Genomic DNA, 57,671 nt, shown 5'->3' with positions numbered 1-57,671 from the left:
AAATCCGCCTCATTACTAAACAAGTAACTCCGAAATATTTTGTCTCTTAAATCAACAGGGTCTTTTCTTACATTAAGGTACTTTACAATATCTTTGTTACTGGTAAAACTGAAATTTGATTCATTTGAGCTCATTGCAAAAATCCATCCTTTCTTTATATCTAGATGATTCATTTCTTTTCTATACTTAACTTAAAAATTAAAATTATACCTTTTTAATTTTAATTTCATTTGCATTCACTACATCCAAATTTTTAATTATTTATCTTTTTAATTATCAATTTCTATTTTCAATTTATCTCACAACCACTTGAACTCTATATTTTTTTCTTCCTTATTTGTTTCGATTACTTTTTCTATTCACTTAATTGATCTCTTAACACATTCATTTCCCCATCTCCCTTTTCAAAATAAAAAGGACACCTATTCCTAAAACAGCTTTAATGAATTGGTGTCCTCTAGTTTTCTAGCCGGACGATATTCATTTCAAAGGATTATTTTATAAAAATATTAACTAGCAAAATAATTAATATTACTAAGCTATTACTCCAATCGTTCTATTTAATTTATACATATATTAATAGTAATTTGAGAAAAGGAGGTGTTTTTATATGGCTGAGCATACAAAATGTGTTTGCGAACAATTAGAAAGATTACAGTTAGGTACAGAAGTAGATGTTTTCCTTACAGGAACAACACTAGAGGATCTTATTTTTACTAACTTTAATCCAGATAATTTTTGTGTAACATTTGTGGATAACACAACAGAACCTGGCTCTATAATTGTTTTGGACTGTCGTGATATTCAAGCGCTTAGAATTGAAGCTGAGTAGAGTAAAGATGGGGCTTTGAAAAAAGCCCTATTTCACACAGCATATTTCAATATAAATTATAAAATAGAGGAGCCGGAAAAATGTCAGTTTTCATCAACTATGCTATTACTCCCAAAGTATTCAATCCTAATCTAACATATCTTCCAAATAACCGACGTTCTTTTATCCCAACCCAAAAAGAGAGTTCTAAAAATATTTGCTATCTTTTAGAAACATATTACTTAGGAAAAAAAATAAAACAGCTGTTAGTTAACGGCACAATATTAAAAGCTTCTATATTTGTAGGATTCCATAATAGATCCCGCCTTGCTACATTTATAGATGAAAACGGAGATATCACTGTAGTTAACTGCGAGCGTATTGATGCGATTCTACTCTAATTATGAATTTACATTTAAATAAATAATCATTATTTTCAAGATACGCGTTAGTTCTTACACATAATACCAATAACTGTTACCATAAAAAACTTGGTCCAAAGTGCACTTATATACAGTACCTTTTTTATTTGACCGAATAAGCCTCCAGATTCCGTCAATAATGTAGACAACCCATTAAGTTACTTTCTCCTTGTTCCCCCTTGGAGAACCGAACAGTTAGCTTTTGCTAGATGCTCTTTGTTAGTAAAAACGCACTCAATTGACTGGATACACATATAATATTTTGTGCTTCTCTCTTTATAAAATGAAGTTTTAATTTAGTTTTCTTTCCTGCATAATATTTTGGTATTTGTTTATACCATAGATGTAACTATTTGTTACAACATATATCTGTATCCAGTGAACTTCTAAAATTGTACAATAAAGCAATTAGCTACTTCAGCTAGCTGCTTTGTTGTGCAAAATAAAGGTTTTATTTCTCAACAACCATTATTGGAATTAAAACCCCACTAATGGTAATATGAAAATACCTTTCAGTCATAATTTTTAACATGTCAAGTGTTGTTCCCTTTTAAAAGGTCCTGTGTCAATCAGGGCCTTTTAAACTTGTTCCTTACTAAAATAGCGTTTTTATTAAAAACTTCTCACATTTAAACCGGACAAGCATATGTTATTCTATCGAGGCTTTCCATTCATAGCATTCTACCTTTCTTATTTGAGAGCACGCTTATATGTGTGCTCTTTTTATTTAAGATAAAATAAGGATTTTGTTTAAAAACCGCACATTTATTAAGAACATACATAAAATATCATGCGGTATTCTTTTTTAATATTAGTTTTGGTTAAAGAGCGCCTTAAAAGCGCTCTTTATATTTGTTAATAAATAACCATTTTTCTCAAACACACTCACGGTTTGTATAAGCCAATCATATATTTACATAGACAAGAAATAGCTTTTTATTATACATGCGCAATTTTTGTGCATGTTTTTTCTTTAATAAAATAACTATTTTGTTTAATTTTTAACATACAACCGCTTGTCCATGTCACTTTGCTCAACGCCTACATTTACTATCAGTAATATAAATTTTTTAGAGGTGAATTATATTGGACGAGTTTTTATCTTCTGCTGCATTAAACCAGAATTCGATTGGACCAACACTCCCACCTATGCAACCTTTTCAATTCCCTACTAGACCGACCGGTAACACCGGACCACCTGGCATTGTTTCAGTTACATTTAACCAAAGTCATATTCCTGCAACTAGCCCAACTAACCTCGTATTACCAGCTATTAGTGTAGGCGTTAATCAAATAGTAAAGTTAGAAGGAGTTTTCAGATCTGATTATGTTTCCCTAAGTCCCCTTACAGAATTTACTGTATCTTCAATTCTCGCTCTAAAAAGAGGCGTCTTTACTATTGCGGTTCAGATGGAGCTTCAAGAAGATATTTAAAAACCAGTAAATGTTTCAACAAATTTAACACACAACGTTTCAATAGTCTGGATAGATACGCCTCCCCCTGGTACTTATGTATACAGGCTATCTCTGAATGCCACGGGAATTGGTACATCCACTAACACTATTAGTGAAAGAAACATAACTGCTACAGTAATAAACATTTAAAGTGTAATTCCCGGTCTATAAATCGTAATATGAAGTAAAAGTAAAACAAAAACAGCTTGTAGAAACAAAGCACCCTATTCCATGTTCTAAATTTTCAATACTAGAGCAGTGCATTTTATACAAACAGTTACGTAGTTTTGTTACGTTTCAAAATTAATCAATAGTAATAAAAATAGATTATTAAATTTGTTAATCCCAATAAATAGCTTTTAAAGTTGCGCTCACTTCCACCATTCATACTGATTTTCACATATTTCATATAAAGTATGAGAATGAGCAGAAAATCAGATATAACAGCAAAAGATCGTAAAGATGCGGGGAAAAAAGCATTAAAATCGGCAGTTGTTAAAGGTTGGATAAATGTAGGTAAATGGGGATTCTTTGGTGACATGGTTGCATTTATGGACAGATATTATACAGGCTATAAGAATTACAATCTTAAAAAGAAAAGAGAAAGAAGGGCTGATAGCAGCTCTTCTTTTTGGTTCTGGTGCAATAAATCTGCTTATAAAAGTCAAAGAGTGCGTCAAGAGTATAAAACATAAAAAGACATTCGATTTTTGATTTGAAATAAAGTCACAATGTTTATAAAAGGTTGGATAAATTATCTCTCTAAATTAAAAGATGCTACGTGTGTTTTGATTTATCTCTTTTATAAAATTGTATAACGCTTTACAAAGTAGATTCCTTTTCTCTCTTATCAATATTCATATGTTACAATAGTACCAGTAGTATCAGTGGTACCATTAAAACAATTAGAACAACCACCACAACCACCACAACCGCCACAGCCGCCACAACCAAAACAACCGAAGCAACCAATACAACGGAATCCACCACAACGGAATCCACCACCACCACAACGACCTCCACAACCGCCACAACGACCGCAACCGCCACAGCGACGAGCAGCATCTTCAAAATAGTAGTATGGATATTGGTTTTGCTGGTCCCAATACACAATATTTCCAGACTGGTAATCATTAAGGCTTAACGCTTGTAGTTCTTGTTGAAACTTATTCATTTTCATGACCTCCGTTTATAAACTTTAACCTCATCGATGCTTTCCAATATTTCTGTTCGTTAAATCTAAGTAGAAATAACGCTATAAACTAAGTTCAATACGTACACCTATAAAGTATGACCTATCACTAGACGGTGCACCTTGTTCATATACCTATTTTTACTATGGGCTCATTTTTATAAATAGAAATTATAAAATGTGAATGCTTGCGTCATATCTTCATGCTTACTAAGTTCAATTCATTTCTCAATAACCATGATGCCGTATCCTACGTATTCCCGTATGCCGCTTAGATTTTTCTGTACTGTAAATGCCTCTCGTTATAACACTTCCATATACTTTCTGAGAGCACCTTCAGATATTCCTAACTTTTTTATATACTTCACTAGCCGAATAATCGATTTAGTCCGTCGTAGCGTCAAAACACCTACTAGTGACAGGACTCAATGACGGTTAAGAAATTCCTACAAAAAAAGCCCTGATTAGGGCTTTTCATTCTACTTTTTCAGCAAGCTCTCCATGAAATTGCTAATTGAAGAAAATTGAAAAAAAGACGCACTTAGATTGATACGTCTTTTTTGTGATACCCCTTTTTTGAAATCATATAAAGAGGTCTTATCCATACATATGTATAACAATACCTCTACTCTTTATCTAATTACATCTTTTACTTCTGTATCCACTGGCCATTTTTCTAATGTATAAGCCATTTCCCAAAATGAATATTCATATTGACTACTAATAATGAAATGCTGTTTCATACGCTTCCGATCAGACTCTGTCACTTGTTCAGCGATAGTATCTAATCGTGTAATTTGCTCTTCAACTAAAGTACGGAACCAATCAGATCCATAAGCAGAAATCCACTCTTTATAAATCGGCTCTTCTGGCTGACATTCTTTTAAACGTTCACCAATTTCATAATATAGCCAGTAGCAAGGTAAAATTGCTGCGATAATATCCCCTAAATGCCCTTCATACGCCGCACGGTACATATGTGAAGTATACGCATATGCAGTTGGGGCAGGGATAAAATGACCTTTTTCTTCTTCCGTAATTCCTAATTTCTTTGCGAAATTCTCATGTAATGATAATTCTGCCTCGTATGTATTTTGAGCATGGTGTGCCATGCGAGCTGTCGTTTCTAATTCAAGAGCCTTTGCAGCTCCTAAAGTTTGTACTCTAGCAAAATGACTTAAATAATATGAATCTTGAAGTACGTAATAACGAAAACTTGCCAAATCTAACGTACCTTCACCAAGTTTTTTTACAAAAGGATGATGAAAACTTGCCTCCCAAATAGAATCTACTTCTTTACGTAATGTTTGTGAAAAAGTCATTTAAATTCCTCCAATAATGTATAAAATATATGTATTTATCCACAGTTATTAAATCTGTAAAACAAAAAAAACTTTCTTTACAGGCGTAAAGAAAGTGAAATAGACAATATTAATGTATTCTTTAAATATAATCGTCTTCCCACTTCCCTACGCTGGTATTAACCAGATCAGGTACTAAGAGTCTCAAAATTATGTTTGATCTCAGCCTACAAAAGGCCCCCCTAGTGGATAAATATTTAGTTGTCGTATTGTAATTATCATAGCATACTTCGTGGAACTATCAAAAGTTTTAATTGTATAATTATCTTAAAAACCTTCTTCTTTCCTCACTCTTAATGAAGTTTCAATTATCATATCTAATAGTTTACTATAATTAATCCCCGCGGCATCTGCACTTTTTGGCAGTAAACTTGATTGGGTCATCCCTGGTAATGTATTAACCTCCATTACATATGGAATTCCGTCCTTCACCATCATATCAACCCTTGCATAAACACTACATTTTAATGCTTTATAACAAGCCAATGACGCTTTATTTACACGTTCCTTAATTTCAGTTGGAAGTTCAATAACTTCTTCAATTGTACTAACATCATCGTATTTTGCATTGTAGTCAAAAAACTCAGCTGCATGTCGAATTGAAACGATAGGTAAATGTTTACCATCAAAAATTGAACAAGTAATCTCGTCACCTTTTATATACTTCTCAATTACTACTTCAGAATCCCATTCGAATACAGTTTCCAGCATTGAGATCAATTCATTTTTATCATTGACGATCTTTACGCCAACACTCGAGCCGCCAGAGTTTGGTTTTACCACTAACGGAAATCCTAACTTATCTAAATCATCAAGCTTTAGATCCGCCATTTTTGTAAGTTCAATCCAATCTGGTGTTTCTACTCCTTCATAACGCAAAATCTTTTTCGAAATATTTTTATCCATACATATACCGCTAGATAACATATTGCTGCCACTATATGGAATACCTAAACTCTCAAGCGTCCCTTGAACCGTACCATCTTCTCCGTATTTTCCGTGTAATGCTAGCAATGCAAAATCAATGTCTTTCGCTTTTTCAATTAAATCCATTTTTTCATTTAACGTAATTGGAACGATTTCATACTTATTTTTATCTAAATGTGCAATCATTTCATTTCCAGTCATAATTGATACTTGTTTTTCAGAGGATACTCCTCCCATAATAACGCCAATTCTCATTTTCTCAACTCCAAGTTTCATTTTTTAAAGTTTCACCAATTATTTGAATCCCACTAACTATTTCTTTCTCCTTCAAACGTGAAAAACCTAAGCGGAATGTATTCGCTCCCCCTCCATCAGAATAAAAAACATCTCCAGGAGAAAACGTTACACCTTTCTCATAACACTTTTGTAAAAGTGTGCGAGCGTGAATTTTCTCTTCCAACTCTATAAACAAATGAAGTCCGCCATCTCCAGTCATCCTTTTAAACGGAATATACTGATTGCAAGCCCCAACGGCTAACTCATATTTTTTCTTGTAAACAGATCTTGCCTTTTTTAAATATTTTTCAAAATATCCTTCATGTAAATATTGAAACAAAACAGCTTGATCTAACGTAGATGTGTGAATGGTTCTTGCTCTTTTAACACTTTCTAAATAATGAATCAGTTCTTTATCGGCAATAATCCACCCTACACGTAAACCAGGGAAAAGTACCTTCGAAAAGCTACTAATATAAATCACATTATTACCAGCCCCTGCAAAAGTTAATAGTGGCGATAAATGTGAACCTGAATAACGTAATTCTTCATTAAATCCGTCCTCTATAATAGGAACCTTATATTTCGAAAATAACCTCATCAATTCCGTTCTTTTTTCCGAACTTGTAACAATACCAGTTGGATTATGATAAGAAGGAATTAAATACGCAAAATCAAAATCCTTTTCACGTAAACTTTTTTCTACTTCAGTCGTATCAATACCATCATCATTCATATCTATCCCATGAACTTCAAGTCCATGTAAGCGAAAAAGTTTCAATGCAGCATGGTGAGTTGGATTCTCACAAATCACACGCCCTGATTTTTTCGCTAAGGAAGATAGTACAATATCTAATCCTTCTGTAAATCCATTTGTAATTAAAATATCTTTGTTCGAAATATCTACACCTTTTATTTCCATGTAATGAAGTAGATATTTCATTAACGGGCGGTAACCTTTTGCATATCCGTAGTTCAATACGATATCCCCTTCAATGGACATACGAGTAAGAAAAGCTCTTTTGAAATTTTCAACATCAAATAGCTTTTCGTCCGGGGCTATACTATTAAAAACAACCATTCCTTTTTCCCAGCGGACTCCATGCTTCATTAAGTCTAATTCATCCGCTAATGTGGTAACTGTATTAAGTTTATTTTTCCAATCTATTTCAACAGACGAAGTGTTAGATATATCCACCTTCGCAACGAAATTCCCTTTTCCTTTTACTGCATAAATGAGTCCTTCTTGTTCTAAATCCGCATAAGCAGAGAGTACTGTATTTCTGCTCACTGATAATAATTCACTCAGTTCCCTTGTTGATGGGATCTTTTGATCACCGAGCAAATGCCCTTTCATAATCATCTTTTTAAAATAATCCTTTAATTGAATATAAACGGGACGATCTTTTACAACTTTAAAATCTTTAAACAATTTCTTACCCCCTGCAATTATTTTTGCATATTTATTTCATTCTCAAAAGGTCCACTACATATGTATTTTTTATTAACAGCGGTACGGTCTTATAAAGTGAAACTTTAATCCGTGGGAATTTTATTCATCCCCCACCGATTTTTAGCCCGAATCGGACATATATGGGCAAAAAGGCTCCCACCTAACTTTTTTTCTCCATCCGAATTTTGAAGGTGTGAGTTTTACTTCTATAAATCTCTACGATATAAGTTAATTACATCTTTTAAAGCAGCTGCTGCGGCTCCGCGTGGATTAGAAGCTCCACCAATTGTAGTAACTTGTCCCATTGTATCTGTAAAGAATGTTATTCCTTTTTCAGTTCCATTTACTTTTGCTAGTGGATGGTCTTTTTCTATTTCAAGCGGTTCTACATTAAGATTCACTTTACCATCCATATCCTTATATGCTGAAGCTATTAATTTAATATAATTGTTTTGTTCCTTAGCATGTCGAATTTGTTGTTTTGTAACATTTTCGATTCCTTTTATATGCATATCAGTAAGCATATTCTCAACACCCATCAAGCTGTTTGCCAAAAGTAATAATTTACACGCACTATCCGAACCACTTACATCTAATATTGGGTTCGTCTCAGCAGTTCCTTTATTTTGCGCTTCTTTCAGTGCTTCTTCAAACGTAACATCTTCTTCATACATTTTTGTAAGAATATAATTAGTTGTCCCGTTTAATATTCCTTCTATTTTTTCAATATTGCAGCCAGCCAAACTAAATTGTCCAATATCTAATGTCGGTAGTGCTGCAGCAGTTGCGCCACTATAGCGAATTCGTACATTCGCTTCTTTTGCTGCTGCCTTTATTTCTCTCCAGTTAGTAACGAGTGCACCTTTTGAAATTGCAACAATATCCATATGTTTCTCAATCGCTTGTTTTATATATTTTTTTCCCGGATTTCCATCTTTAAGATTTGTAACTGTTGATTCTACCAATACAGTACCACTTATCCCACTTGTTGCACGGTCTTTCGGGTGATGTTCTATATACTTTTCAATTGATGCAGTACCGCTACCATACATTAATAAATGATGAATAGACAAACCTTCCTCATTATGTATTGCAATATTTCTACCTAATACGCCACTTACAACTAAATGGATTCCATATGTTTCGTATATATATAAATATTTTTCGTTTACTAATTTTATAAACTCTCTTCCTACTGTCCCGTATCCTGATAAAACAACTTGTATTTTCATAATATCCCCCCATATTTTTCTTCCATATCCCTCTTTCAATATAATATAAAGCGCTCCCGAATTCCATCGAGAGCGCTTTATTATTAACTATTGCGGTAACCGCGATAACTTTTCTGCAACTGTTCTATAAAACTCTTGAATATTAGAAAAACCTAACGTGTCTGAAACGCTTAGTCCTACCATGTCTAAATGATCCCAATTTGCTTTCGTTTCAATATGATTCCATTTTCCAACCTGTAAAAACTCATTATTATTTACAGCAATACTAGTTGAAGGCGCAATCATAGAATTTGTATTTACTACACCGTCATTTTGCCACCAAGATGTATCAATTAATGGGCGATTTTCTTCAAATCTTGCATAGGAACCTAAGAAAAATGCATTCCCCATTAACACTTTGTTCATTGTAATATGAGGTAGTTGTAAACCTGTTATAGGTGCTGCTTGTGATGCATGTCCACTATACGATAAGTAATACACATCCGATTGCGTCTTTACCCAACTATTTAACTCCCTTGCTCCATCAGTACTTAAATCCCATTGACTAATATCTTTTGTATTTTCCCAAATTGAACTATTTAAAATCCGATCAGTATATTGGAAGAAGGACTCTCCAGCATTTTTTTTCATACCCCATTGGTCCAATTTAAAATCATATAATGATAAATTATTGTTTCCTCCTAAACTCGCAGCTGTAATGAGTAAATCTTTAACGAACGGCAATAGAAGACTTCCGTCCGCGAGTGTTGTGCCATTATGAGGAGTTGCTAAAGTTGTAACACTATGAACATACGATTTACCGCCTTCAAATAGTGGTGATATCTTTGCGTTCGGATGATTTTTCACATAGTTTTTTTCTTCATAACTGCCTTCTTTTAATAACTGCACTAATGTTCTTGTCGTTTGTCCACCCATGCTATGCCCAACTAAATGAACTTTATTTGTTTCACTCCAATTTGGTGCAAATCCACTATAAGTTCTACCAAAACGATTATGTCCATGTTTCTCAGCGTGTGCCGCACCATAGTCTACAATTCCACCGTTAATTTGTGCATATAATTCACATGCACGGTCCCAGTTACTAGAAACAGGACCAACAGCAGCCGTATGTACTGTATAGCCATTTCTTTTTAAATCTTCCTGTATATCATGAACACCACCCCAATATTTTACCCCTAACATTTCTTCCCTACCCCATCCAGCAAATCCATTCACTAAAATGATAGGATAATTATTTTGTTGCCTCTCTTCAGCGTAAGTTGTTTTCGCTATGAATGAACAAACAGTCACTAATGTGAAAAAACATACTTTTAAAAATAACTTTCCCATACTTTCTCCCCCTAATTAAACGCTTTCATTTTTCCGTGAAAAATATTGACACATTCAGTTTTTAACTTACACATAATGTAAAGTATTTTATATACGTTGTATATATAGAAAACATACACAAATGTTGATAAATATTAATTCAAGTAAACATTTACTTTTTACAATACAACTTGTAAATCTGATTATTTGAATTTATAATTGAATGTAGTTTCCTCATGTTACATGAATTTAACAATCATAAGAAAACTAATTTTATTGCTTGAAAAGGAGGAAAAAGCATGCAAATCGGATCAAACATTCATACATTAGCTCAACCTACTAAAATAACTCCATCTAACCTTGAGCATAATACTATCTCTTCTACTAAACTTGAAGGTAAGAAAGCAAATGATCCTATCAAGTTCGATATTCGTTCATCTGAAAAAGAAATGAAACAGCCTGAGCATAAATTTAACGAATTAGATTTATGGAAGATGTTAAAGGATAAAGGTGTTCCATTATGGATCATTCTTGAAATGCTACAAAAGTCTCGTAAAGAAAAAGAAGCTCAAAGTAATTCGGTTCAAAACCCAAATGTGATTGAGGAAACAAACGAGACTCGATTAAATGAAGTAATGTAATCTAAATGGCATATAACTAAAAAGAGTTCGAGGTTGATATAGTTTCTATCAACCTCGAACTCTTTTTTAAGATTTTTCTCCAATCGTTACAAACTGAAAAGATACTTCTCCTTCCAAACCTTTAATTAGCTTTTTTACTTTGACATTTTCATTAACCATTGTATTATCTGTCGACATTTTAGGCCTTTCGTCACCTAAAGATTTCTTAAATTGAAGAAGATGCATTTTCGTTTCATTTGCTTTTATTTCCTTATATACACTATTTTTTGCTACAATCACATACGATTGCGTTGGATATTTACGATTGTTACCTATCCAAGCGTCACTATCGTATGTAACAGGAATCTCTTTTCCTTCTATTTTAATACTTTTCATAGTCTTTTCGTCTTCACTTGTAAACAGTAGCGATCCTTCTTTTGGGAATTTCGGTAACGTATCTATAATATAATCGGAGTCATTATCTCGTTTACGAAAAACTTTTTCTTTAATCAACGCTAGTGCTGTAGATTCATTTAAAATTAAGACATGTCCATTTCCAACTTCACTTTTTTTCACAGAAAACACTTCATTTTCTTTCGTAATTTCCTGATAACGATTAATAATTGGTGAAATATTATTTTCATCTCCAATAATTAATACACCGTTTGCAGGGAATGCGTTGTCCTTTTTAGAGCATGCACTAAAGCTTATTAAAAGTATTATAGTTAACATAAAAATAGTTAAAGTTCTTTTCATCACGGTTCCTTTCATAATTCATATCATTTTTTACATGTTTTTTTGTAATTTTATTAGTTAATATCCTCTATCTCGCATTAACGGGCAGTAAGACCCCCACCTCAAAATTCAGCGAGAGCAAAGAAGTTAGGTGGGGGCTCAACTGCCCGTAAAAGCCCGATTGGTGAAGGCTAATAATCAGTGGGGGATGAAGGAAACCCCCACTGATTAAAGTTTCACTTTATTGCTCCATAGTCTTATAAAGCTTTTGTAGGTAACGCCAACGAGTGATAAAAAAATATAAAACTTGTATACATATAAATGAAATTAAAATAAAGATCGAGCTGTTTAAAATAGAAAAACTGACTAATTGTTGCAGTGCCGTATACGCAACTACAGTATGAATCACTGCAATGATAATTGGTAAGAAGAACATTAATACTAACTGTCTCGTTACAACTTTTTTTAACTCTCGTTTACTTAATCCCATTTTCGAAATCATTTTATATTGTTGTTGATCACGGTCCAAATCAGTATATAATCGGAAATAAATAAAACTAGCAGCAAATGTAAAGAAGACGATTCCGACTAAAACACTTGCCATGAGTAATAAACCATTCTTTTGCTTTGCCTCCAACAAGTTTAATGTTAAAGCTTCAAAGTAGAAATCTCTGTCCCTGATATCTTTATCGAGTATACTCTTTAATTGATTTGAAATCTCTTTCGTTTTTATCCAATCATCTACAACAAATCCATAAGTACGATGTTGAATATTTTCATCTTGTGGATTACTCGTCAGAGGAATTTCATCATACACATGATCTTGAACAGCAATATAAATACTACTAGAATCATGTGGTAAAACTAAATCCCCAACAGTTTTTTTCACACGAAATGTCTTTGTCCAATCACCTTGAATAACTTCAATATTTTTTTTATAGTCACCATTTTTAAATTCTTGTTTTTGTGACACCCTCCCAGGAATTAGTAAAATTTCATCTTCTTTTTCAATTGTTTCTTGTTGGTACCCTAGTGCTCTCGTAAGTTCGTTATATTCACTTAATTTCAATACATTTACGTTACTTTCTGTAAATTTACTTGAAGATGAAGCCATTCGGTACGGAATATTTGCATCAGAGAGATGTTTTTTTATAATAGAGAGATGTTTATCTACTAATTTGTTGTTTTCAGAGCTTTCATACAGAAATGTATATGGGTTTGTCATCCACACTAAATTCCTATTACCAAGAGCGGCTGTTGTACCTATTGCTGTAAATGCAACTGCTGAAATAATAGATACTATAAAAAACATCGTTGCATTATCTTTCATACGGTAAATCAATTCTGAAAATGTTAATATATTTGTTCTCTTTAAAAAGAAAGATTCTCTCCTTTTAGCAAGATACAATATATACACGCTACACTGTGTATATAAAAAGTACGTTCCAATAATGACTAGAAGTACACCTATTCCGAGCGTAATAAAATTAATACTTGGGATAAAGCGAAATACTGAAATATATCCATAGCCTATACTAATTAAAGAAAGTAGCGATAATAAAATGGAAAATTTCGGTTCAGGCTTTGGCTTTTCCTCTGCTTGAATAAGTTCCACAAGTTCCGTTACTTTTATCATTTTAAAAGTAACAAGCGAAACGATTAAAAATAAGAAAAGAAATGTGATGACTGTTAATAGTACGGCCTTCACTGGTATATAAAAAGGTAAGCCATTACTAATCATTAATACACTTGCACTAATCAATAATACTAGTTTAGAAAATATGAGACCGATGAAAATCCCTATACAAATTGACCCAAGTCCAATTAACATATTTTCAATTAATAATAATTTCTTTAGCTGCCTCATTGACATACCTTGCATCATTAAAATGCCAAATTCTTTCTTACGCGTTTTTAAAAATGAACTTACTGAATATAGAATAAAGAAAAATGAAAAAACAAATATCAAGCCTTGCGAAACTGTAAATCCTAATGTACCAAATGCACTTATTGTTGCACTTGTCGATTTCAACTCCCCTTGTAAATCAGGATGAAATAATAAAAGGGCATACGTAAAGAAAATCATAATAGAAAATGTACAACTTAAAAAATGAGCAGCATATGTACGCTTATTACGAAAAATATTATTAAACGCGAACTGACGAAAAGTCATGCCTTTTGCCTCCTAACAAAGAAAGGACATCCATAATCTTTTGATAAAAGGCTTGCCTGCTTTCACCACAATAAATTTCATTATATAATTGACCATCTTTAATAAATATAACTCTGCTGCAAAAGCTCGCTGCATACGGATCATGTGTAACTAACATCATCGTTGCTTTTTCTTCTTTATTAAGAGTATCTAGCATCTCCATTACATCATTTGAAGATTTAGAGTCTAAATTCCCTGTCGGTTCATCTGCAAGTAATAATTGTGGTTTATGAACGATAGCACGAGCAATTGCAGTTCTTTGAGCTTGCCCCCCTGATATTTCAAACGTTCTTTTACTCAATATATCTGCAATATTTAATTTCTCTGCAATATCTTCCACTCGTTTGTTCATTTCTTGTACAGATACACCATCTAGTGTCATCGGCAATACAATGTTTTCTTTCACTGTAAGTGTGCTAAGTAAATTAAATGATTGAAAAACAAATCCTAATTGTTTCCTACGAAATAAAGCTAAACTGTCTGATGATAACTGAAAAGGATTTGTACCATTTATTAATATTTCTCCCGATGTAGGAGAATCAATAGTAGATACCATATTTAATAATGTTGTTTTCCCGCTACCTGATGGTCCCATAATTCCTACAAATTCACCTTCTTGAATTGATAAATCAATATCTACCAATGCTTTAAAAGGTATTTTCCCTTTATATACTTTACTAATACTTTTTGCATGTAAAATTTCCATTTATATTCTCCCTTCATTTCCACTGCTCACTATAAAGTGTAAATGAATTGTCTTATAGCACATATTGATTCATCTTTCATTTATCTTACACGCTTGTAAGATTTCTAAAAAAACTGATAACAAATCTATTTCCAATATATAATCAATGTATATCTATCTTATAATATTTGTATAGTGGTATGGAATACAATGCTTCTTATTTCTAGTCGCTGAAACAACTTGTATTCTTTATTAGCAACATGCAATATATTATAAAGAATAACTATACAACTTCAAAACAATGAATAACAACTTATCATATAGTACGAAAAAAAGCTCAGAGTTTTAGCTCTAAGCCTTTTTACTGATTTCATATGCAATATAGCTCCCTTCAAAGAGCTATATTTTTTATCCACTCTGATTTACTCAATACATAATGATTATATAGTTGATTTTCTATCGTCTGTTCACTCATATAAGTAAACCCACATTTTTCAATAACTTTATTTGATGGTACATTGTTAATTAAAGCTATCGCATTTAAGACATCTAAAGTGGTGTTTTTAAACAAATAGTCAACTAAGCCTTTAGTCGCTTTTGTAGCATAGCCAGTATTTTGATATTCACTTGAGATAGCATACATTATCTCTCTGTTTGGTGTAGGGAGTTCTTCTTTAATACCTGTGCAGCACCATCCAATGAATTCATTTGTAGCTTCCTTAAATATTCCTAGCTTTAACATATGATTATCTATGTTATTCGTAGTTTTCACTGCCTCAAGAAATGCTTTGTTTGCTGGTATTTCATCATTGATAATCCAATTAACCCTCTGTTCTTTCGTTGATTTCCAGTCTGGCAAAAATTTTTCTATTTCCGGTTGATTCGATATTTTATAAATACTCTCAGCATCTTTCATAGTAAACTCTTGTAGGTATATATCTCCACAGTCTATTCTAAATAACTTAGTTGAACTCTCTGCTCCCATGTTAATCCCCCTAAATAATTATAGCGCCTTAATCTGTTTCGTAAGTTCTATGAATCGTTCGTCAAGTTTTTTATATTCTTTATCATTAGAAGTTAAAAAGCTTAATTTTCCTAATACTTCTTGTCTCTCTGTTTCTAACGTTAAACGTAGCTCTTCAATTTCATCTCTTGTTTTAGGAGGTTCTTCTAGCTGTTTTTGTATCGTATGATTTGAAAACGCGAGTTTTGTGTTAGTTGTTTTCTCTAGAAAATATCGATCGTGAGAAACGATAACTAGTGTTCCATTATACTCCGCTAATGTATTTTCAAGCTGTTCACGTGAAGGCAGATCAAGGTGATTTGTCGGTTCATCTAAAATGAGTACGTCTTTTTCATCTAAAATATAAACCATTAACTTACATTTCACTCGTTCTCCCATGCTCATATGTTCAATCGGCTCTTTCCATTGAGAAGCTTGGAACCCTAAATGTTTCATTAAATTTTGGACTTTCCCTCTTTTTTCAAATGAATCTTTAAAAAATAAATCTTCTGGCGTTTTATCAAGTGGTAAATCAAATACTTCTTGTGTTAAATAACCGATGTTTGCAGATGGTGAAACCCATACTTCTCCTTCCACAGTTTCCGTTCCCATAATCATCTTTAGTAATGTTGTTTTCCCACTACCGTTTGGTCCAACAATCGCAACCTTCTCACCGTGCTGAATTGTAAAATTAACGTTTTCAAATAATATTTTTCCATGAAAGTCTTTTTTTAATTGTTTTACTTCTAAAAAGCGTTTTCCTACTTTTTTACTCGCTTGAATAGAGAACTCAACTGAGTACTCCTCTTTCACACGTTCTACTTTCGTTTTCTCTAGCTCTTTTTCGAGACGTTTTCGTTTTGACTTAACTTGCGCATCCATTCGCTTCGCTTTTACACGATAAAATTCTTTAACACCTTCTTGTTTTGTAGACTGTGCGTGTGCCTTTTGTGACCATGAACTTAATTCTTTTATATGTGTTTCTACTTGTTCAATCTTTTTTTGCTGCTTTTCATATTCACGTTGTTGCGTCAGTCTTTTTTGCTCACGTGCTTTCATATAACTCGTATAATTACCGCTATGCTCAATTAATTTTTTATCCTCAATTGACCATATTTTTGTTGCGACAACATCTAAAAAATATCGATCATGCGATACAACGATAACTGTACCTTTCATATTTTTTATTTGTTTAATGAGAAATTCCGTACTCATCTCATCTAAATGATTTGTCGGTTCGTCTAATATTAAGACATTAGGATTTTTCGCAAATCCTTTCGCTAAGCGAACTTTCAGCTTTTCACCACCACTTAAAGTATGAAAATCGTTCGTTGGCACGCCCCATTTTGCAAGAAGCTCTGCTTCTTTTGCAATCACATCCTTACTAATAAAAGATTCTATTTCTTGTTCAACATATGCTGTTGTCATATTCATTTGCTGCCACTCAACAATTCCTTTTGATGGCTCAATCTTCCCATTTATTAATTGAAGTAACGTTGATTTACCAGCACCATTTTTACCAATTAATCCGATTATATCCCCTTGTTTTACTACTACATTCATTTTTTCTAACAAAGTATTTTCCTTTATTTCAACATACACATCATTTAATTTTAAAAGCTCTTTCATATTACCGATCCCTTTCATAAAGGGAGAACAAAAAAATCCTCCCAAAGTAATTTTGGCAGGATTAGTCATTACATTATTTATACCCAAATAAGCTATTACGCAAATCAAATAGCAATACCGTTGAATGGAATTGGGCAGACTAATCCTATTTTTTACAAATTGAAATTTATTTAATTTCAACATTTAAAAATAAGATTAGTTAATCATCGTCCACCCATCATTCCTTTCCGTCGTTAGTAACCATATTGTACCATAATAGTACTGTATGAGTAAATGCAATTATATGTGCTTTTAAAAAGATTGCTTTTTTTTAAGGTCTATTTATCAATTCTAAACTTCATATTAAACAAGCATAAACCACATTTGTTGTACTACTTGCTTTAGATTCCCCTAACAATAAAATTCTAAACATCTCCCTCTTATATAATTTTTATATAGATTCATCATAAATCATATATTATACATACTAAATTTCAGTTCTTATAATAAAGGTATCATTTTTAAGGGGGGATTCTACAATGGAATTTAGCAAACTCGGAAACAGTGGGTTAACAGTAAGTAAGATTGCATACGGGAACTGGATAAACCATGGCGGAAAGGTAAATGAAGATACTGCAAATGATTGTGTGAAAACCGCACTAGATGTCGGAATTACAACGTTTGATACTGCTGATGTTTATTCGGACACGATAGCCGAAGAAGTACTAGGCCGGTCTTTAAAAGGCATACGGCGAGAAAGTATAGAACTATGTACAAAAGTATGTCATCCGACCGGACCTGGAAAAAATGATCGTGGATTGTCGCGGAAACATATTATTGAAAATTGTAATGCATCATTAAAACGGTTGCAGACAGACTACATTGATGTCTATTATGCACATAGATTTGATACAACAACTCCCCTTGAAGAAACGATGTTAGCTTTTGCTGATCTTGTAAGACAAGGTAAAGTCCTTTACTTAGGCGTAAGTGAGTGGACATCAGAACAAATTACCCGTGGTGCAGCACTTGCACGAGAATTGAACATTCCACTTATCGCTAGCCAACCTCAATATTCGATGTTGTGGCGAGTTATTGAAACTGATGTAATACCAACATGTCAACGTGAGGGACTTGGTCAAGTTGTTTGGTCTCCCCTTGCACAAGGTATTCTCACAGGAAAATATCAACCTGGTAAACCATTGCCGAATCAATCACGTGCTAACTCTGATGCTGGTAAACCATTTTTCCAAAAACTCGTGCAACGCTGGATGAGCGATGATGTACTCAATGCAATTCAGAAACTTAATCCCATCGCGCAAGAAACTAATCTTACCTTACCTCAACTTGCAGTTGCTTGGGTATTACAAAATCCAGCTGTTTCCTCTGCAATTATTGGTGCATCAAATCCAGAGCAAATAAGAGAAAACGTAATTGCTTCTAGCGTTAAATTACAACCTGAAATTATTGATCAAATCGATGGTGTACTAAAAGATTTCATTGAGTATGATCCGAGCAAAACAGGTTAAAACACCTTTTTGTTCTACCTATAAAGAAGCTTTCCTTTTCAAATCTACACTGCCCATCCTATACAGATGGGTTATTATCTTTTACATTCACATTGTGAAGTTGTATAAACCTCTCTAACAACTATTAAAAAGTTCTCTAACACAACGGACTGTTCATCTAGTCTCCATCCAGCATATAAATTTATTTTTGGGGTATTTTCTTGAATTTCTTTATATGTAACTCCCGGTTTTTTATAACTTTCCACTGATGATGGAACGACAGAAATCCCCATTCCTGCTGCAACTAAATTCACAATCGTTTGCATTTGAATCGCTTCTTGAACAATATTTAAACTTACTCCATGTTCCCAAAAGTAACTAATAATTACATCATAAAAGTTTGTACCAAAATGACGTGGAAATAAAATAAATGGTTCATCCACTAATGATTTAATTGGAATGTTACGTAACATAACGAAAGGGTGCTCTTCATGCAAAACCAATTTTAAATATTCTACAGAACAAACTTCGGAAGTTAAAATTTCATTATTCTGCTTGGAACGAATAAATCCAATATGAATTTGTTTTTCATAGAGTGCTTTTATTTGTTGATCTGTTGTCATTTCGCGTAATATGAGCTTAATTTTAGGAAACCGTTCCCGAAATTTTTTTAATACATTTATAACGGTTTCTGTAGAATCGACAAACCCAATTATTAAATGTCCTATCTTTCCTTCATCCGCAAGCTGTGTTTCTTTAATCGTTCTATCTACTTGAAGCAGCGTTTGTCGCGCACCTTCTAAAAATATTTTCCCGGCATCGGTAAGCTCAACCATTCTCTTTGTCCGGTAAAAAAGTTGAACCCCTAATTCATCTTCTAATTTACGAATCTCTTGGCTTAAAGGCGGTTGTGCCATCATAAGACGCTCTGCTGCACGACTAAAGTTTAATTCTTCTGCCACTGTTATAAAATATCTCATTTTCCGAATATCTATTGCAATCCCCCCTATTATTAACAACTAGCAAAGAAGCCCTCCTTCTAATAAATCGTAAATAAAAAACAGGAGGAAAATATATCAATCCCTTTTCTTTTTTATCATAAATCATTTCATTGTAAATACGAGATGAAAATCATTAAAAATTCTAAATTACAAGTATAAGAGTGAATGTTATCCTCAAGAGCATCTTATGATAAGTTGAATTATATGTTTTCAGCAATTTTATTACTTGCATATATTATTTCATTTACCATTTTAGTTGAGTAACTAGTTTTTGATATTGTATTCACCTAATTGTAAAAACAAAGTATCATTTATTATTCAATAAAATTTTATTGTTTTTCAATAAAATTTTATTGATTATTCTCCCTTAATAAGCTATTATAAGTTTGCAGAAAATATGAAAGTAAGGATTGAATTTATGGACAAGACATTAAAAATCACAAAATCAAATATGTTTTTAAAGATTTTTCTCATCCCGATTATAGTAGGGATTATTGTTGGTATACTAACTAAATTGGGTCAAGGTATACTTCCAGGAAATTGGAATTCATTAGCTAACCTAGGAAGTGTTTGGTTAGTTCCATCCTTTTTTGTGGCTAGTCTTAGTTATTCTAAGCGTACAGCTATGCTTTCCGGTATACTTGCGCTGCTAGGTATGGTTTTAGGCTATTATGGTTATGCAATAATTATTAAAAATGTAGCTCACTCTATTTATTTTATATCTGTATGGATTGTATGTGCATGTATAGGAGGAACTATCTTCGGAATTGCAGGTTTTCTATGGAAAGATACTACAAATCCTCTTCATAAATTCGGAAGCGCACTTATAAGTGGAGTTTTTGTAACGGATGGGCTTCACATTCTTTTAAATTTTGAAGACTACAGTCACATGTTACCTGTTGGATATACCGAAGTGATAGTCGGAATTATCTTGATTCTTGTATTGGAACGCTCTAATGCTAATCGAATTTCTTCTTTTTAGTGGTGATTCCTATCATTATTTTAGGTTTAATTGGATATAAATTATTAAGTTTGTTTGCTTAATTACAATTCATAAAGCTAGCTCTTTCAAAGGGGTAGCTTGTTTCTTACAAAAAATTATCTATCAATTAACTTATTATTAAATCCTTCTAATTTAACAGTCGTATTTATTATCATTTCATTTACTCGCTATAAAATAAGGCTAAAAAACTTAACTCCAAAGTTCTTTAGCCTAGATCACTTTTTTACACATTAAAAAATGTTATTTGTACAATGGTACCTTTACCAACTTCTGAATGAATTTCTACACGATGCCCTAATTGTTTCGTAATTTCATATACAAGATATAACCCCATTCCAGTTGATTCTTTAAAATCTCTACCATTTTCTCCTGTAAAGAACGGTTTAAATACTCTTGGTAAATCTTGCTTCGGTATCCCGACGCCACTATCGGCTATTTCAAGTACAACAGTATTACATTCCTTACATGCTTTCACTTTAATCTTTTCTCTACTACCTGATGAGTATTTAATCGCATTCGATATAATTTGTCCTATTAAAAATTGCAACCATTTCGCATCACTTTCTACAGTAATACCTTTATCAATTTCAAGCTCTGGATATACAAAATTCCGGATAAAGAAGCGTTTATGTTCATGCACGGAATCATTTACTACTTTATGTAGTTGGACTCTTTCTACATAAAAATCTTGTGTAAATGCTTCTAAACGCGCGACATATAATGCCATCTCTAATCCCTTTTTCAAGCGATCTGTTTCCTCATTAATACTTTCAAAACGCGAATCCACTTCATCCTGTGTAATTAATTCTATTACAGATAGAGGTGTTTTCATTTGATGAATCCACTGATTCATAAAGGTTAAATGATCATTATTTTTTCTTTCTTGTAATTGCAGTTGATTTTGATAATGACGATATTGTGCATCAAGCAAATCTTGGAGAGCAGTAGATACAACTGCAAAATCAGATTTTTGAACGGATTCATCCAAAGATTGCAATGGATTTGCTAAACGCTCATAAAAAGAACGATGTGTAAAATAACGAAATATTAAGTAGCTTACCATAAAAAAAGCACCTAAAAACATTGCATATAATGCTGTTGTAATATGATTATGTCCATCAAACCAATATACGAGGAATATGGCTAGTAGTTGGAGCACTGTAAAACAAATAAGTGGTATATGGTCACGTATAAACAGCCTTATCATTTTTCCACACCATTTTCCCAAGTAATATGCAACCTATATCCAACACTACGAATTGTTTCAATCGCATCCTCAATATGTAATGTTTTTAACTTTTTACGCACACGTGTTGTATTTACACTTAATGTATTATCATCAACGTAAGATTCACTATCCCATAACTTATTAAGTAACACTTCTCTACTCACAACACGCGGATAATTTTTCATTAACATTTCTAATAAAATGGCTTCGTTTCTCGTTATATCAATCTCTTGATTCCGCAACTTCAATACAAGCCTTTCGGGATATAAACTAAGTCCTTGTTGCTCAACCATTCTTTCTTCTAGTTTCGGTGCATAATCACCGTAAGCACGTCTTAAATGGCTACGAATTTTTGCCATTACAACTTCATAATGAAAAGGCTTCGGAATAAAATCATCGCCACCATTTTCTAACGCCATAACCTGATCCATCGTACCTTCACGGGCCGAGATAAATAAAATTGGACATGTGGAAACTCCGCGAATTTGACGACACCAATAGTAACCGTCAAAGCTTGGTAAATTAATATCTAATAAAACTAACTCTGGTTGTTCTTCTAAAAATATGTCTAACACATTTTGAAAATCCGATATTACAATTCCTTGGTAACCGTATTTCGCAACATAAGTTGATAATAGCTCCGCAATTTTCATATCATCTTCAACAATCATAATTTTGACCATTCTTAAACTCCTTTTAATTCACAATCTCAAATATACTTATACAAAGTAAATACTACCTCTTTTTATTTCATCCGTAAATTAAAAAAGGATACTTTTAAAAAAACAGCATCCTTCTTCTAGCATTCTTATTTAATATTAAATTTACTCCAATTAAAACCTAGCTTTTCCGCATATTCCATTCCTAGTTCCATCCGCGTCGTTTTTAGTGGATCCACTACTTGGCAAACTTTTAAATTACCCGCTGCTGATAATAAAAGAGTTGCATCTGCTTTAGACATTTCTAATTCCTCATGTAAAAATGTCACCATATTATGTACAGCACGATTCGCTGCATCGTCTAACAATTTCTCTGAAGCAATCGTCATTACTTTTTCTTTTTGGATAGCCATTGGTAGTGGCCATTTCTTTCCTTTTATAATCTGAACTGTTACCGTCACCTCACCAGCAACCTCTACTCCACTAACACCAATTTCACCATCACCCATCGCTGCATGTAAATCGCCTAATGCTAATAGAGCACCAGGAACATTTACAGGTAATAACAATGTTGTCCCTTCTTTTATCTCTTTACAGTCCATATTTCCGCCATGGTCATGCGGTGTTCCACAGGAAATACTCTCCTCTTTCGGCGCAGTACCAATCACACCGATCATTGGATTAATCGGAATTTGCAGTTCATTTGAAAACAAAACATGTTTATTATGTATTGGGACGATTTTCACTGTATTTTCATTTAGCACTTCACCCATTACACCGAGGTTCGCACCTGTAGTTAAAACACCCTGCTCTGCAATTTTAATCTTTTCAATCGTTACGGCCAATATATCATCCGGTTCTGCACCTGTAATATATACAGGCCCAGTCGCTGGATTAATTCGGTTCCAATCTAATTCTTGGAACACAACATCTTCAGAATCAATTTGGTTTTCAAAGCAATCATATGTTTCAAATACAAGACGGCTCCCAATTTCCACTTCCATACACGGCTTATTTTCTGGTGACATTGCGTAAATAATGTCATCTTTATGAATTCGATACATAATACCTCTCCCCTTTTCTATTTATCTACTATTACTAATTAACTTTTTTTATACAAACTCCTATTAAAATCAAATATTATTTTTATGTAAAAAAGCACGTAGCTTATTTTATAACATACACTCTTTACTATAACAGAAAGGTGGTATCACTATGCCCCTTATTCCATATAACGAAAGCGATGTTGATTTACTAGCTCGTTTAATTCGTGCTGAAGCTGAAGGAGAAGGCCGACAAGGTGAACAGCTTGTTGGCTGCGTTGTTGTGAATCGTGTATTTTGCGATTGCTTAGATTTCAAACAACTCCGTACCGTTCGTGATGCTGTATATCAAAGCCCCGGTGGATTTGAAGCGGTACAATATGGATATTTTTATCAACGCGCTCGTGAGTCAGAAAAAGAAATTGCAAGAAAGGTTTTACAAGGTGAATGGCGCTGGCCAGCACGATGGGCTCTTTGGTATTTCCGTCCAGTTGGAGCTTGCCCACCTGAATGGTATAATCAGCCGTTTGTAGGGCAATTTAAAAGCCATTGTTTTTATGAGCCAAGTGGTGATGAATGTCCAAAACTGTATACACGGTAGTAAAATTTACAACGCAAGCACTTAGATCTTTGAGTACTTGCGTTGCTTTTAGCTATATATTAGAAATCTAATAAAGTGATGATTTTTTTGATGCCTACCACATGTATTAATAACGGTATACGTGGGCCACTTGATTGATTCATAACGAGCCTATATATAATGGTGAATAATAGCTTTTGATTTCCTTTCATTATTTTTTTATTTTCATGATGACAAATCGTATACAGTTGCTCCATTAAATTAGAATATTCTTTATTAGAACGAAGTGTTTTACAAACTTCTTCCACCCAGTTTTTCTGTCTATCTTCTAATGTGTTATAAAACTCCGTATTCTTCTCTTTATTTACCGTAATCAATTTTTCAGATTGAAAATTTCTTATCCAATACTCTGCACGATTACTTATCGCAATCATTTCAGGTAATGCATAACTCCTATCTATTTTCTCTAATATATTTTGTAAAATAGAGGAATCAAAATTTAATAGTGGTAAAGTACTTGCAACTTGATTAAACTTTGGATATTCATTAAATCGGTTATCAACTCTAGAAAGTTTAATTGCATCAAATAAATCTTCATTTTTTAGTGCTTCATTTTCATAACTATCTTTCAATCGTTCATACTCTGTATAATTTCGGATCACATCTTCATCAAGGCCAATATGAAAAACTGCGCCTGGCCTATATTTTGCAAACATAAAAAGAATTACTTCTGGTACATACACGTTTAATAAGTCGCTAGGTGTAATGCTATTTCCTGAAGAACTAGACATTTTTTCATGATTACCTTTAAGACCAATGAAATCATAAGCAACGTAATAAGGCGCTTCACGATTGAATATTTCCCTTACAATTTCTTTTGATACATTGTAACTACCTGTTTCCGATGAATGATCTCTTCCGCCTGGTTCAAAAATAACATCCTCTATCATCCATCTCATCGGCCAATCAATTTTCCAATTCAGTTTCATTTTATTTGTATTTACTACCGATAATTCATTTTCATTTCCGCATTCACATGCATACCGTACTGTTTCTAATACTTCATCAAATTGTGTAATCGTTGTTGCATCTTTCCCGCACCTCTCGCAATATAACGTAACTGGATAAAAGTTTTCTCTATCTTCTTCAAAGTGAACTCCTGTTTTAAAACGCATTAAAATATCATATATTTCTTTTCTTTTATGCAAAGCCTCTAATATATTGCCATTATACCTTCCGCTTCTATATTCAGCATGTTGATATATGAATTCCACTTCAATCCCAAATGCTTGAAGCGATTTCTCAAACTCTTTTTCAAAATGCTCTGCATATGAGTTATGACACCCATGCGGATCAGGGATATCACAGTACGGCATACCAATGTATCTTGCAAAAGATGGATCAATATTTTTAGGAACTTTTCTAAACCTGTCATAATCATCCCATGAAAAGATAAAACGAGTCTTTTTCCCTAAATTTTGCAGAGCTCTTACAACAAAATAAGTCGTTACTATTTCACGGAAGTTTCCAATGTGAACAGAACCAGATGGACTAATTCCAGATGCACAAACAAAAGTTTCTTTATTTGGATGTTTTCTAATTAATTCATGTGCTACTTCATACGCCCAATGCATATGTCACTCACCTCAATTATTTTTTGTTTTCACATTTTCAGTTTTATACAACAAAAAAACTCCCACCCCCAAGATTATTCATCTTGAGGACGAGAGTTATTAGCTTCGCGGTACCACCTCAGTTTGTTAATACGTCACCATATTAACCTTTTCAGGTACGGCAAAATATGCTTATACCCTATCTCTATAACGGGAGAACCCGTCGCACCATCCCTAAATAAATTAGTTCCTTGCGCAGCTCCAAGTCTTTTTTCATTAAGATGTATACCGCTCTTTCTCAGCTACCAGAGCTCTCTGTACGTATTCTTTCTTAACTACTCTTCTCTTCCATGCCATTTTAAATGTTGATTTTTACATATGATAATTTATTACACGTTTATTGTCAAATTTTTCTGAACGGTAATACATTACATATAATTATCTGAAAAAATGTTTTATCGCTTCTAATTGAATCTTGTGGCTACATTCATCACAACAATATATCCCTTTCGATTTCTCTTTAAACCGCTTATATTGTTCACTACCTTCATATACTCGGAATATATTTTTACAAGAAAAGCAAACAACCTCATAAAACATCATATGCATTTTCCTCTCTGTGTTTATACACTTTTTTAATATGAAAAGGTCTGTTTTCTACATTGCAAATCTTAAGATTCTCTCGCTAAAAGGTTTACCTCTATTTTTATCGAATTATATAAATATCTTATAATGCGAGGTGAACATCTTGTTTAGTAATATAGAATTAGTTTTAGATGCTAAAGCAACTTTAGCTGAAGGACCATGTTGGAATGAAAAAAAGCAACTTTTATATTGGGTTGATATTATGGAGAAAACATTATGCATCTATAATCCCACTAACAATACAAACCGGGTAATTGCCCTTAATCAGCAAATCGGCTGTGTTGTTCCATATGTAGAGGATGTAGTACTTTTAGCAACGGAAAACGGATTTTACTCTCTTAACCTGAAAACAGAAAAACTGACACATATTTATGATCCTGAACCACATTTAGTAGAAAATCGTTTTAATGATGGGAAATGTGATCCAGCTGGTCGCTTCTGGGCGGGTACTACTGATTTAAATGGAATAAATGCTGCAGGTTCCTTATATTGTTTATATAATAATTTGAGCGTTGAGAAAAAAGTTTCATATGTAAATACATCAAATGGAATCGCTTGGTCACCTGATCATACATACCTTTATTTTATTGATACACCTACTAAAAAAGTAGTTCGTTTTCATTATGATATACGTACTGGAGAAATTAGTAATCCAACTGATGTTATCCTTTTTCCTGAAAATGATGGTTTACCTGATGGGATGACAATCGATGAAGAAGGTTGCTTATGGATTGCACATTGGGGTGGTTCGAAGGACAAAACAACTTGCAAGTACTTGACCTCGGATCTGGCGTTGGAAGAAATAGTATTCCAATTGCACAAAAAATAAAAAATTGTAGCGGCACTGTTACTTGTGTTGATTTACTTCATTCTGCTTTAACAAAGTTACAAGTTTATAGCAAAGTACATGGTGTATTTGAAGTAATAAAAACGGAACAAATAGTAATTGAAAACTACTATATTCCTCCTAACACTTATGACTATATCGTTGCAGTATCAAGTTTAGAGCATGTTAAATCAGAAGAAGATTTTAAAAACGTGCTCCAATCTACGAAAAAAGGCATAAAGAATGATGGTATCAATTGTTTAATTATCAACTCGAACATACGAGAAATAGACAAGAAAACGAATCAAACATTAGATGCTTTAATTGAAATTAATCTCCCTACCGAAGAAATGATACATCTATTAAAAAGCATTTATACTGGATGGAAAGAAATAAAACTTGAAATAAAAGAATTAGCATATGATATAGTTCGAAATGAAAGAAAGATTCAATTAAAAACAAATACTATTACTTTTGTCGTTCAGCAATAATCGTATAAAAAGAGAAGAATATTTCTCTCGAATTCATTTTTATTATACGAGATTTGTATATTTAAATATTCATGAAATAAAACAAAAAAAACATGCTTTGACGTTGTCTATCTAAAGCATGGTTCCTATTCGAGATACTATAAAACTACTCAATTATTAAGAGAATTCATTAACTGGAAGAAATAATCAGGTTCATGAGTCTTATGTAAGTTATACCATGAATGAAGTGTATCCGGCGCAAGTACATCCAATTTTTTCAGTACTTCCATTGCGAACTCCAGAGGGGCTACTCCAGATGCAGTAATGAGATTTTGGTCAGATGCTACAGGTCCCATTTCATACAAATTTTCTCCATTATAATTCGGGCAAACCATTTTCATATAATCTAAACTATTACTTGTATGCTTTCTATCATCTAAGAATTCGTAATTTGCAAGCCCTATAGTTGCACCGCAAATCGCAGCAACAATTACGCCCATCTTTAAAGCTTCATCAACTTTTTGCAAAATAGGTTTATGTATATTTTCACTCCAAGTATTTCCTCCAGGTAAAATTAATAGATCGTTACTCTCAAACACACATTCATCTAGGGAAATATCTGGCTTTATATTCAAGCCTCCCATTGAAATAACCGTTTCTTTATTTACTCCTACTGTAATTACTTTTAAAGGCGCTAAACCTTTTTTGAAATATCTTCCTGTATTCAGTTCGGCAATTAAATGTCCGTACTCCCAATCTGACATCGTATGAAATACATATAAATAAGCTTTTCTTGTTTGCATTCAATAACACTCCATTCAAGTACTTTATTCTCTATTACAGCACAACTATTAATTTCAACAAGTGCTACATTAAGTTTAACATTACATTCTATATTTATGGTTTAAAATTCCAAATAGAATACCCATAAAAATCTATTATCACATAAATAAAAGAGCACTCGTTTCCGCAAGTGCTCTTTTCGGGGATTTTGAGATATCCTATTAACGAAAGTTAAGAGGTATTTATAATATATGCTCGTCCTCTTTATTGGTTCATATTCAACATATAGAGATTGTTAGTAATGCTTACAATTCTTTATTTATTGTTCTTTCTTACATTTTATCATTAAAAAATTGATTGAAGGCTTATTTTCCATGTTCTTATTTGGTTCGTCAATTTCCGAAACTTGTATTAGTCCATATTCATTAAAATCATGTTTTATAGATTCAGAATCATAGAAGAACATTTTTACACCTTCCATTATCTCAAAATAATCTTGGTCCAACTGTTTCCCTTTTCCGTACATTGGCGCTTTTTTAGAAACCGTTGTAAAAACCATATATCCGCCTGGTTTTAACTGATTATAACAATCTTTAATAAATTTCTCACGCTCATGCTTATTCAACAAATGAAGAAGTGCATGACTAAATATCCCATCATAAAGATTGTTATCAAAAGGCATATCATTTACTGAACCGTGATACATACTAATATTTTCTAGTCCGTTTTGCTTTGCTAAATCGATGGCTGTTTTTGAAATTTCAATACCTGTTACATTTATCCTATTATCAATAAAAACCTTTGCATTTCTTCCATATCCAATACCCGGAACTAATATATCCTTAACGTTCTTTTCAAGAAAAAAATCTTTCGTCATAATTGCAGATTCTGTAGGTTCAAATCCCCACATCGTTTGTTTTTCAATAAAACTTGATTCCCAAAATTCCATTATGTATCTATCTCCTTATTTTCAATCCATTTTTAGTATCAAAGTAAAGGTAAATTTTTTGTATTGTTGGTATATAGTTTTTTCTTCTATTCATACGACTTACCTTAGTCATCGTAGCCCATTGAATATAGCATAATAATAAGCTTATATCTATTATAAAGATTGGTTAAAAATCTCCCCTATTTTATTAATCCTTACGTTTATAGAAAATAAAAAAACAGCCAATATTTTTATTGTAGTATTGGCTGTTTCTCATGAAAAATTATCTTTTTATATTGTACTGATCTAATACTTTTTCTAACATTTCTAAAGTTATTGGTTGTGCTTGTTTTATTAATTGATAGCCAATACGCCCATTCGGTTCCGCTGTAACTTGCTGTAAACGCTTTACATCATGAATCCCTTTTTCTCTTAATTGCATATAAAGTTGTTGTTCTGACATTTTTGCCCGTATCAAATTTGCTTTTACAATCTTTCCGTTTTCAACAATTACAATGCTACTTCCATTTAGGAATTGCTCCACCTTCCTTGATTTCAATTCAAAGAAATGAATGATAAGTAGTATGCCCGAAAATATGATAGCGGCAAAGATAGATGGAACTACTTTCCTACTTAATACAGGTTCTACAATAATACGTCCAATTGATACAACTATAATTATTTCAGCTCTCGTCATTTGGCTAACAGATGTACTACCTGTCATTTTTAAAACAATAATTCCAGTAAGGGTTAAAATAATACTTTCCCAAATTATATTCATAATAGCCCAATCCTTTAACGGTGAATGTTATTAGCATTCCCATTAAAGGATTATTTTACATACTTATCAAATTTTTAAATCCTTCAGACCATAATGGAAATAAAGGTGTCCATCCATACTCTTTACGTGCCTTATAATTTGAGGCTCCTCTTTCCCAACTATTTTTCCCAGCTTGAGCTTTAGGAGCCGGTGCCCCAATTGCAGCTGCGTATATTGGTAACCATTCTTTACTAGTTGCTGGGGAATCATCTACAATATTTACGATTCCTGGAGGCCAATTAAGAGCTAACATAGTTGCTCTAGCGGCATCTTCGACATGTATAAAAGAGCTTATCCCATCTGTTGCAATCATTTCATTATTACGAACTTGATTTGCAACTAAGCCGTTTTCCGCATACCATGTTCCCGGTCCGTATAGTGTACCGTAACGAAGAATAATCGATTCTGGTAACTCAGAAACAGCTGATTCTAATTTTAATATGCCATTAACAGTGATTTGCCGAGGCATAGGAGCAGTAATATGTAGTGAATCTTTTTCTGTCGCAAATGTATCCCCTGCTTCATACGCCCATGAAATACTTTGAGCGATTATTTTCTTTACCCCTACATTTTTTGCGGCATCGACAAGGTTACGAGTGCCTTTTGTTCTAATTTTTGCATTATCCTCAAAATTCCATGTAGACAATGACGTTAATTGATGTATAACTACATCGGGAGTTGTTTCTTCCAATACAGAAAATACAGCCTGTCGATTAAACACATCGGCTATTACTGGTATAGCACCAATTTTCTTCATTGCTTCTACTTGTAATTCATTACGAATCATTGCAAATACCGTATGCCCCTCTTTTATTAACATAGGTAATAAAGAACGTCCTATAACACCTGTTGCACCTGCTACAAATATTTTCATATATGTTCCTCCTCATTTAGTAATCATAAATGTGACGAAACAGATGTGAGGTTTGTGACAAATATTTTCTCTATTTTTTCGTTATTCATATGAAACATATACTTTTGTTTAATTACCCCTGATCTCAATTCTTCAAAACATTGTGTGAGTGAAGTATAATATATTTCATGTGGATGTTTTATCCAAATTTTAAGCTAAAACGTTGGCTAGCACCCAGCAGTGATAACATGATAATTGAATTTGATGGATATGGAATAAATGAGTATGTTATTGGCCATAACTGTTCTATTAACGAATTAATAACAATGTATTTAAATATAAAAAATGAAGAGATATCTAATGAGGACCTTCTAAGCTTATTTTGTGTACGATATCAATACGAAAAAATTCCAAAATTATTACAGGAAGACGTCATAAGCGATGTTGTCATCGATTTAGATACAGACTATATTTATACACCTAATAGATAACAGTAAGCTAGATTGAATGATTAGAATTTACGATTCTGCTAAGTGTTTAATAAAATAAGTAATTGCCCAAATTAATGTCGCAAATTGAGTGACAAAATACATTGTCCATTCGAAACAACTCAATTTTCTCTCTCGTTTAATCTTTTTTAAATATCTGTAAAATATAAATGTACTTAAAAACATAAGGAGCAAAGATAATTGCTGTAAATCATCGACTATACGTACCGCCATAGACTCCATCGCCCTCCTATTCAAAATAAAAGCTATATTTTAAGGATATCATTTATTGTTATATTTTTCCATACAATGCACTTATGTCATACACAAAAAGAGCACTTAGCTATTGAGTGCTCTAAAAAATTATCAATTTTGATTTAACATATTCACCTTGCATTGGTTTAAAATGATTCTTCTTACTTTTTATACTCCATCTTTATTACTTTTGGTATATGTTCACTATCATATTTTCTCGTATAAATTCCGCCATCTGGAGTAACCACTTGTAACGCAATTTCACCACAAACACCATGTGGTATCTCAAATTCACCTTGTGCATTTGAAATACTACGTTCCTCACTTTCAATAGAATCTTCATAAATTTTCACATTAGATATAGGTTCGTTATTTTGATCTACGATAATACCTCTTGAATATTTTGCAACTGCTATGCACTGATCATCATCTATATAATATTTAATAACTACCATTGCTCCAATACCTATAGCAATACATACAAACAAGGTTATTATTTTCCCTCTCACAATAAACCTCCTTATTCGTATTATTCTTTTTTAAATTGAAAATCTAGACGTGCCGATTGCTTTACTTCCTCGATTACTTTGCGAATTCCTTCTTCAATCTTATCTTCTTTTACATTCGATACGTTTAACTTTAACAATCTCTCTTTAGGAAAACCTTTGACGTAATTTTTATCAATAGAATCAATATTTATTTGAATGTCACTCAATTTCTCAAAAAACATTTCCGAAATACTTGTTTTATGTATTTCTAAACAAGTATGAATTCCTATCGTACTATGCTTTTTATATGTAAATAAAAGTGGGTTTTCATTTTGCACTTTCTCTAATATTTCTGCTAGTTTTTTTGATCTATCGTAATAGGAAGATTTAATTTTATTTTTATGGCGTTCGAACATGCCACTCTTTATATAAATTTCTAATGCAGCTTGGGATATCATTGGACTATCGATATCTAAAATCTTTTTATATTTATGAAAAGCATTTGCAATAGCTGGTGGAATAACCGCCACACCGACTCGTAAACCAGGAAATATAATCTTCGAGTAACTTTTCAAATATATGACATGATTACAATTATCCAAGCTATATAACGGATCTGCTTTTGAATCAGTTTCTAAATCTGCTAAATAATCATCTTCTACTATAAATACATTATACTTCTTAGCCAATAGCACTATTTTTTCTTTCTCATCTTTAGAATAAGAAGTTCCAAGCGGATGATGATATCTCGGTATCGTATAAAAGAATTTTATTTTTTCTGTTCGAAATATACGTTCCAATTCATTTAAGTCGATACCTTCATTCGTACGTTTAATACCGATTACAGGAATTTTATTTATTTCTAGATATTCAATATATAGATGATAGGTTGGCTGTTCAATTAATATCGTTTCATTTTCATTCGGAAATGGTATTGATGTTAATATAGCAAGCGCTTGCTGCACACCTGACGTTATAAAAATATTTTCTTCTTTTGTGAAAACTTGATAGTTTGTCAGCTGTTTTTGAATAACTGGAATTAGAATTGGTAAACCTTTCGGCGTTCCATATATGAACAAGTCGTTTTTATATGTATCAATGGCCTTATTAATACAATGTTGAAAATCTAAATACGGAAACACATCTGGATCTGGTGCTGAGGAAGCAAAATCAATTATCTCGTTAGTTTCTATGATACTCCCGGATTTCTTAACAACGTAGTATCCACTTTGAGGGACGGAATAAATAATATGACGCTTTTCTAATTCATGAAGTGCACGTATAACTGTCGCCTTATTACATTCATATTGCGTAACTAAAGCCCGAATAGACGGTAATTTTCCCCCTTCTTTTACCTCTCCATTTTGAATCATACTTTCTAAGTCGTTTAAAACATGTAAATACTTATACATCATTACCACCTCAACATTTAATTTGTACCGGTACAGTTTGTATTTGTTCACATTGTAGCACTAGATCAGAAAGATTACTATGTACGTATACTGGCCAGTATGAAATCAACTACTATGAGGTGAAATTATGAAACATACAACAAAGGCATATTTATCAGCATTACTCTATTCATTTATTATTGGATTCTCCTTTATGTTTGTGAAATTAGCACTAACAGTTACGAGTCCCCTCGATACTCTTGCTCATCGTTTTACAATTGCTTTCGTAGCTGCAAGCATTCCCGTTATTTTCGGTTTTGTAAAGTTAAATATATCATTTAAAAACATACTTGCCCTTTTACCAATTGCAATATTTTATCCAGCACTATTTTTTGCTTTCCAAGCGTTTGGCTTAGTGTATACAAGTTCATCTGAAGCTGGAATTATCCAAGCGGCAATTCCTATATTTACGATGATATTAGCTTCCTATTTTTTAAAAGAATATACGAATATATGGCAAAAAACCTCTGTTCTCGTTTCTGTCATCGGTGTTATTTATATATTTATCATGAATGGTTTAGAGGCACATGAAACTAGTCTCATCGGTGTTATTCTTATTTTGTTATCGGCATTATCATCTGCTTGCTATAATGTATTAGCTCGAAAAATGACAAAGAATTTCAGGCTAATGGATCTAACTTACACAATGACAGCGATTGGTTTTATTAGTTTTAATGTAATTGCTATCACTAGCCATATAAACAAAGGTACATTAACTATATTCTTTAAGCCATTTATGAATGGAACATTTCTTATTTCCATTTTATATTTAGGATTACTATCTTCTTTACTGACCGCATTGTTATTAAACTATTCATTATCTTATATTGAAGCAGCTAAAATAAGTGTTTTCAGCAATTTATCTACACTTATTACCATTATCGCAGGAGTTGCATTCTTACATGAACAAATCGCATACTACCATATCATCGGCACAATTCTGATTGTTCTTGGAGTAGTGGGCACAAACTTTTTAGGAAAAAAAGGGATTGTAATAAAGAAAAAGAATACTTCCTTAAGTAAATAAAAAGTGAGGGATATATAATGCTGCACGTAAATACGATTGATATTAGTAATATACTTGAATTGGAACAAGCTCTTTCAACTTTAATAAATAAAAAGATTTCTTCAAAACTAGACCTTGAACACTGGTTAAAAGAACAATCTACATTAATTTGGGAAATCGAAGAACAATTACGATTACACTATATCGCCTTTCAAAGTAATACAGATAATAAAGAAATAAAAGATACTTTTGAACATGATCAACAATTTGTAAAGCCACTTTTAAAACGTTATCAAAATTTATTTAATAATAAATACTTACAGTCACCATTTCGAATGGAATTAGATTCTAAAGTATATGGTTTATTAGATGTAAAAATAAAAAATGCTCAAACTTTATTTTGCGAGGAAAATATCGAATTAGAAATTAAAGAAGACCAATTAGTAACAGAGTACTTTGAAATTACAGGAGGACTAAGTGGAAATTGGGACGGCGAAGAAAAAACGATAACGGAATTACAATCCTATTTACAAAATCCGAATCGTGACATCCGTAAAAAAGCAAAAACAATTATTTCTGAACAGTTTTTATCTGTTGAAAAAGAACTCCAAAGCATCTTAAATACATTAATTAACATTCGCCACCAAAAAGCAAAAAACATTCAAGTAGAGAATTATCGTGATTATATGTTTAAAAAATATGAGCGTTTTGATTATACAGCGAAAGATTGCTATGAACTAGCCGAATCAATACGAGAGTACGTTGTACCACTTAAAGATAAAATATTACAAGAGAAAAAAGAGAAACTACAAGTAGATACGCTTCGCCCATGGGATGTAACAGCTGTAGCACCTGATCAAAAAGTGCTTAAACCAATTGCAAATGAAAAAGATTTAATTGAAAAATGCACTTATATCTTCAATAAACTAGATGTTGAATTTTCAGCTTTATTAAACCAAATGTATACTCATGATTGCTTAGATTTAGGAAGTCGTAAAGGAAAAGCAGCTGGTGGTTTTTGTGAGTACTTACCTGCTTCTCAATTATCTTTTATTTTTATGAACCTAAACTATACACAAGATGATATTATTACTTTCATACATGAAATGGGTCATAGCATTCATAACGAGTGCGTAAAACCATTAGAATTACGACAGTATATAGAAATTCCCGCTGAAACGGCTGAACTAGCTAGTATGACAATGGAAGTATTCACAATAGACTATTGGGATACTTTCTATACAGACAAAGAAGATTTAAAACAAGCAAAAATCAACTACTTTAAAGATGTTATTTCATATTTACCTGTTATGCTTATCGTAGATCAGTTCCAACACTGGCTGTATGAAAACCCTAATCATACTACTGAGGAAAGAAATGAAAAATACTTACAACTTCAAAAACATTATCAGTCTAGCGTCATACATATTGATGGTTACGAAAACTGGATAGCAACGAGTTGGTTGCCAGTACTTCATATTTTTGAAGTACCATTCTATTATATTGAATATGCAATCGCACAACTTGGTGCACTGCAAATGTATAAACAATATAAAAAAAATCCTAAACAAGCACTAAATAATTATAGGAAGGCATTATCACTAGGAAGCTCAAAATCTATAAAAGAAGTGTATGAAGCAGCTGGTATTCGTTTTGATTTCTCTGGTGAAACTATTAAAGAATTAATGACATTTGTAGAAGCAGAGTTAGATTCACTTGAACGTATATAAATAGAAAGCTGCACCTATATTTTAGGTGCAGCTTTCTTCTTTATTTTATTAATAAGTTCTATGTACTGAGAATCTCCATATCCGATTGCGTGAAAAAGATGGAACAACTTTATTAATAATTCTTGGTTTGATAATTCTTTATTTTTGTAGATGAATTTTGTTACAGCATTATCTTCTTTTAACATTTCTAAATATAACTTTATAGCCTGATACATCACTGGGAGTAAATCCACAGATGGTTTTCTATGGTTTACCAATACCTCTTTGTATACAGAACAATAGTTACCTAACTTAAGTTCAGTTTGACTGACTTTGAATTCATCTTCCCTAAAGCTATTTAAAATCACTCTCCCCTCATAGCCTGACTGCTCAAGATAAGAAAGTATTGTTACTAGGTTCATTTGGCAAAACATATCTTCACCAAACCATAAAACAATACATTCATAATTATTCTTAAAAAACTTTTCTAATGGATCTATAACCTTTTTTATATAATTCTCTACTGAACTATTATGCCCCCTTGCTCTTACTTCAATGAATTCTTCATCGAAAACTTGTGTACTAGTAGCATTTACACACATTGCTTCATTAAATGGGGCATAATCAGACTCTCCCATTAATTTTTCGTTTTTAAATTCTTCATACATAAATTGGCCATTTAATATATTTAGTACGTCTTTATCGAACAGTTCACATTTCCTATTTCGTAACTGCTCAACCTCTATTTTTCTAGAAATATTCATTTTAAACTCCTCTTCTTTATTTATATTGAGTTTAACAAATGATTGAACTGGCATCTTGTTAAGTTGGAAATCTTTTGGGGTTATACCAAAAACAGTTTTAAAAGCTCTACCATAAGCCTCTTGCGAAGAGTAATCGTAATCCATTGCGATATCTATTATCTTTCTACCGTTCGTCAATTCCTCCGTAGATAAATACAATCTTCTAAGAAGAACATAATGCCTAATGCTGACACCTGTTGCTTGATGAAATTTGAAAGAACAATAATAAGGGGAATATCCCATGTAATGCGATAATTTTTCCAATGAGAATCCCTTCCTCAAATTCTTCTCAATCCAATCAATCATTTGCTGTATATACTCATTCATTTACTTCACTCCCCACTAAAAATTATAAGAGGGATACGTTTCTTTTTTTTGATGTTTCTTGTGGTTTATAACACGAACCATTCTCTAAAATCCTTAAATACTTTGTTTTATATTTTTTCAGCTATCTTATTTTGTCATATATTCTATTCACTTTTCAATTTAACTTTAATCATTGTGGAGTGTTCCTACCCTACTAATTATTAACACGTAAATTACAGGATATATCTTTTTAAAGGATTTCATAAAATAAAACACGAATTTTGTAAATTAAGGAACTTTTAGTTTTTAGGTTGAAAAAATTTAAATATAGAGAGGAATTCAAAATGAAGGAATTAGAAAAAGAAATACTCACATTAGTAAACGAACGTTATCCATTACATTTTATTAACATTAAACCCATAACAAACGAAATGTATCAATGTAATACAGTACAAGGGAATTACTTCATTAGAATTACAAACTATAAAACATATGAAGAACAGTTAGAAGAAGTTAAATATACAAACTTTTTATATCAAACTGGATTAGGTGTTCCACCAATCATACCTTCTTTACAGGGGAATTTAGTAGAAAATTTAACATTAGACAAGGAGGTATTTGCTGTAGTTTATAAAGCTGCTCCTGGCATTCACTTACCAAGAAGTGAATGGAATCCCGATGTATTTAAACAATTGGGTCAAGAAATTGGCAAATTACATCTGATATCTCAAGACTTTGAAAGTATTGAACGAGTTAAACATATTAACGCTTGGTATGAAAATGAAGAATATAATTTCCTTAAATATATCCCTAATGAAGAGACTATTATTAGAGAAATTGCATGCGATGTTTTATCTTCCATTAAGAACCTACCAAAAACATCTACGAACTACGGCCTGATCCATGGAGATTTATGGTTAGAAAACATTTTAGTTGATAGCGATTCAAACTTATCCATGATTGATTTTCAAGACTGTGAAAAACACTTTTACATATTCGATTTAGCAGTTCCAATTTATAGTGCAATAGAATATTCATTTGCTGGAAATGGGAATATTGTTGACTATGAGAATTCTATTACAAAAGCGATACTTGACGGGTATCAAGAAGAAAGAGAACTACCTAAAGAAATGATAGACAAGCTTCAGTTGTTTATCAAATTAAAAGAGATATTTGAATATAGTTTAATGCACATGTATTGGAATAAAGAAGAATTAACTGAGAATCAAGTACGGATAATGAATCTTTATAGAATGAAACTTGAAAATAAAGATTCATTAATCAAAATGTAAAGCAAATGTGGTTTAGCTACAATAGTTAAACCACATCCTATATAAGGATAATTACTTACTGGATTTTATTTATTTTTTAATTATACATACTGATCTAACACTCCATTTAAATAAACTGCGTTATGCGGAGATAACTTCTCAGCAAATCTAGCTGTAATAATAATTGGAGCCCATTGAAAAATCTCATCTCTTGATAGGCCAGTATTTCTACAATACATATGTAAATACATTTCAGCTAATTCTACTGAGACCTGAGCGTACAATAAGTATGTACGAAATACATCTGCACGGATATCACCTGAACTTGCATCTATCCAGTCTATAATTTTTACGTTATCGTTACTCAAAATCAAATTAAACGGATGAAAATCTCCATGACATAGCCTAGAATCAAATACAATTGAATCTAATTTTTGTAAAATATTTTTCTTTTTGTTTTCATCCAATTTATGAACAGATTTAATTTGACGCTCTAACCTTTCTCTCATTGGTTCCATTTCATCTATATTCACACGTATAGCATGAATCTTTTTTTGTTCATTAACACAAATATTGATGTAATGTTTTGCCTTATTTAGATTATTAAGCAGGAGTTCGCCAATATTTTCTCCTTTTACATATTCCATAATAATTACCTGTCTATTTTGTATCTTTGTCACTTCAAATACGTTCGGAACTGGTAGTCCGCATGAATAAGCATATTTTTGTTTTTTTGCTTCATTTGTAGACTCTGTGTTTGGAAGGTATTCCTCAAATAATTTAATAACTTTATTTTCATGAAGATATATCTTCGCTGTATTTCCTTTGGCTATCAACTCACCTAAATTCAAATCTTCTCCTCCTTAAACTATATAGTATTATTACTACACCTTTATTTTAAATTCACTGTAATGTTAGGGAATCCTTCTACTCATATAAATCCTGTCATTATAAAACCTTTGAAATAATAAATGAAAAATACGTATTAAAAATAGCCATATAATTATTTTCTGCATAATTATATGGCTACTTTAATGATGTTCATAATTTTTTGTTTCGTTTGACTTAAATAATTTTTATTTTTAGTAGATATTAATATACCAATCGGAATGTTAGAATTAAAACCCTTAATCTTAAAAGATAGTACTTCTTCATTCAAAATTGTACCTTTTGGTATAATTCCTATAGCATTCTCAAAGAGCATTTGTGGAATAAGGTTCAAAGCACTACAATTGTATACTCTCTTAAAAGACAAATTATTTTCCGCTAATAAAGAACTTACAGATTGATATGAAAAACAACTATTTTCACCTACAATTATGGGGTAATCTATAATATCAAATACTTCAACAAAATCTTTTTGTAGTAAAGGATGATTCGGATGGTTTACTATAAATTCAATTTGTTCATCACTTATTGGAGTGAATTTTATATTCGAACTATTATTATGTCCACACACCGCAAAATCGACCTTATTTTGTTTAATCATCTCTGCTAAAAGTGCAGTATTTCCCACTACAAAATCACAATGTATATATGGTTTTTCATCGTTTAAAAACTTTAATATTATTGGAATTAACCTTTTAGCAAAAGATTCTAATAGACCAATCCTTAAACTCCCTCTCTCTTCATTACTAATACGTTGTGCTTGAGATTTGGAATACTCCCAATGTGTTAATAAGTTTTCTACTTCCTCTGCAAAGAGTTTTCCCTCTTCTGTTAATCTCGCATCCCATCCTCTTTCAAATAATAGAAAACCTATTTCATTCTCTAGCTTTTTTATATGTGCTGTTACAGTTGATTGGGCATAGTTTAATTGTTTAGCAGCTTGTGAAAACGTTCCTTCTTCAATAATTTTTTTAAATGTAATTAATTCTTTTATTTCCATTTGACACACCATCTTTATCGATTTTATTGATAATAAGTTAATATATTTTCAATTATACAAATGAAATGATTGGAAGTAAAATGAATTCAAAAGAAAGGAAGTGCTCTAATATGCCATTTGTTACTGTTTATCATCCTGAAGAATTATCCGATAATAAGTTATTAAAAAATGTAAGTATCAAAATCCATCATTCATTAATGGAACATTTTAATATCCCCGAAAACGATTATTTCCAAATGTTTTTACCTTATGCATCCCATCAGCTGTTTTATGATTCTTCTTATCTATTAGAGGATTCAACAAAACGATCTAATAATATGATTTATGTTTCAATTACGTGTGGACCAGGAAGAACAATGAATCAAAAAAAGGATTTGTATAATGCTATAGCAACTACCACGGCTACTATATTACACATCTCTAGTGCTGATGTTTTCATTACTTTACATGAGACATCAATTGAGAACTGGTCATTTGGTCAAGGAATAGCTCAAATGTTACATCAACATAATAACTAGATTTTATATTCTTTAAAACAATATAAACTTACCGCTCTCTATAACTAAATAGAAAGTGGTAAGTGTAATTTACTAGCAATATCAGAACGGAACTCTGGTGTATACAAGACAGTAAACGTATATCCCTGCTCAATAAATAATACTTCATTATGTTTACATTCATATGGAACACTATTTTTCTTCAAATTATTTTGTATTCGTTGTAAAAATGCTTGATCTGGTGTTCCGAAAGAAACATGTACTTTTGGTGGTAAAGCTTTCATAGCAATTGGAATCCAAGCTCGCTGCCACCAAGTTGCAACAATGTATGCAGTGCCACCTATAACAAAGTTAAAAATGTCCCCATCTTCCATCGTATTCATATTTAGATTTGATTTCAACCACTCCGTAAATACAGGTACACTTTTAACAGGAAGACCAATTTCCCTTACGTATAAAACGTTTAACGGTGAATGTGAAACTAATACCTCTTCATTAATATAACTATGTGCGATAATTTCAAGAAGATTTCCATCACCGTCTTTAAAGTATAAATTGAATCGACCGCTCTCCTCGTCAATTGTATGACCATCTTTCCATTTCACAATGAGTAAACCAGATCCTTCAAGCCAGTTTGCTGTTTCTTGAAATTTTGAATATGGAATCTCAAAAGCGAAATGCGCAGGTGCAATTGGTTCATACACTTCCTGAAAACTAATTGTTGTGTATGGCGTTACTTCAAATTGAATAAATGATGCTGTTTCTTTTTTTATCGGAAAAGATAATATATCTCTGTATACTTGTTTTACTCCTTCTATAGAAACAGTTTGTAGTTTAATATCTGAAATGTGTGTAATCATTATAATAAACCTCCAAATTCATTATTTCTATTAGTATTGTATTTCAAAAACTAACAGGAAAAATCCATCTGGAGATTGAAACTTTAATTAACAAACTACTACTTTTGTATTAGAACTGTTGCGTTAACATTTCAGCTAATACAATCTAAGCTTTAAGCAGTTTGCGTTTTAGTACAAATAATTAGTATGAACGACCACTTCAAGATATAATGAATAATATTTTAAGCTAAAAGGAGTGTTGTGTTGTGACGCAAAGAATTTCTTACTATGATGCTGCACCTGATGCTATGAAAATTATGATGGACATGGAAAAGTACACAAAACAATCCACGATTAATCGAACGACTAGAGAACTTATTAAAATTAGAGTTTCTCAAATCAATGGCTGTGCTTACTGCATAGATTTACATACATCTGATGCACGAAAAATGGGAGAGACTGAACAAAGAATTTATTGCTTAAGTACTTGGGGTGAATGTACTTTTTATACAGCGGAGGAAAAAATCGCAATTGAATTAGCTGAGCATATTACACTTATTCCTACTAAAAGAGTTCCTGATTCCCTATACAAACGAGTATGTGAACATTATGATGAAAAACAATATATTGACCTTGTCTTGATTATTAATCAAATTAATAGTTGGAATAGAATTTCTATCGCGATGGGAAATACACCGGCAAAAAAATAACACTTTAAGCAAACAACTTGCTCAATACGTTTTATTACATCCACTTCAAAAAGGTTGATTCTAATACATTACAAGAATCAACCTTTTTAAATTATATTGGACTTTACCAATGTTTTCTTATTTCTTCTACTATAATCTCCGGATAATCCCAATGTAACAGATGGGTAGAATTCGGGATTAGTTTTACTGTCGCTTTTGTTCTCTCACTAAAAATACTCGCTGTCTTCCCTCTATACTCATCCCAAATTTCTGGTACTGTAGCACGAAGTAATATTATATTAGATGGTAACTCCTCATATATATCCATTATTTCATCCTTGTGCATACCCTTTACGATATTACCAGCTGTTGTACCCCTCGCATGCCAACATACTTTATTATCTATTTCTATACCAAGATCCTTAACTGCAAGTTCTAATAATGGAGACCATCTTGTATACACTTCTTTTTCACTTTTAAAGAAATCATCCCAACTATTAAATACATACTCTTCAAAGTCCTTTTCATAATAAGCAATTTCTTCTTCCAACGTTTCTTCTTGAAGCCTTTTCGTTTGGTACCCTCCATCAATGAGAATACTCCCTAATACCTTTTCTGGATTATGTAACAAATAAAATAGCGCTACAAAACTTCCCCACGAATGTGATAGAAAATAAAAATGTTCAATTTTCAGTTCATTTATTATTTCATTTAACCAATTTGCTAAGTTTTGCATCTCATAATCTTCTGTTCTTTCAAATGGCGGTGTTTTACCATGCCCAGGTGCATCAATGGATATAAGTCTATACTCTTCCTTTAGTTTTTCTGCGATTTCTATAAAACTTAAACTTGTACTACCTAATCCATGTAAACAAAAAATAACGGGTTTATCATTTTCTCCCCACTCAGTAATATGTACGTTTAATTTTTCATTGTTAATATAGTAACGTTTCAAAACAGTTATCCTCCATATTTTAATTTTCAAATTTACATTATGATTATTTCTACTTTTTTCAAGTTTACCCTGCTTTTTTCTATACAAAAAAACAAATTTTCTTTAAAAGAAAATCTGCCTTTACGCTAATGTATATTATTATTTAACAGCAATAATCATAAACCTCTTTGAATTCGTACGAATCCCCTTTTCAGAACTATTCGCGTCGATGAACTTTTGTAAAATAGTAAAATCCTCTTCCTCTTCTCCAAAATTAGGAATAATAGGCGTATGTTTTAATAAAAAAATGAGATTTTCAGGTGTACTGTAATAATCGGTAACATCATATTCACGTACTTGCACGAGTTCAAATCCTGCACTAATAAGTTCACTCATATACTTTTCTTTTAAAGTGCCATCTCTTTCACCTAAGCATTGTCCTCTGCCAAATGCTTCTTTAAGGTTTAATTTATCATGTTCACAAACTTGTTGTGTTAAGAAAAAAGCACCTTTTTTCATTACTTTTGCTAACTCAGATGCTAGAAACGGTGCATGACAACTAGAAGCAATATCAAAATAAGCATGCGGAAACGTTAAAGCTTCAGAACCCATTTGGAGAAACTCAACATTTTGTACACCTACTTTTTTCAAGTTGGAATGTGCTGTTTCAATCATGCCATTAGAATTATCTATTCCAATTAACAATTTAGCTGAAGATGCTATGTTAAGTACATTCTCTCCTCCACCTGTACCTACATCAAGTAGCATGTCTGATGGTTTGCATCTTTCTTTCACTTCGCCATAAAAGTCCCAAGTGTCTCCTACCGTTTCACATTTCAGCTTACTGAAATCCCACCCATTTAATCTTCCTACTTTATCATAAAAGTTTTTGTATTCTAATTCGTTCATTTTATTATTTCCCCTTTGTAAAATGCATGAAATGTTTAATACTGACGATCCTCGATATAGACTCATAGTTTATATTCTCGTAAAGCTTCTTTTATATCTAGTATGCATTTTTTCAGCCCCGAACAACTAGTTACTTCGAATAATATAGGATTTCATCTACCCCATCTCAATTCGAAGATTCTATGTATAATAACATGGTTTAATTATATATAATAAAATATAAATTATCAAAAAATACCTTTCCGCAAAATCATTTAGTTTACATAATAATTTTATAGTCTATTTTTATCGATGAATTCTAAATGTCCTCTACCCCAACCACACATACTATCCAACACCGTGCTTACCGTTTTTCCATGCTCAGATAAACTATATTCTACTTTAGGTGGTATTTCTTGATACATTTCACGTTTTATTAGTTGATCTTGCTCTAATTCACGAAGCTGCTTCGCTAATGTTCCTTGAGATATATCGGGTATTAATCTCTTTAATTCACCAAACCGTTTCGTTCCATCTGTTAGCAAAATAAATAAAATCAATGGCTTCCATTTCCCACCGATTATTTGTAATGTCGCTATTACCCCTTTTAATTTAGGTTCTTGTAAATCCATCTTCTCACCTCTCCCATCCCATCATAGATCATAATAAATCATTTTTCATGTTTATTTCTCCGTTCACTACTTCATTAGTACGAAAGTTGCGACTAAGTACAAGTAAAGTGCCTACTTTTCAATAACCATTTTTTAACGAATAATAAAAGCAACACATATTTATTTTTAATTTTATATTAAGGGAGAGGCTTAATCATGTCTTTTACTACATTAAAAGATAAACAAATCGTTATTATTGGTGGAAGTTCTGGTATTGGATTAGCGACAGCAACACAAGCAGTTGAACAAGGCGCACATGTTATTATTGCCGGACGCTCGGAAGAAAAGCTAAAGGCTGCTCAAGAATTAATAAATAACAATCACCTTCAAACTTATGTATTGGATAATCAAAATAAAGAGCAATTACAAAATTTTTTCAAAGATGTCGGGAAATTTGATCATTTATTTACACCGGGGGCTTCTTACACACTTGGACCAATAACCACTACAGAGGAAATTGCTGAAAGTAGCTTTATCGGAAAGTTTTGGCCTCAATATTATGCCGTGAAATATGCCATTCCTTTTCTTTCAAAATCAGGATCTATCGTGTTAATGTCTGGTGCATTTAGCCAAAGGCCACTTAAAGGTGCTCCTGCTTATGGAGCTTGTAATGGTGCTATTGAAAGTTTAGGAAAAGCTTTAGCTGTTGAATTAGCTTCGATTAGAGTTAATGTTGTTTCTCCTGGAACGATACAAAGAGAGAATGAACAAAACGAAAAAAGACTAGCTGCTTATGAAGATTATAAGTCTCTTTCTCTTGTAAAAAGACCTGGGCATAATGATGAAATTGCACATACTGTCCTGTTTTTAATGCAAAATGAGTTTACTACGGGTAGTGTATTATTTCCTGATGGAGGATACACATATCATTAAATTAATTTTATTCACCTGTATATTATCTTAAGGGCTTTACTTAAAACACAATTTCAATTAGATGAAAAATATTTTTAAGTACCTCATTTATTCTCACATTCAAACTTATAGTGAATGAATCCAACAGACACACCATTTTTCTATACACTTTTGAGTACAATAAAATAAAAAAGGCATAAAATATGCCTTTTTTTGCTTATTTGTTGATTGGATAACAAACCTCTGTAACCCACTTATTAGGATCCGTTTCCATCGCTGGGCTCACATGATAAATATTAAACATTGGGCCTGCTAATTCGTAACCTTCCGTCTCAATCCATTTTGCGGCTGCTTCATTTACGTTTGTCATTTGTTCATAACTTCCGCTTACTGTTATAGAAGCTACTTTGATTGGCTCTATTTTTTGAAAATGAACATCTTTTGTATTTTCATGCTTTCCTAAGATATTTAGCTGTATTTCTATATCCACATCATTTTCTTTGTATTCTTGATCATGGAAGACAGCGATACTATAACTCGGGTGAGCCATACTAATATTTTTCATATGAATTTCTTGCATTAATATACTCCATAAATCGCCTTCACAATTATACGATGGAATAACCTTTCTAACAGTAGCTACATTTCTTTCTGGAATTTCTTTTATTGAAACATGATAGTTCATCTCAACAACATCCTCTCTCATCGTTTTCATTGAGTTTCCGAGGAGACGTAATTGTTTTTGGAGGTTATTCATGTCTTCTTTAATTTGAGTACTACGATTTAGAAATTGCTCCTTTATACTATCCATATTATCGCATTCTATTATTTTTTTAATGGTAGCGATATTAAACCCCATATCTTTAAACGTTTGAATTTGATTTACTTTCTTTAGTTGAGCCGCTGAATAATATCGATAACCACTTTGCTCATCGACTTTTACTGGCTGTAATAGCTCCACTTTATCGTAGTGTCTCAACATACGTATACTAATGGAAGATAATTTTGAAAAATCTCCAATTTTAAACATGGTTTCCTCCTAAAAATTCTGTCTACTTCGAATCTCAACTTTATTTTAAACAATGACATCGTGTGAGAGTCAACTACTTTTAACGATTAAAACAACAATTAAATATATTATATTTACATAATTAAAATCACGTATTATCAATTTAAAACAGATCAGTTCAACTAAATACAAGTAGTGCAACTTAATTATTTTTCTCCAGACATTCATAAACCACCATCATATCTCGTTTATCCAACTCACGAATACGATTAAAAATCGGTATTTGTGCAACGGCCTCCGTTAATAAACTTTCATCCACAACATCACTAACTGTTCCAGTTAACCATGTTTGCACATCTATGCCATCAACAATTTCTTTAAGCCCTTCATCATTAATACCACTTGCATTACAAGTGACACATGGAATTGTTAATTTAAACACGCCATCATGTAGGTTATCTTCAGTTATAACTTTCTTTCCGTTACAGAATGGACATGGGTTGCTTTTTTTAATTTTATTAATTTGTGTAACTAATTTTTTGTAACCAAATGCTTCGTAAACATATGTTAGTTTTTTATATTTTCCATTTGTGAAATACTGATCTATAATGGTTTCTCTTGTTTCATACACATTAGAAAAATCACAAATAGTTACTTGATTATTGGCGCTAATGGATTCTATATTCCCTTTAATTTCGTCCCAGAATGGTAAAACATTTTGTAACACTATTTCATAATTTGAAAAACTTGCTTGTTCTAATTCGAACATTTTCAGTGCAACTTGCACTTTTCTTGGCAATAAAGAAACATCTTCCGTCAATCTCATATCTCCACCTATTATAGACTTCAATTTAACGAGTGCCGGTAAATTACCAACTGTGTTCAACACTTCATCCATAGGCTGATTAATTATTTCACGAATATCTGAGTTTCCAAACTTAAGCGATTTATGATGATTTAAAACCGTCCCCTCACAAATTGGACATGTCACGATTTCTTTAGATTCCTTAATTTGTTCTTTAATAGCTGCTTTAGAAATCACAATATATCCACCAATGATCGTATTAAATCCTACCCATGTTCTACGTGTCTTACCTTTCTTATCATAAAATGATTTTTCAAAATACCCGTACCAAAATGTATGTTTTTCCTCTTCTGACATATCATTATAGCTCTTTGATAAATCATGACCGAGTTCATTTTTAATTTCTTCAAATAAAAATTCTATTTTTTCATATTGATAAAATTTCAATACTTTCATGATTTCCGGATCGAATAAACCACCCCAAAATGGAACATTTTTATCTTGTATTGTAATGTCTTTATTAAAGATTTCAATCTTAAGGCGACCTGAACAAGATGGACAGTGATTATCCTGTGAATAAAAATCAAAACTTCTCGTATCTTTATTGGTTGGATGGGAAGCTATAATTTGATTAATTAATCCACCAATCTCATATAAGAAACTATATTGACTATACAAATGTCTTTCAAGATCAATAGCAATTATTGGTGCAATTGTATCAGATTCATATTCGCCATAAATTAATCGGGCCATTGATGATAAACTTTTTAAAATACCACCCTTATAAACGTTTTCAGCATTTTTAAAATAGTTATTATGATTTTCTTTTACATAGTGAATTCCTTCTTTACGCTTTAGCGTTGAAGAAATATGTATTTGCGCAGCCTTTTTCACACTACTCTTTTGACGATAATAATCATTATGACTAATAACATCAAGATGTTCTACAGATTCAAGCTGTCTTTTCCCAAAATCAACAATGTAATCCGAACTTTCTAGCATGTAACTATTATGTTCAATCATTATGATTGAGACTGATTCATCTTGTAAAATCCCTCTGACACTATCTATAAATTGATTTAAAATATTTTGTGATAAACCTTTTGAAGGCTCATCAAAAATAAATAAAGTATGTGGGTTTCTTGTGTTGGCAAATAACTCCGACACTAAATGAACACATTGAAACTCACCTGTTGATAATGTTTGTGTTTTTCTTTCTAATGTTAAATAGCCGAGTCCTAATTTGATTAGTAAACTCAAGCGCTTATATGCGATATCTTCATTTGGAAGGTCATCAATAATATCCTCAATTGAACGTTCAAAAATATCATCAATTTCTTCACTATACTTTGTCAGTTTCTTTTTAATATCAAGGAAAGTAGCAACGGTTGATCGACTTGTAATTGACTGATTGCGATCTTGTCCTACCATAACAAGTTTGTCTTTTGGATATCGCTTTTGAAAATCTTTAGCGATACATTCATTAACAAGTGTAGATTTTCCACATCCTGATTCCCCTGTAACAGTTACAAGTCTATTTCTAGGAATCTGAAACTTAGTCATTTGGATATTTCGACAATATAATTCATGGAATGTATAATATTCTGTTGGCATTTCGTTATTTCGTTCTGATAGTAATGGCTTTGGCCTTGGTGATTCTTTCACAATTTTCCCGCCATATTTTCCACTACCAGGTCCAAAGAATAATTGCTCATCAGTTGTATCCAGTACTGTACCTGAATGATCAATGAGCCAAATTTGATTTTTGCACCCTAATTTTTTGATCTCTTCTAATATTTGTAATAATGTTACGTGATCAAGCCCCACAGAAATCTCATCAATAATAATTACTGCATTTTCACTTACTGCCATGAATTCAGCTAAGTAAAGTCGTGTTAATTCTCCACCTGACAACGTACCCATAATTCGATTTAATGTTAAATAGCCAATGTTCATATTAATAATATTTTGCAGTATATGCTGTTTTTCTTCACTAATATTTAATTCTTTTGCTAGTGAAAGAATAGATTCAACACTTAAATCATTAATATTTGAAATTGAATGCGGATTAGCGAACAAATCAATTTCATATTGTTCAATTTCTTCACTATAACGTTTTCCCTTACATTTTTTACACTCAACATTTTTTGTAGTACCACGACCTTTACAACCAGTACACCACCCTAGTTGATTATTAAATGAAAAGACCTCTGGAGAAAGATTAAATACTTCAGCAAGTTTTTCCCGAACCGCTGTAAAAACACCAGTATGAGTACCAATCGTTGAACGCGGATTAGACGAAATCGATGATTTTCCTAGAAAAAGTACTAATGGCATTTCTTCCATCTTAATAGCACTAAAATTTGTTTCCATAATGTTAGGAAATAAATATTGATATTCAGCCTTTGGTAATAAAGAAACTAATCGTTTTTTTGACTCTTCACCAATTGTTTGGCAAAAAGTTGTTTTACCTGATCCAGATAAACCAGCAATTCCAAACGATTTATTAAATGGTATAGTTGCATCCAATTTATTTATGTTATTTGCAATTAATTGATTTACTTTCATATTAACCTCTATTCTTATCTTCTTAAAAAATCATTTTTATAATATAATAATTACATAATTAATATTACCTATTATGTAATTATCCTTTCAGTTCATGAATCTTGAACCTTGTATTTTCCAAACCATTGTTGCCACTCATCTTTTGGAAATTCTTTCTCTTTTCCTTCTAACACGGAAGAAAAAAGTTCTAAACAAATATGCCAACCAGCAATATCTTTCGGTGTATGATCTGTTAATTCATGAATGAATTCTTTAAGAAGTAATAGGGATCCATTTCCTGCTTTATGTATTTCAAATCGGACACGATCTTTATCCCATTTGAATTCAAGTACTGCATTTAGTTGACACTCTAAAATATCAATATTTAAAAATGAACCATCCATCATATCGAACTTTATCATTCCACCTGTTTTAAGGTTTTCAATCTGCAAATTAGACATCCATTTTTTAAGCTTACTGTTTTCAGTTAACACAGACCAAACTTCCTCTATCGTATAAGGAAATTGGCGTTGAAATTTTACAATATACCCATTAGATTGTTTCTCTATCTCAGCTAACATATTTATTCCCCTCACTCTCGCGCAGAATATATGTTCTTATTTTACACGAATTTATACATAAAAGAAATCTATATGGCAACTAAATATTAATTTAATGTGTAGATGACATTTTGAAAATTGATTTATTATAAATAAAAAAGCCGCATTTGCGACTCATGAACTAATACCTACTTTATTTGAATGACTTATCTTTTAATTGCGTCAACAATTAACGATGGAAAACCAAGTTTATCGCCTCGATTCCTAGAATCATACCTTTTCGAACGGAAAATAACCCCGTCATTCGCATCCCAGTCGTTGTAATAAAATTGACCATTTTCATCACAATACTCAAGTAGAACTACCTCAAATCCAGCCGTTTCAAACATTTTCGTTAATGTTTTGTAATTATGAACTATTTTATGACTTGCAGCAGGATGATCTTTCGGCCCAGGTCCGCCTATTTGAACTATATTTTGGTATGTTTCATCCGGAAAAAATGCATCAGGGACGCCGCATCGAATATGACCTGATGGTTTTAAAAATTCATAACAAATTTCAGCTGCTTTTACACCTTCTTCAAACGTAAGATGTTCCCATACGTGCTCAGCTAAAATAGCTGAAATGGAATTGTATTCAAATCTTTCTTCCCAAGTGGTATTGTCTAGTAAATTAAGTTCTTCTTCTTGCGTTTGAATCCAACCTGGATTATTATTAAACACTCCAGCTCCAACTACTACTTTAATTTCATCTTGTTTTATTACCATCATTTTCACCCCGTAAACATTTTGATTTATTAATATATTCTATGTTTACTATAACCTTTCCTGCTTCAACAAATTAAGAAACATATATCCCTCCTCTAATATGAAAGAAAAGTTTAAAGTTGTTTCCGAATGAACTAAGAAGCAAATTGGATTTATTAAATAAAACCATTCAGTCGAATGTAACTTTTCTATTATTCCGTTATGTGGTACTTTAGCGAAAAAATAAATTGTTAAACGTCATAAAAATATAATGATTATTATCACAACAAACGAATTAAGGGGAAATTCAGTAGCATGAGCCCGGTACAATACCGAATTCATGCCATTAAAATTGTCTAATGCAAAATCTGTCTAATTTTATGAAAACAGTTCATTATATATACTGTTTTCATAACTATTTACACATGATTTTTCTTAGAGAAATATAACACACCAAACATTACCAAAATACCAACCACATAAAAAATTGTTGTACCGCTGCCACCAGTATTAGGAATCATCCAATTATTCTTCGCATTTTTTACTGTTATTTTTTGTGTCCTTACTGCCTCTGTAATTTCTACCTCTATTGGATCTCTAAGTAACATATATCCATTTGGTGCTTTTATTTCTTTAATCGTATATTTTCCTAGTACTAATTGCCTGGAAATCACCTTTCCTTTTTCATCTGTTGTTAATCTAGCAACTTCTTTCCCTTCTTTATTTAACACTTGAAATACAGCACCTTTTAGTTTTAAATTGATATCCTTGTCATCAACTTTCTCAATTTCAATTTTCCCACCCGGATCTGGCAATTTCTTATTTCCTATTTTCATTTCTATTACTTTATCTTTTTCTACTTTTACAGCTACTTTATCTTTCAATAATTCATAACCTTTAGGCGCTTCTATTTCCACTAGGCTATAGTTTCCTATTGGTAAATCTTTAGATATCGCTTCTCCTTTTTCATCTGTTATTAACTCTCCAACTACTTTTCCGTTTGAATCTTCTATATAAAACTTTGCTCCTGCTAGCTTTTTATTTTTATCATTTGTGTCTACTTTCACCAGCTTTATTTTCCCTATTGGATCTGGCAATTTCTTATTTCCTATTTTCATTTCTATCACTTTATCTTTTTCTACTTTTACAGCTACTTTATCTTTCAATAATTCGTAACCTTTAGGCGCTTCTACTTCCACTAAGCTATAGTTTCCTATTGGTAAATCTTTAGATATCGCTTCTCCTTTTTCATCTGTTATTAGCTCTCCGACTATTTTTCCCTTTGAATCTTCTATATGAAACTTTGCTCCTGCTAGCTTTTTATTTTTATCATTTGTGTCTACTTTCACAAGCTTTATTTTCCCTATTGGATCTGGCAATTTTTTATTTTCTATTTTCATTTCTATCACTTTATCTTTTTCTACTTTTACAACTACTTTATCTTTCAATAATTCATAGCCTTTAGGCGCTTCTACTTCTACAAGGCTATAGTTTCCTATTGGTAAATCTTTAGATATCGCTTCTCCTTTTTCATCTGTTATTAACTCTCCAGCTACTTTTCCGTTTGAATCTTCTATATGAAACTTTGCTCCTGCTAATTTATTATCATTATTATTACTATCTACTTTTTTTATTTTTATTTTCCCTGTGCTAGGCTTGTTCCAATGTTTCCAGTTAAATTTGAAATTGTGAAATTCGAATCCACCAGTTTGTTGCACTGTACCGACAAATGCTTGTCCATTAATTGAACCGCCTTTTGTTTCTAATACAGCATTTGGAGCAAATACACTTCCAACAACACCATACCCCTCTGCTGTGATTTTTTTCGCATTAGGAAAAACCCAAACCACTTTCCCATATAGCTCAGTAAATGGTGAATCAGAAGAATAGGGTTGTGATGTAGGAATTATATCCGTAGCCCTTCCTATATCGTTCGTGTCATATAAAATAGACCCCTTATTAAAGGTAATCTCTCTTGCATCCGAATACATAACAATAAAATCTTTGTCCTTAGCATTGGGTAAAAATACATCTCTTATTTCTAAATTTATTTTCCCTGTCAATTCTGATGAAACATAAATATTAGGATTGTTTATCTCTTTTCCAATGCCAAAACTCATGTTTGGAATTGGGGTATTCGTTTTATATTGACCTGCATCTTGATTGACTTGGTTCACTATGTTACGAAACTCATTGAATTTCGCATCAATTTCTTGTTTTTCTTTAAAAACAATACGATCATAAGAAGATTGTATTGTACGATCTGGATCACTCTCTTTTGTCATAACGACTATTCCGTTTTGAATGATAAAAGATTCCTCTCTTGATTTTTTAAATTTTCCAGACAATAACAAAGACGGATATCCTTCATCACTCCATTTTTCGCCAACTATATTAGATGTACCTGCCGCTGCACCTACAATCGTATAACCTGATGCATCCATATCACCTTGAACTGCGATTGCACCTTCAACGTCTCCACCAACTGCTTTATGGTTCCCAAAGATAATCGCATTATAACGCGATATGTCACCTAAACCTTTTAAGTCTACCATGGATCCATAAACTTCTTTTGGTACATATATGACAAAACTTACACATATCATTAACAAAACCATTAAATGAATACTTACCAGCTTTAATCGTAGCCTCAATTTCCTTGTTCCCACCTTTACCGTATTTTTTCTACAGTTAAAAAAAGTGAACTTTAATCAGTACGGATTTACTTCATCCCTTCTATACCTTCCTTGCTTATCCCTAAATTAATGGATCCACTGCCCATTATTGCGGGATACATACAATCTATCTAGTTATTTTTTTCTTATAAATTACGACTAGAAACGCACATAACAATAGGATTGGAACTATTACCATCCACTTATTAAACATAAATACCTCTGTACTTATTTCTTGTTTTTCTTTCTGATTGAACTCTACACGCTCACCTCGAACGAGCAATCTATTTGTATTTACTCCATAAGGCGTACATGTAATTAATGTTGTATAATCTTTATTTTCCACAATTTTCAAATCGTCCGTTTCGTGTGGTAAAACTACTTTAATTTGATCTACTTTATAAGCAAGAATTTTGTCTAAAGAGTGAATATAAAAAAGATCTCCTTCACTTAACTTATCTAAATCTGAAAATAATTTTGCTGATGGTAAACCACGATGTCCGGTTAAAATAGTGTGCGTATTCTCACCACCTACCGGGAGTGACGAATAATCTAAATGACCTATCCCCCGACTCAATACTTCTTCAGAGGTACCTTGATAGATTGGCAGTTTTATTTTAATTTTCGATATTTCAATATACCCCATTACATCACCTAAATTTAACGCATCGGCATACGCTTGTTGATTTCTATTTTCCTCAGCAAATGGATCTGCAAATGTTTTCGTGGAAGTTTGAACTTGTTTATTATAGTCAGCTGCTTCTTTTTCCCTACGTTCAATTTCTTTCTTTTGTAGCGCTTTAATCTTCTTATCATAAGAACTAATCTCAGAATAATGAGCACGAGTCGCCAACCAATTACTAATAGTAGGATATAAAAAAATACCTACTCCAAATAAAAAAATACCTCCTAAAAAAAGATTTCGTTTCATATTTCCACCTCTGTATATACTAAAATATCGAAAAGAGGAAAGCATTTTGCTTCTTCCCTTTTCACATCACATGGTTACATGTTCCTAAAACTTTATTTATTAGCAAATTTTTTTCTAAAGAAAACAAACGCTGCTGTAACCATTAACGTAAGGCCTAGTACAGTAAAAAGAGTCGTTCCTATTCCACCGGTTACTGGAAGAATCCATCCACTTTTATTATTTTCTATCGTTAATTTAACCGTTTGATTATTTTCGCTAACCTTTACATCAATTGGGTCTTTTAATAATTGATAAGAAGCTGTTTTACCATCTTCTTTTGTATATGTTGGTGCTTTTGTTTCAAAAATTTGATAGTCTCCGTATGGAATGTTAGACCACTTAATAACACCATTTTCATCTGATACACCTATTACTTCTTTTCCTGCTACAACAACTATTTTCCCATTTTTATCTTTAAGTACAAACTCTGCACCTTTTAATTTCTTCTTATTATCACCATCAATTTTTGATAACTCAATAATTCCAGTTGTCGGAACAACAACTACTGGTTTAGATTCTTTTTCTCCAATTACATCATTTTTATTTGTAAAATCAATTTTTGCTATATTTAAAATTTCCGAACTAGATGGTACTCCTTCTTTTACTTGTGATTTAATTTGTAAATGAAATTCTTTTTTACCATCTAATTTTGTAAAATCTTTTACTGTAGCTGTTACTTTTTGACCTTCTACAGCTACATCTACAACGCTTGCATTTACTTCCGCTCCATCAATCTTCACGATTGGCTTTCCTTGCATCACTAATCGATTGTCCAAAGTATCTGTTACCACATATTTTTTGTATTCTTTAATGTCTTCTGGAATTAATGTTTTAATATCATAATTGTAATTAGTTAACGGATTTATTGGTAACGCTTCCAAATTACCATTAATCTTTTTATCAATAGTTGGTTCTTCATAGTTTTTCAATTCTACTTTAACTACTGTACCAGAAGTAATTGTTCCATCTTCATTAATTGTTCCTGAGTTCTTAATAAAAAACTCGCGTTTAGTTGGATCTATTACATAGCCTTTCGGAGCTTTTGTTTCTTGGAAATAGTATTCTCCATACTCTAATCCTTGCACACGAATATGACCATTAGCATCCGTTACTAAATCTTTTTTCACTTCTGTTCCATCTTTTTTAAATACAGAGAATGCTGCACCCGCTAATGCTTTATCGTTTGCACCAGTTTTTATTAAATCAACTGCACCGCGTTTAATCTCATTTTTTGGATACATATGAACATCATAGTTTAACACCTTACCCTCTTTATTCGTTAATGGAATATCTACTGTATACGTATTTGGATTTAGGTTAACATGTGGAGGGCCTGCCACCTCTTTCACTTCATAACGTCCTAGCGGAAGATCTTTTAATACAGCTTGTCCGTTATCATCAGTTACTACTTGAGATGGAGTTGCCCCCGTTACAGGTTTCACATCTTCTTTCACGATTTTCCTATCATTTGAAATTTTTTCAAACGATGCAACCTTTTTTACTTCAAACGTTACACCTTTTAACGGCTTCACATTTGTTGGCACCTCTTGATTTGCGGAACCATCACCTTCTACTCCTGTTGTTCCCTCTTTTTCTTGTTCGTACTTATGAATTGTTAAAGAACCTTTGGTTGGTGAAGCTGCCTTTACTAATTCATTAGACCACGCTGAAAATGTTAAGAATACAACTAGAAGCACACTTAATATTTTTTTCATTTCTCTATTATCCCCTTTACTACTTCTATCATTTTAAAAATCTATTTTTTACTATTACCATCTAAAAATAAAATTGTGTACAAAGTATTAGCCTTGAACGAATAACATAAAACATAGTTGTCCCCACACCCCATTGTTTACAATCACTGATTCACTGTTCTTATTTCTACTATTACGTCGTCTCCCCGTATGATATATGTAATTTTCTCTCCTACATTTCACTTATGTCTCTACTTCAAAAATAATTATTATTGTTACATAGTAGCTTTCATCGCTAATTTTTACTAATTACTTAGGCGCCAATTCGTTAATCTCCCCCTCTTATCTCTATTTGAATCCAATCTTAAAC

53 protein-coding genes, 4 pseudogenes, 1 riboswitch and 1 other annotated feature (1 of these 59 cut by a window edge) are annotated in these 57,671 nt (G+C 32.2%); of the genes and pseudogenes, 18 read left to right on the top strand and 39 right to left on the bottom strand.

Annotation, left to right across the window (positions count from 1 at the left end):
• On the bottom strand, positions 1–134 hold the start of the coding sequence (locus F0362_RS12805) for a C1 family peptidase (protein ID WP_000097507.1). It extends 667 nt beyond the left edge of the window; 134 of the gene's 801 nt are visible here — the first part of the coding sequence; the start codon lies at positions 132–134; its stop codon lies beyond the left edge, outside the window.
• 476 nt (positions 135–610) lie between these two features.
• Here F0362_RS12805 and F0362_RS12800 point away from each other — a divergent pair, with 476 nt between their 5' ends.
• From F0362_RS12800 to F0362_RS12785, 4 genes are all read left to right on the top strand, one after another.
• Positions 611–832 (top strand): hypothetical protein, encoded by a 222-nt coding sequence (locus F0362_RS12800; RefSeq protein ID WP_000807684.1) that lies wholly within the window; start codon positions 611–613, stop codon positions 830–832.
• 80 nt (positions 833–912) lie between these two features.
• Complete coding sequence (locus tag F0362_RS12795; RefSeq protein ID WP_000110272.1) at positions 913–1,212, top strand: hypothetical protein; 300 nt, start codon at positions 913–915, stop codon at positions 1,210–1,212.
• Positions 1,213–2,319: 1,107 nt separating this feature from the next.
• Positions 2,320–2,667: an exosporium leader peptide-containing protein gene (locus F0362_RS12790; protein WP_000343263.1), complete on the top strand. Its 348-nt coding sequence runs from the start codon at positions 2,320–2,322 to the stop codon at positions 2,665–2,667.
• Between the two features lie 443 nt (positions 2,668–3,110).
• Positions 3,111–3,383, top strand: coding sequence for a hypothetical protein (locus F0362_RS12785; RefSeq protein WP_000088127.1), 273 nt, complete (start codon positions 3,111–3,113; stop codon positions 3,381–3,383).
• 155 nt (positions 3,384–3,538) lie between these two features.
• Here the strand turns inward: F0362_RS12785 and F0362_RS12780 are convergent, their stop codons facing one another.
• From F0362_RS12780 to F0362_RS12755, 6 genes are all read right to left on the bottom strand, one after another.
• Positions 3,539–3,868 carry a heterocycloanthracin/sonorensin family bacteriocin gene (locus F0362_RS12780; RefSeq protein ID WP_097859391.1) on the bottom strand — a complete coding sequence of 110 codons (330 nt, stop codon included), beginning with the start codon at positions 3,866–3,868 and terminating at the stop codon, positions 3,539–3,541.
• A gap of 644 nt (positions 3,869–4,512) precedes the next feature.
• Positions 4,513–5,202, bottom strand: coding sequence for a thiaminase II (gene tenA / locus F0362_RS12775; protein ID WP_097859390.1), 690 nt, complete (start codon positions 5,200–5,202; stop codon positions 4,513–4,515).
• Between the two features lie 127 nt (positions 5,203–5,329).
• Positions 5,330–5,435: riboswitch (TPP riboswitch) on the bottom strand.
• A 73-nt stretch (positions 5,436–5,508) separates the two neighbouring features.
• Positions 5,509–6,423 (bottom strand): D-alanine--D-alanine ligase, encoded by a 915-nt coding sequence (ddlB, locus tag F0362_RS12770; protein WP_002038752.1) that lies wholly within the window; start codon positions 6,421–6,423, stop codon positions 5,509–5,511.
• Positions 6,424–6,427: 4 nt separating this feature from the next.
• A complete protein-coding gene (locus F0362_RS12765; RefSeq protein WP_000471599.1) occupies positions 6,428–7,876 on the bottom strand; it encodes a MocR-like pyridoxine biosynthesis transcription factor PdxR in 1,449 nt (482 codons plus the stop codon).
• A gap of 227 nt (positions 7,877–8,103) precedes the next feature.
• Positions 8,104–9,129 carry a homoserine dehydrogenase gene (locus tag F0362_RS12760; RefSeq protein WP_000701778.1) on the bottom strand — a complete coding sequence of 342 codons (1,026 nt, stop codon included), beginning with the start codon at positions 9,127–9,129 and terminating at the stop codon, positions 8,104–8,106.
• Positions 9,130–9,216: 87 nt separating this feature from the next.
• Positions 9,217–10,458 (bottom strand): esterase/lipase family protein, encoded by a 1,242-nt coding sequence (locus F0362_RS12755; RefSeq protein WP_061530073.1) that lies wholly within the window; start codon positions 10,456–10,458, stop codon positions 9,217–9,219.
• 278 nt (positions 10,459–10,736) lie between these two features.
• Between F0362_RS12755 and F0362_RS12750 the strand changes: the two genes are divergently transcribed.
• Positions 10,737–11,078 carry a DUF3914 domain-containing protein gene (locus tag F0362_RS12750; protein ID WP_001165487.1) on the top strand — a complete coding sequence of 114 codons (342 nt, stop codon included), beginning with the start codon at positions 10,737–10,739 and terminating at the stop codon, positions 11,076–11,078.
• Positions 11,079–11,144: 66 nt separating this feature from the next.
• Here the strand turns inward: F0362_RS12750 and F0362_RS12745 are convergent, their stop codons facing one another.
• From F0362_RS12745 to abc-f, 5 genes are all read right to left on the bottom strand, one after another.
• Positions 11,145–11,813 carry a lipoprotein BA_5634 family protein gene (locus F0362_RS12745; RefSeq protein WP_000831680.1) on the bottom strand — a complete coding sequence of 223 codons (669 nt, stop codon included), beginning with the start codon at positions 11,811–11,813 and terminating at the stop codon, positions 11,145–11,147.
• Positions 11,814–12,033: 220 nt separating this feature from the next.
• Entirely contained in the window at positions 12,034–13,965 is a 1,932-nt protein-coding gene (locus F0362_RS12740) for an ABC transporter permease (RefSeq protein WP_061530551.1), read from the bottom strand.
• Positions 13,940–14,710, bottom strand: a complete 771-nt coding sequence (locus F0362_RS12735; RefSeq protein ID WP_000404264.1) for an ABC transporter ATP-binding protein — start codon at positions 14,708–14,710, stop codon at positions 13,940–13,942. The genes F0362_RS12740 and F0362_RS12735 overlap by 26 nt, the downstream gene beginning before the upstream one ends.
• A gap of 370 nt (positions 14,711–15,080) precedes the next feature.
• Positions 15,081–15,674, bottom strand: coding sequence for a GNAT family N-acetyltransferase (locus F0362_RS12730; RefSeq protein WP_000500621.1), 594 nt, complete (start codon positions 15,672–15,674; stop codon positions 15,081–15,083).
• 18 nt (positions 15,675–15,692) lie between these two features.
• Positions 15,693–17,321 (bottom strand): ribosomal protection-like ABC-F family protein, encoded by a 1,629-nt coding sequence (abc-f, locus tag F0362_RS12725; protein WP_061530554.1) that lies wholly within the window; start codon positions 17,319–17,321, stop codon positions 15,693–15,695.
• Positions 17,322–17,839: 518 nt separating this feature from the next.
• On the opposite strand from abc-f, the gene F0362_RS12720 reads away from it, so the two are divergent.
• Complete coding sequence (locus F0362_RS12720; protein WP_000395979.1) at positions 17,840–18,829, top strand: aldo/keto reductase family protein; 990 nt, start codon at positions 17,840–17,842, stop codon at positions 18,827–18,829.
• Positions 18,830–18,903: 74 nt separating this feature from the next.
• Here the strand turns inward: F0362_RS12720 and F0362_RS12715 are convergent, their stop codons facing one another.
• Entirely contained in the window at positions 18,904–19,803 is a 900-nt protein-coding gene (locus F0362_RS12715; RefSeq protein ID WP_306472062.1) for a LysR substrate-binding domain-containing protein, read from the bottom strand.
• A gap of 424 nt (positions 19,804–20,227) precedes the next feature.
• On the opposite strand from F0362_RS12715, the pseudogene F0362_RS12710 reads away from it, so the two are divergent.
• Positions 20,228–20,853: pseudogene (locus F0362_RS12710) on the top strand (DUF6518 family protein).
• Positions 20,854–21,035: 182 nt separating this feature from the next.
• On the opposite strand, the gene F0362_RS12705 reads toward F0362_RS12710, so the two are convergent.
• From F0362_RS12705 to F0362_RS12695, 3 genes are all read right to left on the bottom strand, one after another.
• Entirely contained in the window at positions 21,036–22,019 is a 984-nt protein-coding gene (locus F0362_RS12705) for a sensor histidine kinase (protein ID WP_000620173.1), read from the bottom strand.
• Positions 22,016–22,723, bottom strand: a complete 708-nt coding sequence (locus F0362_RS12700) for a response regulator transcription factor (protein ID WP_000239006.1) — start codon at positions 22,721–22,723, stop codon at positions 22,016–22,018. Before F0362_RS12700 ends, F0362_RS12705 begins: the two co-directional genes overlap by 4 nt.
• 125 nt (positions 22,724–22,848) lie before the next feature.
• Entirely contained in the window at positions 22,849–23,763 is a 915-nt protein-coding gene (locus F0362_RS12695) for an acetamidase/formamidase family protein (protein ID WP_000285646.1), read from the bottom strand.
• Between the two features lie 151 nt (positions 23,764–23,914).
• On the opposite strand from F0362_RS12695, the gene F0362_RS12690 reads away from it, so the two are divergent.
• The gene (locus F0362_RS12690) at positions 23,915–24,343 is read left to right on the top strand and encodes a cell wall hydrolase (RefSeq protein ID WP_001128414.1); all 429 of its coding nucleotides are present in this window, start codon (positions 23,915–23,917) and stop codon (positions 24,341–24,343) included.
• Between the two features lie 59 nt (positions 24,344–24,402).
• Here the strand turns inward: F0362_RS12690 and lysS are convergent, their stop codons facing one another.
• Together lysS and F0362_RS12680 are read right to left on the bottom strand one after the other, a co-directional pair.
• Positions 24,403–25,956 (bottom strand): lysine--tRNA ligase, encoded by a 1,554-nt coding sequence (gene lysS, locus F0362_RS12685; protein WP_000558628.1) that lies wholly within the window; start codon positions 25,954–25,956, stop codon positions 24,403–24,405.
• Positions 25,957–26,038: 82 nt separating this feature from the next.
• Positions 26,039–26,295, bottom strand: a binding site (T-box leader).
• A 78-nt stretch (positions 26,296–26,373) separates the two neighbouring features.
• Positions 26,374–26,544 (bottom strand): DUF2197 domain-containing protein, encoded by a 171-nt coding sequence (locus F0362_RS12680; protein WP_044810524.1) that lies wholly within the window; start codon positions 26,542–26,544, stop codon positions 26,374–26,376.
• A gap of 139 nt (positions 26,545–26,683) precedes the next feature.
• Between F0362_RS12680 and F0362_RS12675 the strand changes: the two are divergent.
• Together F0362_RS12675 and F0362_RS12670 are read left to right on the top strand one after the other, a co-directional pair.
• Positions 26,684–27,334: pseudogene (locus F0362_RS12675) on the top strand (SMP-30/gluconolactonase/LRE family protein); the annotation flags it as partial.
• Positions 27,307–27,897: a class I SAM-dependent methyltransferase gene (locus tag F0362_RS12670; protein WP_149889800.1), complete on the top strand. Its 591-nt coding sequence runs from the start codon at positions 27,307–27,309 to the stop codon at positions 27,895–27,897. The pseudogene F0362_RS12675 and the gene F0362_RS12670, both read left to right, overlap by 28 nt.
• A gap of 149 nt (positions 27,898–28,046) precedes the next feature.
• On the opposite strand, the gene F0362_RS12665 is transcribed toward F0362_RS12670, so the two are convergent.
• The 4 genes from F0362_RS12665 to F0362_RS12650 all read right to left on the bottom strand — a co-directional run bounded on the left by F0362_RS12665 (position 28,047) and on the right by F0362_RS12650 (position 31,281).
• Positions 28,047–28,679, bottom strand: coding sequence for a type 1 glutamine amidotransferase family protein (locus F0362_RS12665; RefSeq protein ID WP_001194786.1), 633 nt, complete (start codon positions 28,677–28,679; stop codon positions 28,047–28,049).
• 299 nt (positions 28,680–28,978) lie between these two features.
• Positions 28,979–29,608, bottom strand: a complete 630-nt coding sequence (locus F0362_RS12660) for a class I SAM-dependent methyltransferase (RefSeq protein ID WP_149889799.1) — start codon at positions 29,606–29,608, stop codon at positions 28,979–28,981.
• Between the two features lie 262 nt (positions 29,609–29,870).
• Positions 29,871–30,368 (bottom strand): DUF421 domain-containing protein, encoded by a 498-nt coding sequence (locus tag F0362_RS12655; protein ID WP_001021705.1) that lies wholly within the window; start codon positions 30,366–30,368, stop codon positions 29,871–29,873.
• Positions 30,369–30,423: 55 nt separating this feature from the next.
• A complete protein-coding gene (locus tag F0362_RS12650) occupies positions 30,424–31,281 on the bottom strand; it encodes an NAD-dependent epimerase/dehydratase family protein (RefSeq protein WP_000689422.1) in 858 nt (285 codons plus the stop codon).
• A gap of 227 nt (positions 31,282–31,508) precedes the next feature.
• Between F0362_RS12650 and F0362_RS12645 the strand changes: the two genes are divergently transcribed.
• Positions 31,509–31,751, top strand: a complete 243-nt coding sequence (locus tag F0362_RS12645) for a hypothetical protein (protein WP_000582705.1) — start codon at positions 31,509–31,511, stop codon at positions 31,749–31,751.
• Positions 31,752–31,778: 27 nt separating this feature from the next.
• On the opposite strand, the gene F0362_RS12640 is transcribed toward F0362_RS12645, so the two are convergent.
• From F0362_RS12640 to F0362_RS12630, 3 genes are all read right to left on the bottom strand, one after another.
• Entirely contained in the window at positions 31,779–31,982 is a 204-nt protein-coding gene (locus F0362_RS12640; protein WP_000290882.1) for a hypothetical protein, read from the bottom strand.
• 182 nt (positions 31,983–32,164) lie between these two features.
• Positions 32,165–32,512, bottom strand: a complete 348-nt coding sequence (locus F0362_RS12635; protein WP_001214245.1) for a hypothetical protein — start codon at positions 32,510–32,512, stop codon at positions 32,165–32,167.
• A gap of 20 nt (positions 32,513–32,532) precedes the next feature.
• Positions 32,533–33,903, bottom strand: a complete 1,371-nt coding sequence (locus F0362_RS12630; protein WP_000280147.1) for an aminotransferase-like domain-containing protein — start codon at positions 33,901–33,903, stop codon at positions 32,533–32,535.
• Positions 33,904–34,030: 127 nt separating this feature from the next.
• Between F0362_RS12630 and F0362_RS12625 the strand changes: the two genes are divergently transcribed.
• Together F0362_RS12625 and F0362_RS12620 are read left to right on the top strand one after the other, a co-directional pair.
• Positions 34,031–34,969 carry a DMT family transporter gene (locus tag F0362_RS12625; protein WP_000683321.1) on the top strand — a complete coding sequence of 313 codons (939 nt, stop codon included), beginning with the start codon at positions 34,031–34,033 and terminating at the stop codon, positions 34,967–34,969.
• A gap of 17 nt (positions 34,970–34,986) precedes the next feature.
• Positions 34,987–36,678 carry a M3 family oligoendopeptidase gene (locus F0362_RS12620; protein WP_000903465.1) on the top strand — a complete coding sequence of 564 codons (1,692 nt, stop codon included), beginning with the start codon at positions 34,987–34,989 and terminating at the stop codon, positions 36,676–36,678.
• A 14-nt stretch (positions 36,679–36,692) separates the two neighbouring features.
• On the opposite strand, the gene F0362_RS12615 is transcribed toward F0362_RS12620, so the two are convergent.
• A complete protein-coding gene (locus F0362_RS12615) occupies positions 36,693–37,787 on the bottom strand; it encodes a helix-turn-helix domain-containing protein (protein ID WP_001008133.1) in 1,095 nt (364 codons plus the stop codon).
• Positions 37,788–38,110: 323 nt separating this feature from the next.
• Here F0362_RS12615 and F0362_RS12610 point away from each other — a divergent pair, with 323 nt between their 5' ends.
• Entirely contained in the window at positions 38,111–39,058 is a 948-nt protein-coding gene (locus F0362_RS12610) for a phosphotransferase enzyme family protein (RefSeq protein ID WP_149889798.1), read from the top strand.
• 80 nt (positions 39,059–39,138) lie between these two features.
• On the opposite strand, the gene F0362_RS12605 is transcribed toward F0362_RS12610, so the two are convergent.
• Both F0362_RS12605 and F0362_RS12600 read right to left on the bottom strand, forming a co-directional pair.
• Positions 39,139–39,888 (bottom strand): aminoglycoside phosphotransferase family protein, encoded by a 750-nt coding sequence (locus F0362_RS12605; protein ID WP_149889797.1) that lies wholly within the window; start codon positions 39,886–39,888, stop codon positions 39,139–39,141.
• 167 nt (positions 39,889–40,055) lie between these two features.
• On the bottom strand, positions 40,056–40,925 hold the full coding sequence (locus tag F0362_RS12600) for a LysR family transcriptional regulator (protein ID WP_000403087.1): 870 nt from the start codon (positions 40,923–40,925) through the stop codon (positions 40,056–40,058).
• Positions 40,926–41,035: 110 nt separating this feature from the next.
• Here F0362_RS12600 and F0362_RS12595 point away from each other — a divergent pair, with 110 nt between their 5' ends.
• On the top strand, positions 41,036–41,443 hold the full coding sequence (locus tag F0362_RS12595; RefSeq protein ID WP_001117403.1) for a tautomerase family protein: 408 nt from the start codon (positions 41,036–41,038) through the stop codon (positions 41,441–41,443).
• 44 nt (positions 41,444–41,487) lie between these two features.
• Here the strand turns inward: F0362_RS12595 and F0362_RS12590 are convergent, their stop codons facing one another.
• Entirely contained in the window at positions 41,488–42,282 is a 795-nt protein-coding gene (locus F0362_RS12590; protein WP_090862998.1) for a VOC family protein, read from the bottom strand.
• 245 nt (positions 42,283–42,527) lie between these two features.
• Here F0362_RS12590 and F0362_RS12585 point away from each other — a divergent pair, with 245 nt between their 5' ends.
• Positions 42,528–42,971: a carboxymuconolactone decarboxylase family protein gene (locus tag F0362_RS12585; RefSeq protein WP_000194102.1), complete on the top strand. Its 444-nt coding sequence runs from the start codon at positions 42,528–42,530 to the stop codon at positions 42,969–42,971.
• A gap of 103 nt (positions 42,972–43,074) precedes the next feature.
• Here F0362_RS12585 and F0362_RS12580 read toward each other — a convergent pair whose 3' ends face one another.
• From F0362_RS12580 to F0362_RS12570, 3 genes are all read right to left on the bottom strand, one after another.
• Positions 43,075–43,905, bottom strand: a complete 831-nt coding sequence (locus tag F0362_RS12580) for an alpha/beta fold hydrolase (RefSeq protein WP_149889796.1) — start codon at positions 43,903–43,905, stop codon at positions 43,075–43,077.
• A 138-nt stretch (positions 43,906–44,043) separates the two neighbouring features.
• Entirely contained in the window at positions 44,044–44,793 is a 750-nt protein-coding gene (locus F0362_RS12575; RefSeq protein WP_149889795.1) for a class I SAM-dependent methyltransferase, read from the bottom strand.
• A 272-nt stretch (positions 44,794–45,065) separates the two neighbouring features.
• Positions 45,066–45,404 carry a winged helix-turn-helix transcriptional regulator gene (locus tag F0362_RS12570; RefSeq protein ID WP_000365532.1) on the bottom strand — a complete coding sequence of 113 codons (339 nt, stop codon included), beginning with the start codon at positions 45,402–45,404 and terminating at the stop codon, positions 45,066–45,068.
• 195 nt (positions 45,405–45,599) lie between these two features.
• On the opposite strand from F0362_RS12570, the gene F0362_RS12565 reads away from it, so the two are divergent.
• Positions 45,600–46,316: an SDR family oxidoreductase gene (locus tag F0362_RS12565; RefSeq protein ID WP_000011251.1), complete on the top strand. Its 717-nt coding sequence runs from the start codon at positions 45,600–45,602 to the stop codon at positions 46,314–46,316.
• 196 nt (positions 46,317–46,512) lie between these two features.
• Here the strand turns inward: F0362_RS12565 and F0362_RS12560 are convergent, their stop codons facing one another.
• The 4 genes and pseudogenes from F0362_RS12560 to F0362_RS12545 all read right to left on the bottom strand — a co-directional run bounded on the left by F0362_RS12560 (position 46,513) and on the right by F0362_RS12545 (position 51,986).
• Positions 46,513–47,325, bottom strand: coding sequence for a MerR family transcriptional regulator (locus F0362_RS12560; RefSeq protein WP_000472652.1), 813 nt, complete (start codon positions 47,323–47,325; stop codon positions 46,513–46,515).
• 181 nt (positions 47,326–47,506) lie between these two features.
• Positions 47,507–50,677, bottom strand: coding sequence for an ATP-binding cassette domain-containing protein (locus F0362_RS12555; RefSeq protein WP_149889794.1), 3,171 nt, complete (start codon positions 50,675–50,677; stop codon positions 47,507–47,509).
• Positions 50,678–50,756: 79 nt separating this feature from the next.
• Positions 50,757–51,237: pseudogene (locus tag F0362_RS12550) on the bottom strand (SRPBCC family protein).
• 185 nt (positions 51,238–51,422) lie between these two features.
• Positions 51,423–51,986, bottom strand: a complete 564-nt coding sequence (locus F0362_RS12545) for a class I SAM-dependent methyltransferase (protein WP_098643492.1) — start codon at positions 51,984–51,986, stop codon at positions 51,423–51,425.
• A gap of 252 nt (positions 51,987–52,238) precedes the next feature.
• Between F0362_RS12545 and F0362_RS31410 the strand changes: the two are divergent.
• Positions 52,239–52,322, top strand: a pseudogene (locus F0362_RS31410) (IS3 family transposase); the annotation flags it as partial.
• A 59-nt stretch (positions 52,323–52,381) separates the two neighbouring features.
• Here F0362_RS31410 and F0362_RS12535 read toward each other — a convergent pair.
• From F0362_RS12535 to F0362_RS12525, 3 genes are all read right to left on the bottom strand, one after another.
• Positions 52,382–54,616, bottom strand: coding sequence for a SpaA isopeptide-forming pilin-related protein (locus F0362_RS12535; RefSeq protein WP_149889792.1), 2,235 nt, complete (start codon positions 54,614–54,616; stop codon positions 52,382–52,384).
• Positions 54,617–54,764: 148 nt separating this feature from the next.
• The gene (locus F0362_RS12530; protein ID WP_000827935.1) at positions 54,765–55,568 is read right to left on the bottom strand and encodes a class C sortase; all 804 of its coding nucleotides are present in this window, start codon (positions 55,566–55,568) and stop codon (positions 54,765–54,767) included.
• 92 nt (positions 55,569–55,660) lie between these two features.
• Positions 55,661–57,322 (bottom strand): SpaA isopeptide-forming pilin-related protein, encoded by a 1,662-nt coding sequence (locus F0362_RS12525; RefSeq protein ID WP_149889791.1) that lies wholly within the window; start codon positions 57,320–57,322, stop codon positions 55,661–55,663.
• Between the last annotated feature and the right edge of the window lie 349 nt (positions 57,323–57,671).

The sequence above is a fragment of the Bacillus sp. BS98 genome (genome assembly GCF_008432245.1).
Taxonomy (GTDB): domain Bacteria; phylum Bacillota; class Bacilli; order Bacillales; family Bacillaceae_G; genus Bacillus_A; species Bacillus_A toyonensis.
This window is presented reverse-complemented; position numbering and strand designations above follow the sequence as displayed.

What these genes read in the sequence shown, in the direction of transcription:
- ddlB (WP_002038752.1), bottom strand. Translation starts at nt 6,423, where the DNA reads ATGAGAATTGGCGTTATTATGGGAGGAGTATCCTCTGAAAAACAAGTA.
- F0362_RS12730 (WP_000500621.1), bottom strand. Translation starts at nt 15,674, where the DNA reads ATGGGAGCAGAGAGTTCAACTAAGTTATTTAGAATAGACTGTGGAGAT.
- F0362_RS12750 (WP_001165487.1), top strand. Translation starts at nt 10,737, where the DNA reads ATGCAAATCGGATCAAACATTCATACATTAGCTCAACCTACTAAAATA.
- F0362_RS12665 (WP_001194786.1), bottom strand. Translation starts at nt 28,679, where the DNA reads ATGCAAACAAGAAAAGCTTATTTATATGTATTTCATACGATGTCAGAT.
- abc-f (WP_061530554.1), bottom strand. Translation starts at nt 17,321, where the DNA reads ATGAAAGAGCTTTTAAAATTAAATGATGTGTATGTTGAAATAAAGGAA.
- F0362_RS12640 (WP_000290882.1), bottom strand. Translation starts at nt 31,982, where the DNA reads ATGGCGGTACGTATAGTCGATGATTTACAGCAATTATCTTTGCTCCTT.
- F0362_RS12565 (WP_000011251.1), top strand. Translation starts at nt 45,600, where the DNA reads ATGTCTTTTACTACATTAAAAGATAAACAAATCGTTATTATTGGTGGA.
- F0362_RS12720 (WP_000395979.1), top strand. Translation starts at nt 17,840, where the DNA reads ATGGAATTTAGCAAACTCGGAAACAGTGGGTTAACAGTAAGTAAGATT.
- F0362_RS12525 (WP_149889791.1), bottom strand. Translation starts at nt 57,322, where the DNA reads ATGAAAAAAATATTAAGTGTGCTTCTAGTTGTATTCTTAACATTTTCA.
- F0362_RS12555 (WP_149889794.1), bottom strand. Translation starts at nt 50,677, where the DNA reads ATGAAAGTAAATCAATTAATTGCAAATAACATAAATAAATTGGATGCA.
- F0362_RS12620 (WP_000903465.1), top strand. Translation starts at nt 34,987, where the DNA reads ATGCTGCACGTAAATACGATTGATATTAGTAATATACTTGAATTGGAA.
- F0362_RS12575 (WP_149889795.1), bottom strand. Translation starts at nt 44,793, where the DNA reads ATGAACGAATTAGAATACAAAAACTTTTATGATAAAGTAGGAAGATTA.
- F0362_RS12760 (WP_000701778.1), bottom strand. Translation starts at nt 9,129, where the DNA reads ATGAAAATACAAGTTGTTTTATCAGGATACGGGACAGTAGGAAGAGAG.
- F0362_RS12645 (WP_000582705.1), top strand. Translation starts at nt 31,509, where the DNA reads ATGATAATTGAATTTGATGGATATGGAATAAATGAGTATGTTATTGGC.
- F0362_RS12700 (WP_000239006.1), bottom strand. Translation starts at nt 22,723, where the DNA reads ATGGTCAAAATTATGATTGTTGAAGATGATATGAAAATTGCGGAGCTA.
- F0362_RS12625 (WP_000683321.1), top strand. Translation starts at nt 34,031, where the DNA reads ATGAAACATACAACAAAGGCATATTTATCAGCATTACTCTATTCATTT.
- F0362_RS12680 (WP_044810524.1), bottom strand. Translation starts at nt 26,544, where the DNA reads ATGCATATGATGTTTTATGAGGTTGTTTGCTTTTCTTGTAAAAATATA.
- F0362_RS12740 (WP_061530551.1), bottom strand. Translation starts at nt 13,965, where the DNA reads ATGACTTTTCGTCAGTTCGCGTTTAATAATATTTTTCGTAATAAGCGT.
- F0362_RS12735 (WP_000404264.1), bottom strand. Translation starts at nt 14,710, where the DNA reads ATGGAAATTTTACATGCAAAAAGTATTAGTAAAGTATATAAAGGGAAA.
- F0362_RS12690 (WP_001128414.1), top strand. Translation starts at nt 23,915, where the DNA reads ATGCCCCTTATTCCATATAACGAAAGCGATGTTGATTTACTAGCTCGT.
- F0362_RS12695 (WP_000285646.1), bottom strand. Translation starts at nt 23,763, where the DNA reads ATGTATCGAATTCATAAAGATGACATTATTTACGCAATGTCACCAGAA.
- F0362_RS12545 (WP_098643492.1), bottom strand. Translation starts at nt 51,986, where the DNA reads ATGATGGTAATAAAACAAGATGAAATTAAAGTAGTAGTTGGAGCTGGA.
- F0362_RS12655 (WP_001021705.1), bottom strand. Translation starts at nt 30,368, where the DNA reads ATGAATATAATTTGGGAAAGTATTATTTTAACCCTTACTGGAATTATT.
- F0362_RS12745 (WP_000831680.1), bottom strand. Translation starts at nt 11,813, where the DNA reads ATGAAAAGAACTTTAACTATTTTTATGTTAACTATAATACTTTTAATA.
- F0362_RS12670 (WP_149889800.1), top strand. Translation starts at nt 27,307, where the DNA reads ATGGATTGCACATTGGGGTGGTTCGAAGGACAAAACAACTTGCAAGTA.
- F0362_RS12595 (WP_001117403.1), top strand. Translation starts at nt 41,036, where the DNA reads ATGCCATTTGTTACTGTTTATCATCCTGAAGAATTATCCGATAATAAG.
- F0362_RS12615 (WP_001008133.1), bottom strand. Translation starts at nt 37,787, where the DNA reads ATGAATGAGTATATACAGCAAATGATTGATTGGATTGAGAAGAATTTG.
- F0362_RS12570 (WP_000365532.1), bottom strand. Translation starts at nt 45,404, where the DNA reads ATGGATTTACAAGAACCTAAATTAAAAGGGGTAATAGCGACATTACAA.
- F0362_RS12560 (WP_000472652.1), bottom strand. Translation starts at nt 47,325, where the DNA reads ATGTTTAAAATTGGAGATTTTTCAAAATTATCTTCCATTAGTATACGT.
- F0362_RS12755 (WP_061530073.1), bottom strand. Translation starts at nt 10,458, where the DNA reads ATGGGAAAGTTATTTTTAAAAGTATGTTTTTTCACATTAGTGACTGTT.
- F0362_RS12610 (WP_149889798.1), top strand. Translation starts at nt 38,111, where the DNA reads ATGAAGGAATTAGAAAAAGAAATACTCACATTAGTAAACGAACGTTAT.
- F0362_RS12630 (WP_000280147.1), bottom strand. Translation starts at nt 33,903, where the DNA reads ATGTATAAGTATTTACATGTTTTAAACGACTTAGAAAGTATGATTCAA.
- F0362_RS12705 (WP_000620173.1), bottom strand. Translation starts at nt 22,019, where the DNA reads ATGATAAGGCTGTTTATACGTGACCATATACCACTTATTTGTTTTACA.
- F0362_RS12590 (WP_090862998.1), bottom strand. Translation starts at nt 42,282, where the DNA reads ATGATTACACACATTTCAGATATTAAACTACAAACTGTTTCTATAGAA.
- F0362_RS12780 (WP_097859391.1), bottom strand. Translation starts at nt 3,868, where the DNA reads ATGAAAATGAATAAGTTTCAACAAGAACTACAAGCGTTAAGCCTTAAT.
- F0362_RS12795 (WP_000110272.1), top strand. Translation starts at nt 913, where the DNA reads ATGTCAGTTTTCATCAACTATGCTATTACTCCCAAAGTATTCAATCCT.
- F0362_RS12800 (WP_000807684.1), top strand. Translation starts at nt 611, where the DNA reads ATGGCTGAGCATACAAAATGTGTTTGCGAACAATTAGAAAGATTACAG.
- F0362_RS12650 (WP_000689422.1), bottom strand. Translation starts at nt 31,281, where the DNA reads ATGAAAATATTTGTAGCAGGTGCAACAGGTGTTATAGGACGTTCTTTA.
- tenA (WP_097859390.1), bottom strand. Translation starts at nt 5,202, where the DNA reads ATGACTTTTTCACAAACATTACGTAAAGAAGTAGATTCTATTTGGGAG.
- F0362_RS12600 (WP_000403087.1), bottom strand. Translation starts at nt 40,925, where the DNA reads ATGGAAATAAAAGAATTAATTACATTTAAAAAAATTATTGAAGAAGGA.
- F0362_RS12530 (WP_000827935.1), bottom strand. Translation starts at nt 55,568, where the DNA reads ATGAAACGAAATCTTTTTTTAGGAGGTATTTTTTTATTTGGAGTAGGT.
- F0362_RS12660 (WP_149889799.1), bottom strand. Translation starts at nt 29,608, where the DNA reads ATGGAATTTTGGGAATCAAGTTTTATTGAAAAACAAACGATGTGGGGA.
- F0362_RS12785 (WP_000088127.1), top strand. Translation starts at nt 3,111, where the DNA reads ATGAGCAGAAAATCAGATATAACAGCAAAAGATCGTAAAGATGCGGGG.
- lysS (WP_000558628.1), bottom strand. Translation starts at nt 25,956, where the DNA reads ATGCATTGGGCGTATGAAGTAGCACATGAATTAATTAGAAAACATCCA.